The organism is Alishewanella sp. SMS8, assembly GCF_030737935.1.
Taxonomy (GTDB): domain Bacteria; phylum Pseudomonadota; class Gammaproteobacteria; order Enterobacterales; family Alteromonadaceae; genus Alishewanella; species Alishewanella maricola.
In genome coordinates this window covers 115,344-171,271 of the sequence record NZ_JAPJEA010000004.1, presented here as the reverse complement: position 1 = coordinate 171,271, position 55,928 = coordinate 115,344, and the positions used below count along the sequence as shown (strand labels likewise).

70 protein-coding genes (2 of these 70 cut by a window edge) are annotated in these 55,928 nt (G+C 43.5%); 60 read left to right on the top strand and 10 right to left on the bottom strand.

What is annotated here, in order from left to right:
• From ORJ01_RS13775 to ORJ01_RS13635, 29 genes are all read left to right on the top strand, one after another.
• Positions 1–195, top strand: the 3' portion of a protein-coding gene (locus ORJ01_RS13775) for a hypothetical protein (protein ID WP_306178540.1). 105 nt of this gene lie to the left of the window's left edge; only the last 195 of its 300 coding nucleotides appear in the window; its start codon lies beyond the left edge, outside the window; the stop codon is at positions 193–195.
• Between the two features lie 105 nt (positions 196–300).
• Complete coding sequence (locus tag ORJ01_RS13770; RefSeq protein WP_306178539.1) at positions 301–645, top strand: hypothetical protein; 345 nt, start codon at positions 301–303, stop codon at positions 643–645.
• A 112-nt stretch (positions 646–757) separates the two neighbouring features.
• Positions 758–1,465: a hypothetical protein gene (locus ORJ01_RS13765; protein WP_306178538.1), complete on the top strand. Its 708-nt coding sequence runs from the start codon at positions 758–760 to the stop codon at positions 1,463–1,465.
• Positions 1,466–1,509: 44 nt separating this feature from the next.
• Positions 1,510–1,809 carry a hypothetical protein gene (locus ORJ01_RS13760; RefSeq protein ID WP_306178537.1) on the top strand — a complete coding sequence of 100 codons (300 nt, stop codon included), beginning with the start codon at positions 1,510–1,512 and terminating at the stop codon, positions 1,807–1,809.
• Between the two features lie 92 nt (positions 1,810–1,901).
• A complete protein-coding gene (locus ORJ01_RS13755) occupies positions 1,902–2,207 on the top strand; it encodes a hypothetical protein (protein ID WP_306178536.1) in 306 nt (101 codons plus the stop codon).
• Between the two features lie 80 nt (positions 2,208–2,287).
• The gene (locus tag ORJ01_RS13750) at positions 2,288–2,809 is read left to right on the top strand and encodes a YcxB family protein (RefSeq protein ID WP_306178535.1); all 522 of its coding nucleotides are present in this window, start codon (positions 2,288–2,290) and stop codon (positions 2,807–2,809) included.
• A gap of 100 nt (positions 2,810–2,909) precedes the next feature.
• Positions 2,910–3,494 carry a hypothetical protein gene (locus ORJ01_RS13745; RefSeq protein ID WP_306178533.1) on the top strand — a complete coding sequence of 195 codons (585 nt, stop codon included), beginning with the start codon at positions 2,910–2,912 and terminating at the stop codon, positions 3,492–3,494.
• Positions 3,495–3,605: 111 nt separating this feature from the next.
• Positions 3,606–3,884, top strand: coding sequence for a hypothetical protein (locus ORJ01_RS13740; RefSeq protein ID WP_306178532.1), 279 nt, complete (start codon positions 3,606–3,608; stop codon positions 3,882–3,884).
• 103 nt (positions 3,885–3,987) lie between these two features.
• Positions 3,988–4,380 (top strand): hypothetical protein, encoded by a 393-nt coding sequence (locus tag ORJ01_RS13735; RefSeq protein WP_306178531.1) that lies wholly within the window; start codon positions 3,988–3,990, stop codon positions 4,378–4,380.
• A gap of 88 nt (positions 4,381–4,468) precedes the next feature.
• Entirely contained in the window at positions 4,469–5,296 is an 828-nt protein-coding gene (locus ORJ01_RS13730; protein ID WP_306178530.1) for a hypothetical protein, read from the top strand.
• Positions 5,297–5,386: 90 nt separating this feature from the next.
• Positions 5,387–5,791, top strand: a complete 405-nt coding sequence (locus ORJ01_RS13725; protein ID WP_306178528.1) for a hypothetical protein — start codon at positions 5,387–5,389, stop codon at positions 5,789–5,791.
• A 176-nt stretch (positions 5,792–5,967) separates the two neighbouring features.
• Positions 5,968–6,435 (top strand): helix-turn-helix domain-containing protein, encoded by a 468-nt coding sequence (locus tag ORJ01_RS13720; RefSeq protein ID WP_027672628.1) that lies wholly within the window; start codon positions 5,968–5,970, stop codon positions 6,433–6,435.
• Between the two features lie 105 nt (positions 6,436–6,540).
• On the top strand, positions 6,541–6,678 hold the full coding sequence (locus ORJ01_RS13715; protein ID WP_306178527.1) for a hypothetical protein: 138 nt from the start codon (positions 6,541–6,543) through the stop codon (positions 6,676–6,678).
• A gap of 199 nt (positions 6,679–6,877) precedes the next feature.
• Positions 6,878–7,300 carry a hypothetical protein gene (locus ORJ01_RS13710; RefSeq protein ID WP_306178525.1) on the top strand — a complete coding sequence of 141 codons (423 nt, stop codon included), beginning with the start codon at positions 6,878–6,880 and terminating at the stop codon, positions 7,298–7,300.
• 88 nt (positions 7,301–7,388) lie between these two features.
• Complete coding sequence (locus ORJ01_RS13705; RefSeq protein WP_306178524.1) at positions 7,389–7,700, top strand: hypothetical protein; 312 nt, start codon at positions 7,389–7,391, stop codon at positions 7,698–7,700.
• A gap of 102 nt (positions 7,701–7,802) precedes the next feature.
• Positions 7,803–8,609, top strand: a complete 807-nt coding sequence (locus ORJ01_RS13700) for an alpha/beta fold hydrolase (RefSeq protein ID WP_306178523.1) — start codon at positions 7,803–7,805, stop codon at positions 8,607–8,609.
• Positions 8,610–8,694: 85 nt separating this feature from the next.
• Positions 8,695–9,189 carry a hypothetical protein gene (locus tag ORJ01_RS13695; RefSeq protein ID WP_306178522.1) on the top strand — a complete coding sequence of 165 codons (495 nt, stop codon included), beginning with the start codon at positions 8,695–8,697 and terminating at the stop codon, positions 9,187–9,189.
• Positions 9,190–9,301: 112 nt separating this feature from the next.
• The gene (locus ORJ01_RS13690; protein WP_306178520.1) at positions 9,302–9,613 is read left to right on the top strand and encodes a hypothetical protein; all 312 of its coding nucleotides are present in this window, start codon (positions 9,302–9,304) and stop codon (positions 9,611–9,613) included.
• Positions 9,614–9,709: 96 nt separating this feature from the next.
• Positions 9,710–10,336 (top strand): LysE family translocator, encoded by a 627-nt coding sequence (locus ORJ01_RS13685; protein WP_306178519.1) that lies wholly within the window; start codon positions 9,710–9,712, stop codon positions 10,334–10,336.
• 86 nt (positions 10,337–10,422) lie between these two features.
• On the top strand, positions 10,423–10,842 hold the full coding sequence (locus ORJ01_RS13680) for a DUF1493 family protein (RefSeq protein ID WP_306178517.1): 420 nt from the start codon (positions 10,423–10,425) through the stop codon (positions 10,840–10,842).
• Between the two features lie 94 nt (positions 10,843–10,936).
• Positions 10,937–11,374, top strand: coding sequence for a hypothetical protein (locus ORJ01_RS13675; RefSeq protein WP_306178516.1), 438 nt, complete (start codon positions 10,937–10,939; stop codon positions 11,372–11,374).
• 87 nt (positions 11,375–11,461) lie between these two features.
• Positions 11,462–11,767 carry a hypothetical protein gene (locus ORJ01_RS13670; RefSeq protein ID WP_306178515.1) on the top strand — a complete coding sequence of 102 codons (306 nt, stop codon included), beginning with the start codon at positions 11,462–11,464 and terminating at the stop codon, positions 11,765–11,767.
• A 463-nt stretch (positions 11,768–12,230) separates the two neighbouring features.
• Positions 12,231–13,172 carry a trypsin-like serine protease gene (locus ORJ01_RS13665; RefSeq protein WP_306178514.1) on the top strand — a complete coding sequence of 314 codons (942 nt, stop codon included), beginning with the start codon at positions 12,231–12,233 and terminating at the stop codon, positions 13,170–13,172.
• Positions 13,173–13,271: 99 nt separating this feature from the next.
• Positions 13,272–13,601 (top strand): hypothetical protein, encoded by a 330-nt coding sequence (locus ORJ01_RS13660; protein ID WP_306178513.1) that lies wholly within the window; start codon positions 13,272–13,274, stop codon positions 13,599–13,601.
• 87 nt (positions 13,602–13,688) lie between these two features.
• On the top strand, positions 13,689–14,165 hold the full coding sequence (locus ORJ01_RS13655; RefSeq protein ID WP_306178512.1) for a DUF4265 domain-containing protein: 477 nt from the start codon (positions 13,689–13,691) through the stop codon (positions 14,163–14,165).
• A 101-nt stretch (positions 14,166–14,266) separates the two neighbouring features.
• Complete coding sequence (locus ORJ01_RS13650) at positions 14,267–14,689, top strand: hypothetical protein (RefSeq protein ID WP_306178511.1); 423 nt, start codon at positions 14,267–14,269, stop codon at positions 14,687–14,689.
• 620 nt (positions 14,690–15,309) lie between these two features.
• The gene (locus ORJ01_RS13645; RefSeq protein ID WP_036546291.1) at positions 15,310–15,651 is read left to right on the top strand and encodes a hypothetical protein; all 342 of its coding nucleotides are present in this window, start codon (positions 15,310–15,312) and stop codon (positions 15,649–15,651) included.
• Between the two features lie 91 nt (positions 15,652–15,742).
• Positions 15,743–16,177: a hypothetical protein gene (locus ORJ01_RS13640; protein ID WP_306178510.1), complete on the top strand. Its 435-nt coding sequence runs from the start codon at positions 15,743–15,745 to the stop codon at positions 16,175–16,177.
• A gap of 169 nt (positions 16,178–16,346) precedes the next feature.
• Positions 16,347–16,553, top strand: coding sequence for a hypothetical protein (locus ORJ01_RS13635; RefSeq protein ID WP_306178509.1), 207 nt, complete (start codon positions 16,347–16,349; stop codon positions 16,551–16,553).
• 511 nt (positions 16,554–17,064) lie between these two features.
• Here the strand turns inward: ORJ01_RS13635 and ORJ01_RS13630 are convergent.
• A complete protein-coding gene (locus ORJ01_RS13630; protein ID WP_306178508.1) occupies positions 17,065–17,364 on the bottom strand; it encodes a type II toxin-antitoxin system RelE/ParE family toxin in 300 nt (99 codons plus the stop codon).
• A complete protein-coding gene (locus ORJ01_RS13625) occupies positions 17,361–17,603 on the bottom strand; it encodes a type II toxin-antitoxin system ParD family antitoxin (protein ID WP_189484258.1) in 243 nt (80 codons plus the stop codon). Before ORJ01_RS13625 ends, ORJ01_RS13630 begins: the two co-directional genes overlap by 4 nt.
• A 577-nt stretch (positions 17,604–18,180) precedes the next feature.
• Between ORJ01_RS13625 and ORJ01_RS13620 the strand changes: the two genes are divergently transcribed.
• The 23 genes from ORJ01_RS13620 (at position 18,181) to ORJ01_RS13510 (ending at position 36,530) form a co-directional block, all read left to right on the top strand.
• Entirely contained in the window at positions 18,181–18,705 is a 525-nt protein-coding gene (locus ORJ01_RS13620) for a hypothetical protein (RefSeq protein WP_306178506.1), read from the top strand.
• A gap of 375 nt (positions 18,706–19,080) precedes the next feature.
• Positions 19,081–19,806, top strand: a complete 726-nt coding sequence (locus ORJ01_RS13615; RefSeq protein WP_306178505.1) for a hypothetical protein — start codon at positions 19,081–19,083, stop codon at positions 19,804–19,806.
• 97 nt (positions 19,807–19,903) lie between these two features.
• On the top strand, positions 19,904–20,377 hold the full coding sequence (locus ORJ01_RS13610; protein WP_306178504.1) for a hypothetical protein: 474 nt from the start codon (positions 19,904–19,906) through the stop codon (positions 20,375–20,377).
• A gap of 126 nt (positions 20,378–20,503) precedes the next feature.
• Positions 20,504–20,917 carry a hypothetical protein gene (locus ORJ01_RS13605; protein ID WP_306178503.1) on the top strand — a complete coding sequence of 138 codons (414 nt, stop codon included), beginning with the start codon at positions 20,504–20,506 and terminating at the stop codon, positions 20,915–20,917.
• A gap of 467 nt (positions 20,918–21,384) precedes the next feature.
• Positions 21,385–21,723 carry a carbon starvation protein CstA gene (locus ORJ01_RS13600; RefSeq protein WP_306178502.1) on the top strand — a complete coding sequence of 113 codons (339 nt, stop codon included), beginning with the start codon at positions 21,385–21,387 and terminating at the stop codon, positions 21,721–21,723.
• Positions 21,724–22,050: 327 nt separating this feature from the next.
• The gene (locus ORJ01_RS13595) at positions 22,051–22,611 is read left to right on the top strand and encodes a hypothetical protein (protein ID WP_306178501.1); all 561 of its coding nucleotides are present in this window, start codon (positions 22,051–22,053) and stop codon (positions 22,609–22,611) included.
• Positions 22,612–23,041: 430 nt separating this feature from the next.
• Positions 23,042–24,229 (top strand): lipopolysaccharide assembly protein LapB, encoded by a 1,188-nt coding sequence (locus ORJ01_RS13590; protein ID WP_306178499.1) that lies wholly within the window; start codon positions 23,042–23,044, stop codon positions 24,227–24,229.
• A gap of 250 nt (positions 24,230–24,479) precedes the next feature.
• The gene (locus tag ORJ01_RS13585) at positions 24,480–24,746 is read left to right on the top strand and encodes a hypothetical protein (protein WP_226752131.1); all 267 of its coding nucleotides are present in this window, start codon (positions 24,480–24,482) and stop codon (positions 24,744–24,746) included.
• A 39-nt stretch (positions 24,747–24,785) separates the two neighbouring features.
• Positions 24,786–25,580: a hypothetical protein gene (locus tag ORJ01_RS13580; protein WP_306178498.1), complete on the top strand. Its 795-nt coding sequence runs from the start codon at positions 24,786–24,788 to the stop codon at positions 25,578–25,580.
• Between the two features lie 133 nt (positions 25,581–25,713).
• A complete protein-coding gene (sugE, locus tag ORJ01_RS13575; RefSeq protein ID WP_306178497.1) occupies positions 25,714–26,031 on the top strand; it encodes a quaternary ammonium compound efflux SMR transporter SugE in 318 nt (105 codons plus the stop codon).
• Between the two features lie 85 nt (positions 26,032–26,116).
• Positions 26,117–26,545 carry a PH domain-containing protein gene (locus ORJ01_RS13570; RefSeq protein ID WP_306178496.1) on the top strand — a complete coding sequence of 143 codons (429 nt, stop codon included), beginning with the start codon at positions 26,117–26,119 and terminating at the stop codon, positions 26,543–26,545.
• A gap of 225 nt (positions 26,546–26,770) precedes the next feature.
• A complete protein-coding gene (locus ORJ01_RS13565) occupies positions 26,771–27,073 on the top strand; it encodes a DUF6172 family protein (protein ID WP_229585763.1) in 303 nt (100 codons plus the stop codon).
• A gap of 286 nt (positions 27,074–27,359) precedes the next feature.
• Positions 27,360–28,730 carry a DEAD/DEAH box helicase gene (locus tag ORJ01_RS13560; protein WP_306178495.1) on the top strand — a complete coding sequence of 457 codons (1,371 nt, stop codon included), beginning with the start codon at positions 27,360–27,362 and terminating at the stop codon, positions 28,728–28,730.
• A 300-nt stretch (positions 28,731–29,030) separates the two neighbouring features.
• Positions 29,031–30,260, top strand: coding sequence for a serine hydrolase (locus tag ORJ01_RS13555; protein ID WP_306178494.1), 1,230 nt, complete (start codon positions 29,031–29,033; stop codon positions 30,258–30,260).
• A 2-nt stretch (positions 30,261–30,262) separates the two neighbouring features.
• On the top strand, positions 30,263–30,859 hold the full coding sequence (locus ORJ01_RS13550; protein ID WP_306178493.1) for a glutathione S-transferase family protein: 597 nt from the start codon (positions 30,263–30,265) through the stop codon (positions 30,857–30,859).
• 108 nt (positions 30,860–30,967) lie between these two features.
• Positions 30,968–31,384 (top strand): VOC family protein, encoded by a 417-nt coding sequence (locus ORJ01_RS13545; RefSeq protein WP_306178492.1) that lies wholly within the window; start codon positions 30,968–30,970, stop codon positions 31,382–31,384.
• Between the two features lie 216 nt (positions 31,385–31,600).
• The gene (locus ORJ01_RS13540; RefSeq protein ID WP_306178491.1) at positions 31,601–31,939 is read left to right on the top strand and encodes a zinc ribbon domain-containing protein YjdM; all 339 of its coding nucleotides are present in this window, start codon (positions 31,601–31,603) and stop codon (positions 31,937–31,939) included.
• Positions 31,940–32,023: 84 nt separating this feature from the next.
• Complete coding sequence (locus ORJ01_RS13535) at positions 32,024–32,254, top strand: LapA family protein (protein WP_306178490.1); 231 nt, start codon at positions 32,024–32,026, stop codon at positions 32,252–32,254.
• A gap of 115 nt (positions 32,255–32,369) precedes the next feature.
• On the top strand, positions 32,370–33,575 hold the full coding sequence (locus ORJ01_RS13530; RefSeq protein WP_306178489.1) for a cation:proton antiporter: 1,206 nt from the start codon (positions 32,370–32,372) through the stop codon (positions 33,573–33,575).
• Positions 33,576–34,055: 480 nt separating this feature from the next.
• Positions 34,056–34,985 carry an exopolyphosphatase gene (locus tag ORJ01_RS13525; protein ID WP_306178488.1) on the top strand — a complete coding sequence of 310 codons (930 nt, stop codon included), beginning with the start codon at positions 34,056–34,058 and terminating at the stop codon, positions 34,983–34,985.
• Between the two features lie 210 nt (positions 34,986–35,195).
• Positions 35,196–35,591, top strand: coding sequence for an ACT domain-containing protein (locus tag ORJ01_RS13520; protein ID WP_306178486.1), 396 nt, complete (start codon positions 35,196–35,198; stop codon positions 35,589–35,591).
• Between the two features lie 121 nt (positions 35,592–35,712).
• Entirely contained in the window at positions 35,713–35,958 is a 246-nt protein-coding gene (locus tag ORJ01_RS13515) for a DUF6868 family protein (protein ID WP_306178484.1), read from the top strand.
• 161 nt (positions 35,959–36,119) lie between these two features.
• On the top strand, positions 36,120–36,530 hold the full coding sequence (locus ORJ01_RS13510) for an N-acetyltransferase (protein WP_306178550.1): 411 nt from the start codon (positions 36,120–36,122) through the stop codon (positions 36,528–36,530).
• Between the two features lie 48 nt (positions 36,531–36,578).
• Here the strand turns inward: ORJ01_RS13510 and sbcB are convergent, their stop codons facing one another.
• Positions 36,579–38,012 (bottom strand): exodeoxyribonuclease I, encoded by a 1,434-nt coding sequence (gene sbcB / locus ORJ01_RS13505; protein WP_306178483.1) that lies wholly within the window; start codon positions 38,010–38,012, stop codon positions 36,579–36,581.
• 279 nt (positions 38,013–38,291) lie between these two features.
• Between sbcB and ORJ01_RS13500 the strand changes: the two genes are divergently transcribed.
• Together ORJ01_RS13500 and ORJ01_RS13495 are read left to right on the top strand one after the other, a co-directional pair.
• Positions 38,292–39,839, top strand: a complete 1,548-nt coding sequence (locus ORJ01_RS13500) for a PAS domain-containing methyl-accepting chemotaxis protein (RefSeq protein WP_306178482.1) — start codon at positions 38,292–38,294, stop codon at positions 39,837–39,839.
• Between the two features lie 188 nt (positions 39,840–40,027).
• Positions 40,028–42,343, top strand: a complete 2,316-nt coding sequence (locus tag ORJ01_RS13495) for a bifunctional diguanylate cyclase/phosphodiesterase (RefSeq protein WP_306178481.1) — start codon at positions 40,028–40,030, stop codon at positions 42,341–42,343.
• A gap of 27 nt (positions 42,344–42,370) precedes the next feature.
• Here ORJ01_RS13495 and ORJ01_RS13490 read toward each other — a convergent pair whose 3' ends face one another.
• A complete protein-coding gene (locus ORJ01_RS13490; RefSeq protein WP_306178480.1) occupies positions 42,371–43,285 on the bottom strand; it encodes a LysR family transcriptional regulator in 915 nt (304 codons plus the stop codon).
• 91 nt (positions 43,286–43,376) lie between these two features.
• On the opposite strand from ORJ01_RS13490, the gene ORJ01_RS13485 reads away from it, so the two are divergent.
• Complete coding sequence (locus tag ORJ01_RS13485) at positions 43,377–44,300, top strand: sodium-dependent bicarbonate transport family permease (protein ID WP_306178479.1); 924 nt, start codon at positions 43,377–43,379, stop codon at positions 44,298–44,300.
• Positions 44,301–44,351: 51 nt separating this feature from the next.
• On the opposite strand, the gene ORJ01_RS13480 is transcribed toward ORJ01_RS13485, so the two are convergent.
• Positions 44,352–45,800 (bottom strand): YdiU family protein, encoded by a 1,449-nt coding sequence (locus ORJ01_RS13480; RefSeq protein ID WP_306178478.1) that lies wholly within the window; start codon positions 45,798–45,800, stop codon positions 44,352–44,354.
• 131 nt (positions 45,801–45,931) lie between these two features.
• The gene (locus ORJ01_RS13475) at positions 45,932–46,801 is read right to left on the bottom strand and encodes a MurR/RpiR family transcriptional regulator (protein ID WP_306178477.1); all 870 of its coding nucleotides are present in this window, start codon (positions 46,799–46,801) and stop codon (positions 45,932–45,934) included.
• 159 nt (positions 46,802–46,960) lie between these two features.
• Here ORJ01_RS13475 and ORJ01_RS13470 point away from each other — a divergent pair, with 159 nt between their 5' ends.
• From ORJ01_RS13470 to ORJ01_RS13460, 3 genes are all read left to right on the top strand, one after another.
• Positions 46,961–47,662 (top strand): DUF445 family protein, encoded by a 702-nt coding sequence (locus ORJ01_RS13470; protein ID WP_306178476.1) that lies wholly within the window; start codon positions 46,961–46,963, stop codon positions 47,660–47,662.
• Positions 47,663–48,042: 380 nt separating this feature from the next.
• The gene (locus ORJ01_RS13465; RefSeq protein ID WP_306178475.1) at positions 48,043–48,912 is read left to right on the top strand and encodes a DUF4394 domain-containing protein; all 870 of its coding nucleotides are present in this window, start codon (positions 48,043–48,045) and stop codon (positions 48,910–48,912) included.
• The gene (locus ORJ01_RS13460; protein ID WP_306178474.1) at positions 48,902–49,519 is read left to right on the top strand and encodes a methylamine utilization protein; all 618 of its coding nucleotides are present in this window, start codon (positions 48,902–48,904) and stop codon (positions 49,517–49,519) included. Before ORJ01_RS13465 ends, ORJ01_RS13460 begins: the two co-directional genes overlap by 11 nt.
• Before the next feature lie 21 nt (positions 49,520–49,540).
• Here ORJ01_RS13460 and ORJ01_RS13455 read toward each other — a convergent pair whose 3' ends face one another.
• The 4 genes from ORJ01_RS13455 to ORJ01_RS13440 are packed head-to-tail and all read right to left on the bottom strand — an operon-like array spanning position 49,541 to position 55,083.
• Complete coding sequence (locus ORJ01_RS13455) at positions 49,541–50,269, bottom strand: 3'-5' exonuclease (protein ID WP_306178473.1); 729 nt, start codon at positions 50,267–50,269, stop codon at positions 49,541–49,543.
• A 2-nt stretch (positions 50,270–50,271) separates the two neighbouring features.
• Complete coding sequence (locus tag ORJ01_RS13450) at positions 50,272–52,140, bottom strand: DUF294 nucleotidyltransferase-like domain-containing protein (RefSeq protein WP_306178472.1); 1,869 nt, start codon at positions 52,138–52,140, stop codon at positions 50,272–50,274.
• An 8-nt stretch (positions 52,141–52,148) separates the two neighbouring features.
• Entirely contained in the window at positions 52,149–53,780 is a 1,632-nt protein-coding gene (locus tag ORJ01_RS13445; RefSeq protein WP_236129555.1) for a BCCT family transporter, read from the bottom strand.
• A gap of 16 nt (positions 53,781–53,796) precedes the next feature.
• Positions 53,797–55,083, bottom strand: coding sequence for a carbohydrate porin (locus ORJ01_RS13440; protein ID WP_306178471.1), 1,287 nt, complete (start codon positions 55,081–55,083; stop codon positions 53,797–53,799).
• Between the two features lie 300 nt (positions 55,084–55,383).
• On the opposite strand from ORJ01_RS13440, the gene ORJ01_RS13435 reads away from it, so the two are divergent.
• Together ORJ01_RS13435 and ORJ01_RS13430 are read left to right on the top strand one after the other, a co-directional pair.
• Positions 55,384–55,659: a hypothetical protein gene (locus ORJ01_RS13435; protein WP_226752103.1), complete on the top strand. Its 276-nt coding sequence runs from the start codon at positions 55,384–55,386 to the stop codon at positions 55,657–55,659.
• 131 nt (positions 55,660–55,790) lie between these two features.
• Positions 55,791–55,928 carry the start of a hypothetical protein gene (locus ORJ01_RS13430; protein ID WP_306178470.1) on the top strand. The gene runs 324 nt beyond the window's last position, so 138 of the gene's 462 nt are visible here — the first part of the coding sequence; the start codon lies at positions 55,791–55,793; the stop codon falls past the right edge of the window.

The following is a 55,928-nucleotide window of genomic DNA, read 5'->3' as shown; positions in this document are numbered from 1 at the left end:
GACAGCAGTTTTTTAGCCTTTGGAAATGAAGTTTTGATGTTTGCTAATTTGGGTGAGGAAGGCATAATTGAAATTATACCTCGCGCTTTTTTAACAGTTGAGGTTGATGCTTTTCTTTCTAAAGACGATGAAAGCGTCCCCGTATTCAGTTCAACAAACCGATTATCGCTGAGTCAGCAGAGAGAGAGTCGTTAAATACGTATAACAAACAAATTTTATCGCCAGCAAAAAGCGCTGGCTGCGACGTCAACCCGCTGCGCGGCTTTCCGCGCTAAATTTGGGCGTTAGGTAGCAAAAGGAATGCAAATAATTTTGGTCATTTTGAGTACAACACTTCAGCTATTTTATCTGCTTGCGTTACTACACTTCGGAATTGGTATTTTCAATGCTGTCGAAGCCATATCCACCGCAGATCCTAAGTTGGTCGCAGGGGCATTATCTGCCAGTATTGTTAAATCCTTAATTGCTGTTGTGCCTTCAATTTTGGGGCTTTTATTAAGCTTAAATTTATTACGTTCTATCGAGGCACTACCAAATTGGTTTAAAAGGTACACCCGTTTGATGTCTTATTTATGGCTCTTATTTATTCCAATAGGTACTGTTATTGGTGTCATACAACTCAAACGGTTGCGACATGCTACCTAACAAAACAATAAACATCGTTCGCTTTGCTCACTGGGAAAAAGCCTCGCTGCAACTTCGTTGCAAAGCACTCGGTTTTTCCCGTTATTGTAAGCGTTATCAGTAAGGATACATTGTGCAAAAGTCAGCATTTGAAAAAATATCTATTGGTCCTGCGTTTGAAAGTTTTTTAGTATTCTTGGTTTTGGGTATTCTTGTAGTCGTAGTAGGTGGCTGCTTTGTAGATCTTACCAGTGACTTGCCAGACTGGTATCTGAGCCTAATTCAAGAGCCAGTTTCAATTTCATATTTTTTCATTTTGAGTATTTTAAGCTTATTAACTACAGCCTTGGTGACTTGGGGAGGTACTAAGAACCACAATGATAAGTGGTGGTTCGATAATATAGTTTTGGCAACAAGCAGAGCAGGAATAAGTTGTGGTTTTATAGCTAGTGGTATGTTGGTTGGTATCGGCGCTGGTCTATTTATAGTTACTCGAGGATCTCCAGATTCTGAACTCGCGAACACATCAATGGGATTTGTTGCCTTAGGCATTTATTGCTTAGCTGTCGTATATCCTGTATCCCTATTGATGCTGTACATGATAAACAAAAACACGAAACATAATATTTTTATAGATTTACTAGGTGCATTATATATTACTCTCGTTATATCGGCGAGCTACAAATTTCGAGAACACATGAATTGGATTGTTATTAGTGCTTGTTTTGCAGTACTAATAATATGCATGTTTATCGATCGTAATTGGTTGCGAAAAACTGATAACAAACGGTTGCACACTGATCCAATTAAGGCTGGCTCAGCTTCGCAGCACCAACCTTAATTGGTCCGGTGAACCGGGCGTTATAAAGCATCAAAGGATTGTGCATGAATCGAATGCTGGGAATATTAGGGGTAGTAGTTTTTCTTATTACTCTTCTTATTTGGACATTTTATCCGGAAATTCCATCTAGCTTCTTTGGCTGGGCTGCATTGTTCGTTATAGGTATTCCCGCATACATACTTATGGAATGGTTAGGTGAAGTTGTTTTTAGTTCTCAATTTTTTAAAAACAGGTCTAGTTTTACTCGCATTCTCCTAGGTGTTCCTGTTGCTTTAGTTCTAATTGGTGTTGCCTTTTTTGTCATAAGTTTTGTGCGCCAATCAATAATTGTGGTGGGTGGGTAATTGCTTTATAACAAGCCAAGCCAGCGGGAATTTTACTCCCTGAAAAACACTCATAAAATCCCCTGCTTGGGGCGTTATATGCAAGGGAACTTATGCGTAAATTTCTAGTTTTATTACTCTTAATTGCACCTTTTACCAGTGCGTCTCAAATTGATGCTTATGACAATGCCGAAACGGCATTCATTCAATCGAAAATTGAGAAAAGTCAAAACTCTATATCCTACGTGCCTTTTCAACTGGACGAAAAATTTGAGAGTCTTTGCGAGATCAAAAACATAGAAAAGATGGATGGGCTGGCCTATGTTTTATATAAAAATACGGAAACAGACTCTTATTTTATTGGACTTTACAATGGCTTAGATGGTAGTAACCAAATGCATGGCCCCTTTGTCGAATAACTTGCATATAACAAGCAAAGCCAGTCGACGCGTACCGCGCAGCTGCTTTGTGCGTTATACATACATGGAAAAGTTGATTCATGATTAAAACAATTAGAGTAACTGAGAAAGATTACCTCAACTTCACTAATTACGCGTTTAAGCGGCTGTGCACACCACAACCTAAGGGCGGTAAAGGCTTCATCAAGAACATGATTATTTGGTGCATTTTAACGATAGCTTTTATGTTCTTATTTCAGATTGATTCAATATCATTATCTAGCTTTCATTGGCCGTCAGCATTAATAGTCACATTTCCTTTTACAGTGTTTATTGTCGCTTACTATATGAATATGCGTAAACTCCGTCAGTCGAGTATTCCCAATCAAAATGGCTTAATGCTTGGAGAAAAAACCATAGAGTTTGGTACTGACGGAATTACAGAAATAAACCCACTTGGAAATTGTTTCTATAAATGGGAAAGCGTTGAGTCAGTGGAAGATAATAGCGGTGATATTTATATTTTCTTAGATAAGCTTTTTGCCTTAATCATCCCTGCTGCTTCTTTTACCTCAGATATAGAAAAAGCCGAGCTCCAATCAATAGTGAAAAAGTATGTATAACAAGGCGCTATTGACGCCACTGTCGTGGCTGGGACGGCTTACGCTGCGCTCCAGCCGCCCCAAAGCTTTGCGTTAGGTTTGTCTCAGCTAGGAGCAGGATTTGACTAAAAAATGGATTCTTCTACTAAGTATATTCCTTACAGCCTGTGGATTTGAAGGCGATGGAATCTATGAAGAAAGCGGATTTTGGCCATTAACAACACACAATTTGCAGTTACCTGCTTTCAATTTTGAATCTGATAAAGAGGTGCTCTTCAAATTCGATGGCTATGGATCTCATGGCACTTCTTTTCTAAGCATTAATTTAATTAGTGATACTCCTGTAAACTTTGAAAAACTGAATACAATTCTCGAAGTTCGGGTTTATGGCGGTAATAATGTTACGTATTTTTATCGGAAGTCAGCTCTAAATAGTCATTTCCTCCGCATGCAAAAGATTGGTGAAGCAGCATGGGCAAACGAAATGGAATGGAACGGGCGATATGAATACTCATCACCCGACATTAAAAATCGGGCAGTACCATTTTCAATTTCAGAGGTTCCTTATGCGGCGAAGGAAATGACATATATTCATTCTTTACCTACGGGTAAAGAAGCCTTTAGCATTTATGTAAAAATAGGTGACGTACCAGAAGGTTTTGAAAACTTGCAAATAAATCTCGGTTTATCATCAGGCTGGAAGTAGTTATGCGAACAAAAAACCTAACAAACAAATTTTATCGCCAGCAAAATGCGCTGGCTGCGACGTCAACCCGCTGCGCGGCTTTCCGCGCTAAATTTGGGCGTTAGGTTTTCTATGAGAGAAGTCGAATTTACCCATAAATTTAAAATTAATCGTCATGGTACTCCATTCAGTGAAAGAAATAACACTGGTAAGATTGAGGTAGATATAAATGTAAATAGTGTATATCTATCAGGTGATAAAAATGGGTTGTTAGCGTTGGCAGCCAAGATAATCGAGGTGGCGAACTGTGAGGTGCCCGGTTATCACAAGCATCTAGATGAAGTGGAAATTCCAAATGTGAGTATGTCTCCTAAAGGACTTGAATTCACTATCGGTAAAATCAGTGGTTAGTGCCGATCAAAACCTAACAAACGCAGTCTATCGGAGCGCCTTTCCGCTCCTTCGTCGCTACAAGGCGCCCGCAGCTGCGGGCGTTATAAATCAGGAGAGATTTGTGCACGTAGAACCTTGGAAAGGACTTAAAGAGCATCCAGGCCAGGACAGATTTTTAGCTAATCTTAATTACTCCCGAGCCCTGCTAACAATTCAGATAGCGTACATGAAGCTAGAAAGATCATATTTGTTGATGTTTAGAGCGCCGACGCTGTTTAGGGTCATGGATGAAGGGGATCTTTTGAGGTTTCAGAAGCAATTTAAAGAGCCAGTATTTGCTGGAAGCTTCATATATGAGTTGTTTGATACAGAGTTAATCAACTTTTGCTTTGAAGAAAGAGATCGCTCAATTGATAAAGCTAAGTATCGCCATTTTGCTGTTGTTTCAGATGATGACTTTATTGATATAGTTTTAATTGATGATGAACCAACCATCACAGCAATTGATTTATAACAATCCGCGTCATTCGGGGCCTGCGGCCCCTGCGACGCTCACAAGTTCGCGCGCATGCGCGGGGCGTTAGTTTCTTAGGTGTAATTTCGTGTATAGAATTTTATTAATCATTTTAATTGTTTCCTTGTTTGCATTCTGGATGTATCCAAAAGAGAACATTACTCCCGCTGTGAGTGATGAGCATGTGCCTCAGCTTAAAGATGCTGATAGTAAAGTCGACAAAGAGAAGGAGCGGGAATCAGTTGTTGAATATATTGCCGAAGATGATGCCCAAGACAAAATATTGCAACTTAGCGCCAATCAGATTCTTGAATTAGCAATTGAGCTTCGCCTTTGTAAAAGTGTGCCGAAATCTGATTCTGAATTATCAGTATGGCTTGATGAAGCTAATAGTGTTGGAGAACCAAACGAGTATATCGAAGATGTTCTCGCCAGATTTGATCAATGTTCAAAGCAACCTAAAGGTGAATACAACTACATAGACCTTTTGTTAATTGCGGCAGAGCAAGGATCTGACGATGCAGTGTCGTTATTATGGGCAATCGGTGAACGGGAATATTTTGAAAACATCGGTATAGTGCGATTAAGTAGGGAAGCGAGAATTGCTGCTAGAGTAGCATTTACTCACAAGAAATACGATTTGGCGCATAAAGTTGCATTGCAAGGTGGTGAGCAATCGTTAGAAAAGCTAGTTAAAGGCTATCAGCATTTTGACCCTGCAACCAATGGGCAAAGCTATTATAAGTCGGTGGCATACGCTAACTATGCCATGGCAATTACACGGAATAATGATTTGTATCGGAAGGTCGACTGGATTAAGCAGCAGCTGCTAAACAACATGAGCAATTATGAGCTAGAGCAAGCGCAAATGATGACTGAGAAATTACTATCCGAGGCGTTAATTGGACGAAACTAACAAACGCCATCAAAACGCCGCTTTGCGGCTCGACTCGCAACAAGTTGCTCGCGTTTGTGGCGGGCGTTATGTTTTCAAATGGAGTGTCGTTTGAATCAGGTCGATTATACAAAATATAGCCTGTCGGAGTTGCATGAAGCGCTTGAAAGCATAGATGCTTATGCATTCCCTGAAAACTATCAAAATTTGCTAGCTGAGCTTGAAAAACCTGAGCGTAAAAATGAAAAAGTGAATATCGCTAAAGAGAACAAAACAGATGGTAATAATGAAATCCAGACTCGTGTTTTCTTGACGATGTGTTCATGTTTGATGTTTGCTTCTTCATACTTCATTTATATCAGTGGAGTATTTATGTCTAGAAACAATAGACGAGAAATGTTAAACATACATGATAATCCAATAGCTTTTCATTTGGGAGTTATGGCATTAGTATTTTGTGGGATTTTCTTGTTTTATAAGGGTGTTTTTGGTGCCTTTAAATCAAAAAAAACATAACAATCGCCATCAAAAACGCGCCCGTTGGGCGCTCGGCTCGCAACAAGTTGCTCGCGTTTGTGGCGGGCGTTATGTGCGCTAACTCTGCAGCTGTCGGGTTATTGTCGGGTAATTTACGTACCTGACAGATGAAAATATAAGTAACACTCTTGGTTCAGGAGTACAGGAGCCATCTGATGATTTTAAAAGAACTGCGACTTAGTCGGCATATTTCTCAAGAGCAATTAGCGCAAATGTCCGGGCTTAATGTTCGAACCATTCAGCGTATTGAGAGTGGTCACAATGCTAGTTTTGAATCATTAAAATGTCTTGCTGCGGCTCTTGATGTCGATGTGACAACACTGAATCAGGAGAAATTTATGATAGATAAAAGCACAAATGAATGGCAGAAGTTACCGTTATTTTTAAAAATTTGGTTTTGGCTAAACTATATACACGTGCGGACTCAGCGCAAATCAATAAAGCGGGCAGAGATAATATCGCACATTGCCGGTTTTATATTTTGTTGCGTTGGATTGGTAAATGAGGCGGCTTTAACTGGCGGAATTGTCATGCTGGCAATAGCCTATTTTTATTCTTTGTTGAAGTGGCAAGGTGATAAGTATGGTATCTGGTACGAGCCTGATGTAGAGAGGGGCACATAACAATCGCCATCAAAAACGCGCCCGTTGGGCGCTCGACTCGCAACAAGTTGCTCGCGTTTGTGGCGGGTGTTATGTTCACTTCAAATCATAATCACGGAGTTACACATGAGTAAAAATTTTAGAAAAACAGCTGCATACACTGCTTTGGTTTTAGTGCTTGGGTGTGTTGCATTTTACGCATCAATGGAAGATTACCAGAAAGAGAACTTTTCAAAGTTAGTCAGCCAAACCTTTTCAGGATAGGCTTTTTACTGGATTAACTAATTGTATTTTAGAGCTTTTTGCATGGGTGCATTTCAAATAGCAAGTGAACATAACAAAAAAATATTATCGCCGGCGAAAAGCGCCGGCTGCGACGACAACCCGCTGCGCGGCTTTCCGCGCTAAATTTGGGCGTTAGGCATTTATGTTCAGTGCAATGAATAAGCATAAGTATCTCGATATGATTGAGATACAAGAAACCTATAAAGATTGCCTCAGGATTGTAATCGCTGAGGCAGGTGTGTCTGATGTCGTCTCGGAAATATCATCAGTAGAAGAGCCAGTTGAGGCACTAAGAGAGATATTGAGGGAAAGCAAACCCATAGCAGTAACCGACAACAGCGCCCGCTATGAAATAGTCTTCGATGACTACATAGCATATGCAGTAACGAATGAAAGTTATGCTGGAGGCATTGAAGAAAAGTTCGAGGGTAGGCTTGCACGGGTTTATTCGAAGTCAGCATTTTTAAACTATATTGGCCAAGGTACGTTCGCTACAGAAGATTATCCTGGTCCGTTTGTACACTATGGCTTTTGTTGCTTAAACCAAATAATAGATGTTGTTTCTGAAAAGCCACCTATTGTGAAATTAATCAATGCCTAACAAACCGCTCAAATACGTTCCGGCCACAAAAAACGTGGCCTCCACCGGACTCGCTAAAGCTCGCCGTTTAGCGAGGCGTTAGGGCTTTATGACTAAGCAAGTTTTGATTCTGATTAATATTGCGCTCGCAATTGCTGCGTCAATTTTCATATATCAAATGTTGCCTTATGCATCAGCTGTCGGTTGTGGTGAATTAAATCCAGTGCCAAACTGCCAACCCCTAACACAAACTAAATTATTGTTGTGCGCTGTTGTACCCATTGTATTAGTCGGTGTCATTGCTTTTTCGTCCGCTCGCTTGTTTCCAATGCATCACAAACTATCAAAAGGTTTACTATTTATCGTTCCTATAATTGCCATTTTATTAGGGGGATATATCTTTGTGTTATCAGCAGCTTAGCCCTAACAAATCGCGGCACTTTGCGGCTTTCGGCCGCAGCGACGTCAACTGCGATGCAGTTTTCCGCGCGTGCGCTCAGTGTTAGTGTTTTAAGGAGTTTTTTTGAAATTCATTTTGTTATCGATCTTTGTCTTGTCCTTTTCTGTGGTCGCAGAACCGAAGTTTTCAAAGGTTGGGGACTTTGAGCTGGAATATGAAATCGCGGGCAGTGGTGAGTACACAGTCCTTTTGGAAGGCGGTGCTGGTGCTGGTTTATCTGACTGGGATCCTGTCTTCTATAAAATTGCTGAAAAAGCGACGGTTATTCGCTACTCAAGGGTAGGCAATGGCAACTCAACTGCAATAAAGCGTCATTTTACTTCTGACGAGTATGCTCATTATGCAAGCAACCTTTTACTAAATTTAGGGATTTCGCAGCCTGTCATTTTAATTGCTCATTCCTATGGCGGAAATGTAGCTAGGGATTTTGCAGTGACTTACCCTGCACAAATAAAGGCACTACTGATGCTTGATCCCTCTTCGGAGCATGATGTGGATATTATGCGTGCAATTAATTTAGAGCAGGCTAACAAAGAAATTGCTGCTGTTAAACTTGCTGATATGGAAAATGGCATGTCAAACAACTACTTGGATTTCTGGAGTAAGAGACCTTTACCAAACTACCCACAGATCAAAGATATGCCTGTTACTGTTATTGCCTCGATCAAAAAAGATCCCAATCCTCCACACTTGCTGGCTAGTGACCAAGGTGTAGTAAAGTGGGGTGAGACATGGAAACAATGGGCTGAAGCTTTCCCACAAGGGCGGGCAGTGTTAACAGAGATGAGTGGTCATTTTGTGCAGTTTGACGAGCCTGAATTAGTAATTAGTGAACTCACCCTAATTATTGAGCGGCTTATAAAACACTAACAAGGCGCTATTGTCGCCGCTAACGCGGCTGGGACGGCTTACGCTGCGCTCCTGCCGCCCCAAAGCTTTGCGTTAGGCATATTACATGGATAGGCTCTTAACTCCTTTTGCAAATTTAGTTTTCCTCGTGTTTGTGGCAATTCATGTGAGTACATATTTTGAACTAGATTTCGCAGTTACAAACGGCTTAATGTCAAAGCTTCACGGGACCGCAATATTGGTTGCGGGTGTTTTTATATTTTTGGCAAAAAGAGTTATCTCAAGCAGCGAGGAGTTTTTTAAGCTTGGTGGTGAAAATGCACCAATATTGCTAGGAGGGCTATTCTTTCCTGTTATGCCATATATATTAATGAATTTTTTCTTATGTATAGCATTACTTGAAGGTGGTAATCCCAAAATTATTAATGGCGCATATTTCCTAGTTCAAAAAGGTACAGTTATCCGAGAAGTTGATTATGCTGGTTATAATCAACTGTTAAGTTATCAATTGAGGCTGTTTACTGGACATTGGGTTCTTATTGGTTGGGCAGCTTTACTTTGCGCCAAACTGATAAAATCGACTCAGTATAAAAATGCCTAACAAGTCATTAAAGCAGGAAAATTTACAGTTGGCTGTTTTCACTGCGTTCAACATTTTAGCCAACTATAAATTTCCTCTTAATGAGGCGTTATGCGCTGATGGAGTTCGAGTAATGGATATGACATCAGAATATCTGGAAGGATGCTCGCCTTACATTGATAGACTGATATATGACATTGGCAAAAGGCAGCTAATATTGGTCTGTGTTGATTCTCCTGAAATATGTAAACCAGTGATAGAGATCATATTTACTGGTATAGAGTCGTATAAAGAGGAAACGCTTGACGATGAGTATGACGATCAATGCATTGATAGTGTAATCGGAATTAATTGGCTACATGAAAAGACCATTTGTATTCACACGGAAAAAAAAGAGATCATAATAAAATTCGATGGAAATTTTGTTAAAAATTCAATCGCATAACAAGCGCAGCCACACACGGCCACTGCGTGGCCTGGACCTCAACCGCTACGCGGGTTTCGGCCTGTGCTGCGAGCGTTAGCCCTATAGGAGTTCATTTTGAGTTTTGAGATTTGGCTAGCATTTGTCACTGCATCATTGGTTTTGTGTTTTACGCCAGGCCCGACAGTTTTTCTTGTCGTAGGGCAAGCATTAACCCATGGTAAAAGATCTGTTATGGCATTAGCGGCAGGAGCGATTGTAGGTGACATAATCCTAATGGCTTCAAGCTTCATGGGGTTAGGTTTGCTGCTATCTATTTCATCTACGATGTTTAACCTTATTAAATTCATAGGCGCAGCTTATCTTATTTACATGGGTATAAAAGCATTTCGCACCAATAGCCTTTCTAAAAGCCGGACTGCTGAAATAGCCCAAAAAGAGAGTTCATTTATTATTTTCCGTGACGCTTTAATTGTGACCGCTCTAAATCCGAAGGGCATTTTGTTCTTTATGGCTTTTTTGCCGCTGTTTATAAACACAGCAGAGCCCGTATTTCCGCAAATGGTCGTTCTGGCAGTGTCATTTTTAGTGGTATCACTGCTTAGTGTAAGTTGTTACGCTTTATTGTCAGGTTATCTTAGAGGTTACATAGCTAAGCCTAGCTTTCAAAATGGCTTTAACAAAGTTGGCGGTAGCTTGCTTGTGGGTGCGGGCGTAATAACGGCAAGTATGCAAAATGGCTAACAAACGCAGTCACAATCGGCCACTGCGAGGCCTGGACCTCAACCGCTGCGCGGGTTTCGGCCTGTGCTGCGAGCGTTAGGCTACTAATGGTGACCATCGACGACATATACAATCTGATAGAAAAAGAGTGTGGAATAAAGGCTGCAAAACTAAGGCCAGACTCGGATATTTGCGAAGATTTTGGTGTGTATGGTGATGATTTTGATGATTTAATGGCTGCCTACTCAAAAGAGTTCGGCGTGAATCTAGATAATTACTTATGGTATTTTCACTGTTGTGAAGAGGTTTCTAGCCCTTTGGCTTTTATATTTCCTCCGCCTAATCGGCGCGTGAGTAGAATAATCATTACACCGGAACTTCTTGAGAAATATGCCAATTTTAAAAATTGGGCAGTAACATATCCAGCCCATACTTTGCCAACGCGTCGATGGGACATATTAGTTTTACAAACTTTTTTTGTATTAGCTGGGTTGGCTGGCTTAATTATTGGCTTCTGGAAGACGTAGCCTAACAATCCGCGTCATTTGGGGCCTGCGGCCCCTGCGACGCTCACAAGTTCGCGCGCATGCGCGGGGCGTTATATTTTGAAAGGTGCAAGCGTTGAAAAAAGAATTTGTTAACACCTCTATATTGCTCGCTATTCTGTTTTTTGCTTTCGCAGGGCGGTTGGCTATCGATGTCTTTTCTAGTAAAACTTATGATGCAGAAGACAATAATAAAACCCTGATGAGAGCGGCGAGTGAAATTAATAAAAACTTACCTATGACTATAGATATGGATACAGTTTTGGTATCTACAGTGGGCTCAGGTGACACCTTTAGGTACCTTTATAAACTTATCAATTATCATGTTGATGAAATAGATTTACAGGATTTTAATGCTGGTATGGCACCAAGACTTTTCAACTGGGTTTGCACATCCGATACCACTGCGGAGTTTCGTAAAATGAAAATAAAGGTAGTATACAGCTACGTTGATTTTGAAGACCGCAAAGTTGTTGACATACCAATTGATACCAAAGAATGTGAACAAATATAAGAATCGCCATCAAAACGCGCCCGTTGGGCACTCGACTCGCAACAACTTGCTCGCGTTTGTGGCAAAGCGTTATATGCAAGGGAACTTATGCGTAAATTTCTAGTTTTATTACTCTTAATTGCACCTTTTACCAGTGCGTCTCAAATCGATGCTTGTGACAATGCCGAAACGGCATTCATTCAATCGAAAATTGAGAAAAGTCAAAACTCTATATCCTACGTGCCTTTTCAACTGGACGAAAAATTTGAGAGTCTTTGCGAGATCAAAAACATAGAAAAGATGGATGGGCTGGCCTATGTTTTATATAAAAATACGGAAACAGACTCTTATTTTATTGGACTTTACAATGGCTTAGATGGTAGTAACCAAATGCATGGCCCCTTTGTCGAATAACTTGCATATAACAAGCAAAGCCAGCCGACGCGTACCGCGCAGCTGCTTTGTGCGTTATGTGCTTAGGTTGTCATGATCGTCGGAAATAGAGTTTATAAATGAACACACGCGAGTACTTGCTAGCTTTATTCGATATTCATTCGGGCTCACTTCCAGTAAGAATTGCCTGCGATAAGTTTATTTCTCGCGAATTACTCTCGGAGCTAATTCAAAAAGGTTACGTTAGTACGACAATGTTGGCACCTGACAAATCCGTATTTGTGAATCCCTCTCTTACAGAAAGTGGTACAAGTATGCTCTTTGAATTAAGGCAAATGAACCCGGAATTATCAAAGACATTATTATTTAGAAAATACAGAGCAATAATAATGAACATTTTATATTCAGTTATAACATTTTTCGTTATGGACTTTGTTTTCAGGGTAATTCGCGGTGGCTATTAGTATAAAACTCGCACATAACAATGCGCACCATTCGCTCCCGTTGGTCGCTGGGACGCCAAACTCGCTGGCGCGTTTTTGTCGCCCATGTGCTTTGCGTTAAATTGCATAGGGAAGTCATGCGTATATTTCTGTCTTTTTTATTAATAATTTCAAGCTTATCGGCTTCAGCAATTGTGGTCCGTCATGATGTTGATGACAAAAAATATCTTGCTGACTCTGCAGATTTTGCACCATTGGCAACACTGTATGTTGATGGGGCTCATGGCACATTAATTAAGCCTGATTGGATTGTGACTGCCGCTCACGCAACTTTCTGTATTAATTCTGGTAGCTACATCGGTCTAAATAATGGCTACCACAAAGTGGAAAGTGTCTTTGTTCATAAAGATTATCAGCCAGGTAAAAGTCACGACATTGCGTTAATAAAATTAGTAAATCAAATAAAGGATGTAGAACCGGCGAGTTTGTATGAAAAAACAGATGAAGTTGGCAAGATAATATGGTTTATCGGTGTTGGCGGCACTGGAAATGGGCTAACCGGACAAACGGTTGATAATTATGAAAATGGCGGAGTTTTACGAAAAGCCGAAAATCGAATCGAACAAGCAGAGGGGCCGCTATTAAAATTCAAATTTGACAGAGATGATGCAGCTTTACCACACGAAGGTGTTTCTGGTGGGGGCGATAGTGGCGGCCCAGCCTATCTGACTATTGACGGTACGAGCCACTTACTCGGTATTAGCTCCAGAGTTGAAGGCGGCGATATCGGGAAGTACGGTGTAGTGGAAGTGTATTCCAGAGTGTCTTTCTTTAAGCCTTGGATTGAAACAATCACGACTGGCGAAGATGCTGATCAGCGGCAACTAGCACTTCCAAAATTGGAGCGCCTTCCTGCAGGCCTCACAGAACAGATTTTACCCGAAGTGTGTTCTGACATCGGGTTGAAACCAAATGCAATTTAACAAATTGCTTAATTTCGTTCCGGCCACAAAAAGCGTGGCCTCCACTGGACTGCCTACGCTGCTCTGCGGCAGCCAATTAGCAAAGCGTTATGTAGCACTATGAAATCAGCGTTATTTTTAACCTCAATATTTCTTTCACTCGTTTGTGTCGCAGGTGATGTGGAATTTATGGTTAGTAGTAACGAACAAGGAACTGTGCATTTAGTTACCGTGTTTGGTTCTGAGCTGTCAGAGGCAGACCTTACCAAACGGTGGAATGAGAAAGTCCAAAGCTTATGTCCCGCCGGGGTAATTAAAATTGAGCCAAGCGATAAACCTCTATTCAGGCCAAAGAGTTGTGGTGATGCTTTAGAGGTTATAGACGGTAAACAGAAGTGCGAGGAGATTCAGGCACATGTATTTGGTAAGGTCATCTGCAATGCTACATAACAAGGCGCATCACTCGCTCCCTTTGGTCGCTGGGACGTCAAACGCTAACGCGTTTTTCCGCCCGTGTGCTTTGCGTTAGGCATCTAAATGAGCAACGAAGGATTAGTTAAAGTTCACGTATCTTTGCCCAATCATTGGATGATTGGCGGCGAGTCTATGTGGGCAGAGCCTCTAGGGAATAATATTTTTCGGCTTGAAAATGTCCCGTTCTTTGCATACTCGTTAAATTTCAAGGATGAAGTACAAGCTTTTAAAGACGACAACGGCATTTTGGAAATTGAAAATGTCATAACAAGAAGCGGTAACCGCACACTGAGAATAATCTTTGACAAATCAATTGATAGAGATAAACAAGATTTTTATATCGAAAAAATTCGCAATTTGGATTGTTCATTGGAAAGATGGGATGAAACATATTTAACTGTCAATGTTCGTAAATCTGCTTGCTATTTAAGTGTAATAGAACAGTTTGATATCTGGGATGCGGAAGATATTTTTGCTTATGAAACATGTGACGAGCATATTCCTGGGTCCTTCGATGCCGAGCCGGATGAAGATGCCTAACAAACTGTTTAAAGTGGACAAAATTACGTTGGCTTTGTTTCGCTGCGCTTCACATTTTAGCCAACGTAATTTTGCCCTTTAACAGGGCGTTAGGCATTTCCATGAACGAAAAGATTAGTTTAGATAGCAAATACCTTGTTGAAATTCGTCTTGGGGAAAACCATGAGAAGGTTCATGCTGCTTGGCAAGACGATACTAATGAAGGTTTTGTGATTTGTTATGACATTAATTTAGTATTTGATGATCAAACGATATTCCAAGTCAAACCATGTGAAGTGGAGATTACTGGTCGGTATCCTGGGATGGCGTTATCACTCGAAAAAATTGAGTCAGTGAATTGTCAGTCGTCGTTCAATGCTTTGTGCCTTCCGATGAAAGTTGAGGAAGTGATTCAAAATGATTACTTGGGAGAGGGAGTTGTAAATGAAATTACCCTCGGCCTAGTGAACAAAAGCAGAATTATAATCAGGCATGTCTTCCCCCCCATGACAATGGGTGTAAAACTGGAGCAAAAAAATGCCTAACAAACCGCTTAAATTCGTTCCGGCCACTAAAAGCGTGGCCTCCACCGGACTCGCTAACGCTCACCGCTTATGGCGGCGTTAGGCATATATGGAAGATCCTCTGAAAATTATGCAGTTCACACAGATTGCTGTGATTATCGGCCTTCCGGTCCATATAGGCTCAGCAGCTTGTGCGGTCTGGATATGGAGAAAAAGTTACTCTCTTTCTTGGGGGCGGATTCTTAGTCTCCTGCCGGTATGGGTTTTGGTGTCCGTGGCCCTTCAGTTGGTCGCGTGGCAGGTACTTCCTGAGATGCCGGAGTTCGTCTTCATGTTCATGGGCTTTATTAACATGCCCGCATTGTCAGGAGCATTTGTGATTGTTGGGCTTCTTGTGATATGTGCTAGGCGGCGAGCGGGCATAGTAAAAGTCTGATAGGCACTTATACTCGTTGATACATCATCAGAATAATTGGCCAGGCAAAAGTCCTGCAGGTATAAAAGTGAGATTGTCTGGAATGCTAGGGTTCGGGAAAAAGCCTAACAATGCGCCCAAGTATACTCCGGCCACAGAATACGTGGCCTCCGTGGGATGCACTACGCGTTGCTTCGTGCACCCCCTGGCTTAGCGTTAAGTGTCTATGAGAACTGAGCACGATATAAAATTAATGTTGTATGCCCAAAGCGGGCTTCTGGGTGAGGTTGCGCCATCCTTTAGGGCAGTGTCATTCAGCCTGTCTAAGGACGGTGAAGACTTGGTTGCGCGTTTTATATTCGATGGTGAGCCAAGCGAAGAAGCTAAGGAAGTTGCTAGCGTTGCACTGACCAATATCCTCGCAAATTATTCAAAGAGCCATCGCAGCTATACCGAAGAGATGTTAGCGGTTCCGTATCCAAATAAGATGGAGCACCTTCCGCTGCTTGTTTATCTGCGTAACGAAGACGATTGGAACTCATGGTCAAAACTATACAAAAACACTTAACAAGGCGCATCACTCGCGGCCTGCGGCCGCTGGGATGCCAACCGCTGCGCGGCTGTCACCCGTTTGCTTTGCGTTATGTTTCAGGTCAGTCATGATTGAATATTTGGAATTTGAGCAATTATCCGAAATAGATGATCTGCTGAAACTAAGAGTTAAGGGCAAAAGTAGCGGCTTTGCCGGTACTGCCGATTGCTACGTTAACGAAGACCAATTTCAAGCGTTTTGCGCACAACTAGTTGGCTTTCCCAAGAAACGAGAGGATAGCATTCGGTTTTGCTCTGGTGAACGTGATCAATTGTCTCACTTCGATATTGAGTTCTCTTGCATCGATAGTTCCGGGCGCATACTGGCGGCTATACAAATTGTTTCCAGAGATACGCGTTATCCCCGACAGAAGGTATGTTTTTTGGTTTCGTTCTCATTTAAGGTAGAACCAGCCGCGTTTGATCGTTTTGTAAAAGGCTTATCTCGGGTTTCGGTAATTAACAATGTGGGTTTAAAAGTGGCCCTAGTAAATGAAACATAACAATGCGCACCATTCGCTTCCTGCGCTTCCTGCGCTTCCTGCGCTCCCTGCGCTCCCTGCGCTCCCTGCGCTCCCTGCGCTCCCTGCGCTCCCTGCGGTCGCTGGGACGCCGACGCTCACAAGTTCGCGCGCATGCGCGGTGCGTTATGTGCCAAATTAGGCTTTTGCTATGACCGATCATGAACGCATATCACTTAGAGACAAGATCAGGAATATCATTGATCTTAAAATTTTTGTGCTTTCAGTTTCGATCGTTTTTATGGTTAGTGCACTGATTTCCTGGTACACAGATTTTAGCTTTTGGTGGACAGCTCTACTCGTGGCGGTAGCAGTTCTAGCAAATGGGGTCATCATTGCGTTTGAGAAGGATATTTAAACAGTGTATCTAGCCTCAAGTAACACAGTCTTAGTCAAGGCACACAACAAGTCGGTTAAGTCGCCTTCGGCTGGGCCGAAAAAATGCTGCGCATTTTCACGCCCCTTACCGAGGCGTTAGCTTTACGGAGTAATTCTACCTGCATCGCATATGGAAATTGGAAAAAGGTAGCCCATTGCTTCGTGTGCTTGTGTGGCAAAATTTACCACAGAGGCAACTTAGAACTTTGATTCACAGGTTTGCAACCAAAGAAGCTGCAAAGTTAAAACAAGGCAGCTCTGAGTTTTATGTTTGGCGTGTACGCAGACTCAAACCGTTGCAGTTTTCGAGAAACGATTTGGCGGCGTACCTGCTATTTTCAAAATGCGTAAAATGACGGTTTTAAAGTCATATTACATAAATAACGGTGTTTACTTGTGGCCAACATCTTCATTAATTACCGCAAACTAAACAAAGCTAACAAGCCGCGTCATTCGGGGCCTGCGGCCCCAGCTCGCCGCTGCTTGCGGCGTTATGCGCCAAGTATCGGATTAACATCCATACTCTTATGAAGAATACGGATGATTTTAATTTGTTGACTGCCGATCTGTTGATAAAAGATGACGTGGCTACCTTGAGGGAAATTACGATATCCGATTCTGATTTCATCGCATGTTTTACCGATGTCGGGGTTTTCTGCTAAAAGCCAAAATGAATCATCAAATTGTTTTAAATAGATATTTCGTTGCTCTTTTCCCCAGCGACGCTGAGTGAATAATGCGATATCTCGCAAATCTGTTTTAGCAGCAACGGTGAGATTAAATGGCTTCATCGAGAGTTTTCACTATCAAGTTCATTGATAAAGCTATCGAGGTCATATTCTGCGTCACCGCTTTGTTCGCCTTCGACAAGTAGTTGACGAAGAGAGTTTAGTTTTGTTTCTTGGTTTTCGAGTAAGCGCAGCGCTGAGCGAATGACTTCACTCGCTGAGCCGTAACGCCCACTTTGGATCTGGCTTGCAATAAAGCCCTCAAAGTGTTCTCCAATAGTTATGCTTGTGTTCTTGGCCATGTGTAGTTCTCCGGATACCGAAAGATACCTAATTATGGTATTAAGTGGAATTATGAGCAAGACGCATAACAAACAAATTTTATCGCCAGCAAAAAATGCTGGCTGCGACGGCAACCCGCTGCGCGGCTTTCCGTGCTAAATTTGGGCGTTAGGTATCACGAGAGTAGATATGAAAGGTCAATCAAAGAGCTGGAAGCAGCAACTCGAAAAACTCGAGGCGACAAACCCCTTAAGGTTTTATCTGGTTTTTACTTATATTTGCTTGGTGGTGTGACTCTAGGTAGGTATTTCGGCTCCTTCTTGTTTGAACTCGATGTGTCCCCTGACACTTTGTCTCATGACATATTCGTCTCATTCTGACATTTGTTGGGGTCGTTCTTCTCAGTAAGGCTCTGTCCAAAAGTGAAACCTAGCAAGGCAAACCAAGAAAAAGCGCAGCCTGCGGCTGCTAGGACTCGCTATGTTCGCCCTAGTTTGCGGCGTTAGCGTTTTACCGATAACCTTGAAATAGGTCCTGACAAACTAGCGCGTATGCCCGGGCCTTTACGTTAAATGTTCAGTGCGGAGGAACAAGCAAGTGAATAATTCGGTAACACTATCTAAAAGTACAGGTCCAATTCGCTGTCTTGGATTTCTACTTGATAATGAGCAGGGCCGCTTGAAGTATATTTTTAAGGCAGGACTTCTAGTTTTGGTCATAGGATTGCCGCTTGCAATCACCTTAACTGCGTTATTTCCTAATGTAAATCAATTAGCCGACTCGTTTGATTTCTCTGATAGAAAATTTATATTTAAGCTCCTGGCAGCCCCCATAGTAGAAACCATGATGATGGGATTGATTTTTCTTTTGATAAGGATTTTCACAAAACGACTATTGGTTACATGTGCGGTAAGTGCAGGGATCTGGGCTGTGCTTCATGGGGTATCATTTCCCATTCAAGGAGTAGTTAATTTCTTTAGCTTTTTTATCTACTCATTAGGTTATCTAGTTTGGTTAAAAAAATCCTTTCACGAGGCATTTTTAATAACAATATCAATCCACATGTTTAATAATGCTTTTGTTCTTATTTTTATCGTTCTAGCAATGCGGTTTGTAACTTAACAAATTACTCACAAGGATAAATAAGAGTTGGCTTGTTTTCGTTTCACTCACTATTTTAGCCGACGTCATTCGCCTTTTAGTAATGCTTTAGCGTCTTCATGAGACTGAGAAAAATTGGAATTGTTCGTTTATCCGCAGAGCTCAAGAATGTTGGTGTGTATGGCAACGTTATTGCGGTTTCCGGCAATTATGGCTTTGCATTAATTAATGAATCTTTTGCAATCAACGAGCTAAACGAAGTAAAGAAAAACTAATAAGTTGCTTAATTTCGTTTTGGCCACAAAAAACGTGGCCTCCATTGCAGTGCCTACGCTGCGCTGCTCCGGCCAATTAGCAAAGCGTTAAATGCTGTTAAACTCAAGTTCAGGAGTTCAAATGAAAATATACAAGGCTGTAATGTTATCTTTAGCTATCACCTTGAGTGGCTGCGCTTCTTATACAACGCCAGGAGGGAGCGTTCAGTTAAGTCAATTAGCTGATTCAGATATCAATGAGTTAATGTCTAAAAAACCCGCCGCCTCTTTTCCTGCCAATATGTCGGTAGCACGAGTTCAAGCTCCCGGTTATCAATCTTATAAAGTGAATAGTTTTGGTACAGGGCGTTATAGCGTAATTACGACGAGAGAAGTGGAGTCTGATGACGATTTCATCAGACTCTCTAAATTACCTCAACTTGCCGGTATTGCCCCTTTAAACAGGATTTTGCTTCCAGTCGATCTTGATTCTGTGAAAGCGTTGCGCGAAGCGTCAGCACGCCTGAAAGCAGATATTCTTTTAATCTATACTTTTGATACGACGTTTCATGCAGGTGAACAAAAATTCGCTCCTTTGAATGTTATTTCGCTAGGTTTCTTGAAAAATAAACAAGTTACTGTAACAACAACGGTATCTGCGGCCTTTTTCGATGTTAGAACGGAATATTTGTATGGTCTTTCTGAAGCAACTGCACAAGAAGTTAAAGCTGCCAGTGTCTGGAGCACTTCTGATGCAGTAGACGATTTGAGGATTAATACGGAAAAAGCCGCATTTCAAAAGTTAGTCCCTGAAATCGAGAAAACATGGTTAGGTATTGTTTCGCAATATTCTAACAATAGCATTTAACAAACTGCGTCATTCGGGGCCTGTGGCCCCTGTGACGCTGAGAAGTTCGCGCAAATGCGCGGAGTGTTAGGAGCACAGGACGTGAGGCGTATCCATTATGAATCTTAAATTGATTCCAATAGTTATTCTTTTTACTTGGCTCTGCCAAGCAGGCTTAAGTAGTTTAAAGAATAGTGAATACGCAAAGATAGTCTCTGTGTTATCGCGGACTTCTAAGCTTGGTGAATGCAAAATATCTGTCGATATCACGAGATCTTGGCCGTTCTCTTGGACAGTAAGTTCAGCGGCAATAAATATAAAAAATCAGGATATGGCTTTAACTTCATATACAAGTAAGTTTAATGTGCCAGATAGAACATTTCTAAGTTCACATAATACCAATTATCACTTTACTTGGAGCCGGCAATTAGAAGACCAGCTAGTTGCATCTTTTGTCGATGTCGAGATAAAACCAAATGGTAGCGTTTATGCTGTTAATATCGGTAATTGTTCTAACTATCAAGAAAATAACGAATTAATAGGGAACTTAGCGCATTGTAATTCACCTGTGCAGGTAATTAAGTGCACCTAACAAGTTATTAAGCGCGACAAATTACAGTTGGCTGGTTCAGCTCCACAGTTTAGCCAACTACATTTTGTTTCCTAATGGAGCGTTGCAGTGTGTTGAGATCCAGTCATGTTCAAATTTAGCAATATAATGAAAGCTGATTTTCTTGTATTGGCGGTGCTAGCGCTGTTTTTTATTGGATGGTTTATAAACAGCAGAAGTGATTCAAATATCGGCTACATCGATCTGGCAGGTAGTTTACTTACCTGCGAAAAAGATAAAAAGTGGTCACATTATTTAGGTTACTTTAGTTTAAATAGCGAACAATACTATACCTTGCAAAAATACAGTTCTTGTGACGCATTTAAAGCAGAAATGGCAGGTAAATCATTAATGGCAAAGTACTTAAAATCTAATGGTTTCATCCTCGAGTTAAAAGACGATGAACAAATTTTGTATAATTCTGGGTTTTCTGGATCTTCTTTTGGCTTGATATTGGTCTGGTTTTTAACATTTACAGTAGTAAGAATACCAGTTCGCTGGCTTATAAAAAAACGTGCATAACAAGCGCAATCACAAACAGCCATTGCGTGGCCTGTACCTCAACCGCTGCGCGTGTTGGCAGCGTCATATACCAGTAATCAAAAAGTCTATAGCCGCAATAATTTCATCTTTGAAAGTGCTTAAACCTGTTACGGACTTGACTCATATTTTAGCTGGAATACTCGCCATTTGTTGCGTAAAAACAACAAAGTCGCCTTATTTAATATGGATAGTCGGACACAAATGGCTTGGTTCTTTATTTTCCAATAGATATATTGGTGTAACTGGGAACACCAATCGAGTATTTAGGGGGCTTGGCTTCGGAACGTAACTCACTGTTTAAAAAAAGATTCGTGGCTTTTTTTGGGGCTTTTGCGCTTAAAATGGGGCCCTTGTGCTGGGCGGCTTACAAGTTACTGCATCGAAAACATAACTCGTTGGCGCTCATCACTTTCCGTTGAGTAAAGCGCGAGTTACCAAGGACGATTATGAGAACACTCCAACTTTTAGGTTTTATGCTTGCGATTGCAGGGTTTATTTTAGGTTATGTGATGCTGGCCCCTATTGATGGTGAAACATCAGAAGCCTCCGCTGGAGGTGCAGGAATAGGCATTATATTTATGGTGTTACCCATGCTTGGTTGGTCTGCGTTAATGTTAGTACCTTCTTCATTTGCTTTGTTTAACAACGCAGTAAGACAACGTAATTATTTTAAAGGTCATTTTTGGTTAAATCTTTGGAGACTGAATCTGGTGATTTCCGCCGTATATATAGCTGTTGTTTTATATGTCGCTTATTTATGGTTTAAAATCAGCTTTGGCACCTAACGATAGCCATCAAAAACGCGCCCTTTGGGTGCTCGAATGACAACACGTTGCCTTGCCGTGGCTGTTACCTCAGAGGATTACGAGGTTTTAACGCTTAGAACCGAAGAGCGCATTTAACCAAGAGAAGTACCGTCACGTTAGCTTAGGTTGTGTCTGCACTTGTATGCGGTAGCTACAGGTGCGGCTAATGGGTGATATTGTGAATAAGCCTTTTCAAGCTGCTATTTCGCTAATCTTGGTATGATACGCAGGCTAAGCAGTATACTCATCTGCGATCTCAGCAATGGCTGTTGCGCGAAAGTACTGGATGTTCGGGAAGGAAAAAACATGAAAACGTACTTTATTTTTACACGCAAACAACGGGCCTCAGCACGGCTACTTGTGATCAACGCTGGCGTGGCCTTCCTTCTATATGTGGCTGCTCACCACTATCTGCCTCAGTTAACAAGTGATAAGGATGCACTGACACAACTGCTTAATGTGCTGGATATCGCTATTTGGGTTATTGAAGCCGTTTTGCTTGGATTAGCACTGTGGTTTTGGCTTGAAAATAAGCAAATTAGGGTTTGCGTGACGCCAAGTACCTTAAGCTATTTTGACCCTACTTTTAGTGATGTGGGCTGGCAAGTCAAGATGGCAGACATAGCGCAAATAAAGCAAGTTACTGATGCCCAGCAAAACTTTTTGTCGAATGTGCTGGTGCTGAAAAACGGAGAGCAAAAGCAACTGATGTACGGGAATTATCGAGGGTTTGATCGACGCGCTTTTTTCGAGGCGCTTGTTTTAGCCAATCCGAATATCATGGTTCCTGACAATATATATAGTTACAAGATGCAAAAACCTGCATGGGCTAAGCGTATTCGAAAAAAATTGGGTTGGGATGAGTGAACAGCTCGTAGTAAGTCTATCAAATCTCATGATCGGCAAAGAATGCAGTGTGCTAAGAGTGGGCTGGATATGTTTTTCTAAAAACATGATTCAGTATGAATAAAATAATTGTTGCGCTAAGCAGGCCGAACAGGGCCGTGCAGCCAACGGCGAAGCTTTGTTATGGGGTGCGCTTGATTTCGAATTGTTGGCAAGGCTAAGGCGCGAAATAGCGCTTAAGGTGTAAACCTAAACACACGTTTAAATCCGAGCATTAATCTGCAGATCATTGAGCAAAGTAGGCCGTTCACACGTAAAGCAAAAACGCTAGCATGTCACTCAGTGCGATCTGTTTAATATTCGCTTGTAACAGAGGAGATGGCAACAGTTAGCTTTGCAAGGTTTCAGTACCAGGGAATGGGCCTTAGTATCGATTAAGTGGAGTCATGTTATGCGCAACGGTTTAAAGTTAATTACGGCTTGTGGTTTTTTAATTCTCGGTGGCTGCTCTTCAGTGGCGAACCAGCAAGCTTCGTTACTGCAGGAAACCTTAGAGCAACAGCAACTAACGTTACCCAATTTAAATACTGAGATCTTTACACTTTTACCCGTACCCACTGAAGCAGAGATTTTTAGCTTAACTGAGGCTCAGAAAAAACATTTTCTAGATTACTATCATGATCCCAGAAACCGCAAAATAGCGGGGCACTTACGCTTATTTAATTACTTTGATGCCTTTGTACATCAATTCGGTTTTCGTGGGGCAACGCTAAAAGCCTCTGAAGCATTATCATTGAAAAGCGGCAATTGCCTGACGCTGGCGATTGTTACTAAGGCGCTGGCTGATATTGTTAATTTAGAGGTGTCTTATCAAGTTGTGCATGCTGCGCCAGTGTATGCACTTAATTCCTCTTTAATGACGCTGTCATCCCATGTAAGAACCTATATTTATGATCCCAATTATCAACCTTCGCTTGGCATGATGGTATTAAGACGCCGCAGCATCATTATTGATTATTTTCCAAGTGAATCGGATATTCGGGGCGAGCATATTTCGCATGATGACTTTATGGCGATGTATTATCAGAACATCGCTGCTGAGGCCTTGCTAAACGACCAGCTCGATTATGCTTATTCGACCCTGCAACAGGGACTAACTTTTAATCCTTTTAACGCAGAAACCTTAAACAGTTTAGCCGTTACCTTTAATCGGGCTGGTGATGCCAAGCAAGCCGAAACCTTATACAAATTTATGTTAGATAATGATTTTGCCTCGGGTAATGTGATCAGTAACTATGTGGCGCTACTGCAGTCGCAAGGGCGTGATAGCGAGGTGGCGGCACTGGCGCAGAAGGTTGCTGAGATTAACGATGACAACCCTTATCGCTGGATTGATATGGCGGATGAAGCTTTTGCCTCCGCCCAATACACGCTAGCATTTAAATATTACCAAAAAGCCAACGAGACCGCGCCTTACCTGCATGAAGGGCAATTTGGTTTAGCCAAAAGTCATTATCAATTGGGAAGGTTAAACTCGGCAGAAAAAGCACTGAACAAAGCCATTGAACTTAGCTATAAGAGTCATGATCGGCGTTTATACGAGGCGAAACTGCATACCTTATTAATGGAAAAAAATTAGTGCAATCTGTTATTTTAAAGTTTACTATTTTGTTTTAAATGTTAATGCTTGTGTTGGTGTGTCAGCGATGCGCCCTAACTATATGTCGCTATGGCAAAGCGGTTAGACTAATGAAATAATCTATCGCATTTATTGTTGCAGCATAGCATGCGGCAAAAACACTTCACTAAACGTTTAACCTCATGAGTTACGATCTTAATCTCAAAACCGCTTATTCACTATTAAACGCTTAAAACTGACAAGGAAGCCAATGAGTCTTCGAAATAAAATCCAAAGTGGTATTGATTATCTCATCATGAAAAATGGGCCACATCGATACGAAATTAATGAGCACAGAATTACCTGCAATCAGTGTAAAAATGAGTTCTTTCACGAAGGTCAGGCGCAATTAAATACTGCGGGCATGAGTTTTGTCGGTTTGGATTGGGCTAATAAAACTGCGACAACCTTAGCATGCCTAGATTGTGGGCATATTATGTGGTTTGTGAAAACACTGCAGAAAGTGCCGAATCGATAAACATCGATAGGCTAAGTCAATTTATAACAAGGACGTAACGTGCAAAAAATCTTCATAAATAGTGCTATTGGCATCCTGTGCTTCGTATCAGGTTATGTCGCTTATCCGATAATCAATAACCCTGAAACCGTGATGACGGTATCCAACAACAATAATGTAAATACTAGTAATAAAGCGGCTATTTCAATAGAAAAGCCGCGCGAAACCATGTCAACCATCAATCCACATTTAACTGCGGCGGCTAACAATCAGCAAACCGCTGAGTTAACTGAATTGACCGCAATCGTTGATGCCGATGTTGATGACATTAGCCATGGCAGCGCGATATTCAATAATGGGGTAACAGCTGAAGAAGTGTTAGGTTTTAAACAAGCATTAGAAGACTGGTCTACTGAGCATAAAAACCATCTTAATGATTTAATCGATGCATATATGTCTAATCAGCGCAGTGCTGAGGGCATGAAATCACAGATCGCGAAAGACAATGACTTTTTGCAGAAGCCCAAGATAAAACAGGATCCGGTGGAAGATGCGAATTGGGCCTATACTATGGAGCAGCAAGTAAGAATGTTGATTGCTCAGCATGAATTAAGTGCTAGCTTTAATGTCATCAATGTGTCGTGCAAACAATTAATTTGCGATATTTTGGGGGCTGAGAAAACGGCTAATACTTGGTTTAACCTCTATATAAGTTTGCTGCAAAGTTTACCGAATGCGGATTTTGCTGACGATAACGGAGCAAAGTCGGTTGTTTATCTAGAAAATAATAACACAATGGTTTATTTTCAAATTAAGTTCAAACACGGTTATTTAAACCGTAAGACAGTGGTATAACCGCATTTTTTGCGCACTATTGCACCGGTTCTTTTGTGAAGTGCTATGATGAAATGCTAAACAGCTTGAAGTGAGGACGACCTCACCGCTCGATGTGCTCGGGGACGACCCCAGATTTTAAAAAGGGGTTGTTATGAGTTGGTTTGTCTTACTTGTCGCTGGGCTGTTGGAAATTGCTTGGGCCGTTGGTTTGAAATACTCCGATGGGTTTACCAAGCTTGGGCCGACTGTCGCCACCGTGTGCTCGTTAATCGCCAGTTTTTTCTTACTGGGGATAGCGTTAAAAACCTTACCCGTTGGTACGGCTTATGCTGTTTGGGTAGGGATTGGTGCGGTGGGTACGGTTATTCTTGGTATTTTCTTGTTTGGCGAGTCTGTTAGCGCGCTTAAATTAGCCAGTTTGGCACTCATTTGTATCGGTATTGTGGGTCTTAAAATGACACATGTTTAACCTCATGGTCGTTTAAACCTTAACGTGGACGCTTTGAGATTTAATCCTTTTGGCTGCTGTAAAATACAGCAGCAGGAGCAGCGATATGACACAGGTTTTTAGATCAAAAGTGGATACTTGGCTGGGGATCGTGCTGGTTGCTGCAGCACTTGCGGTACTTTATGGTGTCATCCATTCTTTAAATAGCGGCGACAATGCTGATATTGTCGCATCGTTATTCGCGCTGCTGGTAAGCACAGGTTTACCTATTTGGCTGATTAACAGTACTCGCTATACCCTAACAGAGCAGCAATTGCTGGTGCAAAGTGGCCCTTTTCAGTGGCAAATCCCGATTGTGCAAATTAGCAACATTACCCCAACCATTAATCTTTTATCGAGCCCCGCGTTGTCACTAGATCGACTGCGGATTGATTATGGCCAAGGTCGCTCGCTGATGATTTCGCCAAAGCAGCAACAGCAGTTTCTAGAAGCTTTGTTGCTACTTCGAGCCGATAAAAACTCACTTAGCCAATAATAAGCAAAAAGACATTTATCGCTAACGGTTTAGCCTGGGCAAGGCAGTGTCATTAATAAAGCTTTTAATGGTAATGGCTTGGTTTGGGCGAGCAGGCTGGTCTTGTTTTCAAATAGATTTAACAAAAAGTGCAGATAGAAGCGGTTATCTGTCGCTCATCCATGTAGAATACGCGGCCAAAAGCATATTTAGCTTTGACTCTTTAGTGTACCTCTGTAGGAATTTATGAAAAAGACATTCGCGTTAACTCATCCAAAATTGCAACCTGCTCGTTTGGTGGACGCTATTAAACACGATATTAAAAAGTATTTAGCCAGAGAGCGGCGCAAGCAACTGCCAGCGGGTGCTGACTATTGGACCTTTGATTGCCGCTTTGGCGCAACACAAGACGTGGCTAAAAAGATTTTTACGTCTGAAATCAATAAACATATTGATGCGGCCGTCGAGCAACAGCTCGACGCTTTTTACGTGGAAATATTGGCTAAAGCCTGCCAGCACGCGCCACGTGCTGACGAAGATCTGGAGTAAACGCCCAGTACTGGCACTGAGTGAGTGCTAGGATATGAAAAGCACGGGAGTAATATGTCCGTGCTGTGATTTGCCAGCGGCAAACACGTTTAAGCTAAGTATTTAAGGTGCTTAGCTAACGCAGGGTTAGATAGATTAGTGTTATATTGGCTTAATACGCCAAGCTTTCAGCCGTTTTTACTTAGTAAAATTGACGCAATAACAAACAATCCTCTGTTAAACCGCTAAAATACTGTATATTCCGCCTCTTATTTTTTGACTGTAGCTATTCTACAGAGGATCCTTTATGCAATTTTCATCTTTAGATTTAGCGCCAGAGTTACAACGCGCCTTAGAAACAATGGGTTATGCCAACATGACGCCGGTTCAGGCGCAAGCCATAGTGCCAGCACGACGTGGTAAAGATTTACAAGTAACCGCGCAAACCGGTACGGGTAAAACGGCGGCGTTTGCCTTGCCTATTTTACAACGCATGTTGGATAAACCCAAAGACACGGCACCACAGCGTCCTCGTGCTTTAACTTTAACGCCAACGCGTGAGCTGGCTGAGCAATTAGCCGATGCGATCAGCGGCTATGCTCAATTCACTACTTTAAAAGTCACTGCCTTATATGGCGGTGTGAAGATGGGTGGCCAAGCGAATAAGTTAAAAGCCGGCATCGATATGGTGATCAGCACACCGGGTCGTTTACTGGAACACTTAGCGCTGGGTCACGTGATATTAAGCGATGTTGAGTTTGTAGTGCTAGATGAAGCGGATCGCATGCTGGATATGGGCTTTGTTACTGATGTTTTAAAGCTGATGCAAATGACCGCAAAACATCGTCAAACCATGTTGTTTTCGGCAACGACATCGCCAGCCGTCAATGAACTGTCGCATAAGATTTTGCACAATCATCAGCAAATTCGCGTTGCAAAGGTGAATAGTACCGCCGATACGGTTAACCATGTGGTGTACTCGGTTGAAGAGAACCGAAAAATTGAATTGTTTGAGCAATTGTTAGCCGAGAAAAACTGGTTTCAGGTGTTGGTTTTTACCAGTACCAAAGAGCAAGCTGATCGGTTATTAGCCGGCTTACAAATGAGTAAGATAGACGCGGCAGTGTGTCATGGCGATAAAAGCCAAGGCGCTCGACGTCGCGCCATCGCAGATTTTAAAGCGGCTAAGTTACAAGTGCTGATCGCCACCGAAGTGGCAGCGCGTGGTTTAGATATTCAAGGCTTAGACTATGTGGTGAATTTTAACTTGCCATACTTGCCAGAAGATTACGTGCACCGGATTGGTCGTACTGGTCGCGCTGGTGCGGCGGGTGATGCCATATCCTTTGTCAGCCGTGAAGAAGAGCAAACACTTGAGCGTATTCAAAAGCTGATTGGTGCCAAGATTGAGCGCATTATCAAGCCTGGTTTTGAAGTTAGTAACCGCGCGTCTTTACTAAAAAGTATCTCACGCAAAGTACTGTCAGGCCGCTCCAATAAAGCCAGTGAAACCACCATTGAGATGGATGCTGCAGGCAAAGCTAAGCCGAAGAGTAAAGCGCGCACTGCCAAGCCAGCAGATGCCAATACGGTAAAACCGGCCAGTGTGAAAAAATCCAGTGGCGCGACTGCCAATAAGCCAAAAAGAGCAGGCGCTCAAAGCAAACGCACCAAATAAACCGCGCTTGTCATACTCAATAATGCCGCCGAAGATGCCCATCTTCGGCGGCATTTTTATTGATAGGCCTATATCGCTGAATATTGATGTTGTTATTAGCGTGATGACTTCGTGCTCAATTGACGGAGCAAATGGTTATTGGCGGTAAAATAGCTTTAAGTCCTTCGTAAGGTTAAAGAATGTGCTTTAATCTAGGCTAAGTTATCGCCATCGGGCTGTGAGCAACGCGCAATAACAAGTGTTGGCACAAGCTATTTGGGGTTATTTGCTAACAGCGAGATTAAACCGGGAGTTTATCTGATGTTATGGTCACTTTTTAAAGCTAAATTAACCATCTTCTGCAGTGTGGCGCTGTTGCTACTAAGTGGTGTGCTTAGCGCAACTGAACAGCCTTACCGTCATGCGGCGGAGCCTATTGGCAGTGTGCGGCAAGTGTATGATGGCAAGCTCTACCCTGATCTGCAGGTTAATACCTTTCGCAATATTGACAGGCTGTTTCCGACGCGCGCGGTTGCTCGTGGCGATACGGTAAGCGCGTTGCCGCTGAGTAAAACACCGCTGACCGATTTTAGTTATCAGGTTGCCGGCGCACAGTACGACATGTTTGATGTGCTCTCAATCAATCGGGTCAGTGGCATGTTAATTATTCACAACGGTGAGATTTCATTTGAGCACTATGCACTGGGTAACGATGCCAAGACCCGCTGGATGTCGATGTCGGTCGTTAAATCAATCACCGCCACTCTGATCGGTGCGGCGATCCATGACGGTGCTATTAACAGTATTGATGATCCTATCGTACTGTATCTGCCGCGCTTTAAAGGTAGCGCTTACGAGGGTGTAACGGTTAAACATTTACTGCAAATGAGCTCGGGAGTAGCGTGGAATGAAACATACACCGATCCCAACTCCGATCGACGACGCATGCTTGAAGCGCAATTAAGCCAGCAACCTGGGGCCATTTTAGATTTGATGGCCTCATTACCGCGCGCGGCTGCGCCCGGCAGTGTTTGGAATTACAGCACGGGTGAAACACAACTGGCTGGCGCTTTAGTTGCCGCTGCCACCGGTAAGCCTGTTGCCGAGTATTTATCCGAAAAAATTTGGTCGAAAATGGGCATGCAAGCAGACGCAAACTGGTGGCTGCAATCGCCAGAGGGTTTAGAAATTGGCGGCAGTGGTTTATCAGCCACTTTGCGCGATTATGGTCGCTTTGGTTTGTTTTTATTAAATGATGGTGTGATTAATCAGCAACGTATTTTACCCAAAGGCTGGATGGCTCAAGCGAGCTCGCGTCAAGTGATCGCGGGCGAGACTATCGACTATGGCTATATGTTTTGGCCTATGCATGGCCGCAGTTATGCGGCAGAGGGTATATTTGGTCAGTACGTGTTTGTCGACCCCGATAAAAACTTGGTGGTGGCTATGTGGAGTGCGCAATCTAAACCGCTGGGTATGGCGGGGCTAGACGAATACACCTTTTTCAAGGCATTATCAGCGCACTTCGACTCAAACTCCGTGAAGGATTAACCTTGAAAATTTATGGTGATAGCCAATCGGGCAACTGTTATAAACTGCAATTACTCTGTAGTTTGTTGCAGATCCCGCATCAATGGCAGGCGGTAGATATCTTGGCAGGTGATACGAAAACCGCCGCTTTTTTAGCGCTTAATCCCAATGGCAAAATTCCACTGTTAGTGCTGAATGACGGGCAGACTTTGTCAGAATCTAACGCTATTTTAAATTACTTAGCTCATGGCAGCGCGCTTTATCCCACTGAGCCATTGGCGCACGCTCGGGTGTTGCAATGGCAGTTCTTTGAACAATATAGCCATGAACCTTATATTGCCGTCGCGCGGTTTATTAATAAATATTTAGGCTTACCTGCAGACAGAGCGTCAGAGTACTCGGCGAAACAGCAGGGTGGGCATAAAGCCTTAGCGGTGCTGGAACAGCAGTTAGTTAAAACGCCTTTTCTTACTGGATCGCAAGTTACGACTGCCGATATCTCGCTATACGCTTATACGCATGTTGCCGATGAGGGAGGCTTTGCTTTAGCCGCTTATCCGGCTATACAGGCATGGTTAAAACGGATAACGCAGTTGCCTCATTATAAGGCTATGGCATAAAACGGTACTGATGGTGGTATGCAAGCTAACAGTAACGGTTAATAAACCGCGCGAGCTTGTTAGTTTGGGCGATAACGCTTTTTTGTCATCTTATTTGCAGAGTAATTTATGAGTAATATTTTTCATTATGCTTTTAAAGTCAAAGATCTGGCCAGTACACGGGCTTTTTATATCGATATATTAGGTTGCACAGAAGGACGCTCGACCGAACATTGGGTCGATTTTGATTTTTATGGTAATCAACTAACAGCGCATGTGGGTGTAGTAGAGAGCGCACTGGATTACTGTGGCCAAGTAGATGGCGTAGCCGTGCCGATCCCACACTTTGGTTGTTTATTAACTGCCGAGCAATTTACGAGCTTAGCGCAAAAACTTGAACAAGCGAAGGTGACTTTTATCGTAAAACCGCAATTGCGTTATGCGGGTAAAAGCGGCCAGCAACACACTATGTTTGTATTAGATTTCAGTGGTAATCCATTAGAGTTTAAATCATTTAGCGATGAGACTGAGGTGTTTAAAGCGTAGGGCTTATCACGCTTACAGGGAGATGCAGGCTTTAGATCAAGGCAAGTAAAAGTACAAAACCTATTTTAAATCAAAGTATTATTAGGCTATCCGTTGTAAACTGGCACCAGGTTGTAAACTATAGCTATTTTAAACTTAAATGATGCAAGTCGGGGGTATATCACGCCTTTAGATTTGGCATGCCATTAGCTAAATGAAGACATTGAGAACGCTATCATGAGTGATTTACCCAACTGCCCGACATGTTATTCCCCTTATACCTATGAAGATGCAGGCTTCTTCATTTGTCCTGAGTGTGCACATGAATGGCAAACCCGTGATGATATTGCTGTGTTGGATGAGCTTGATATTAAAGATGCACATGGTAATAAGTTAGTAGACGGCGATACCATTACCGTTATTAAAGATTTGAAAGTGAAGGGCACATCGTTAGTGGTTAAGGTAGGTACGAAAGTAAAAAATATTAAACTGGTAAGTGGCGATCATGACATTGATTGCAAAATAGAGGGTATTGGTGCCATGAAATTAAAGTCAGAGTTTGTGAAAAAAGCTTAGGGCTAACTTGACTTAGCCATTGATGAGCAAAGGTTCAGCCCAGTACAAACCTCATTCGGTTCTATCATAAGGAATGACCTGTTTATGTCAAAATTTAAAGCGATAATGTTATTGATCTTGCTCAGTTGCACCGTGATTTTTGTGATGCAAAATACTGAAACTGTGGAGATCAGTTTCTTGTTCTGGCGCTTTGCGCTGTCACGTATCTTCATGATGTTATTCTTATTACTGATGGGTTTTGTTTTGGGTGTTTTGGTTACGCGTTGGTTTATGCGCAAGGGCAAAAAAAACACTGATTTGACTACAGCCGTCTAAATTTATTCGGCTTAAGTTTGTCTGCAAGCCCTCTATATTCGCTCTTAGCGCTAAACCGTTTTACCTAACGAAGCGTTACTTTGCCGCACTCGCCAATGAAAAGGATCGCCCGCTGATGGAGCAACAACATACTTTTTACGCCATCTTTGTGCTTGGAGTGATCTTCTTGGCGATATTGCTGGTGCGTTTGTTTGTGAACCGTCGATGGTGCCCACTGATGTTAATGTTTATGCTGATTGGTATCGTGGTGGGACAAGTGGTGAATGGCAATATGGCGACTAGCCATTTGTCAATGCGCGCTATTTTGAGCGTGCTAGGTGAAGCCGGGTTGATTATGCTGCTGTTTAAAGTCGGCATTAATGCCGATTTAAAAGGTTTGCGTACGCAACTTCCTAATGCCTCTTGGATCTGGCTTTGGAATGTTGTCGTCAGTGGTGCTTTAGGTTTTCTTGCAGCTTATTGGATCCTGTCGTTAGATGTAGTGACCAGTTTATTTATCGCCATTGCATTTACCGCAACCAGTGTTGGCGTGACGGTGAGTTTATGGTCTGACGCCGGTAAGTTAAGCACGCCACAAGGCACCTTGCTACTCGATGTTGCGGAGTTAGATGATCTTAGTACCATTTGTTTAGTGGCTATGTTAGTGGCACTGTTACCGCTGTATTACAGTGGCACCGCTATTCAACCCTTGGATGTGGTCCTTAATCTTGGGTATATCGTGCTGTTATTAACCGCTTTTGCCGTGGTAGCGTGGTTTTTTTCATTACACATTGAGCCACGGCTAACCCGCGTGATTGCGCACAATGCCGTGTCGCATGAATTAGTGGTCTTTATGGTTGCCGTAGGTTTTATTGTTGCGGCATTAGCTGAAGTGTCGGGTTTATCGCTGGCAGTGGGGGCTTTTATTGCGGGGTTAGCATTTTCACGCGATCCCAGTGCCATGCATGAGCAACCGGTATTAAATGGCTTATACGATTTTTTAACGCCGTTTTTCTTTATCAGTCTTGGTATGTTGTTTGAGATCAGTAGTCTTGATGGCCTGATCTGGCCTGCGGCGGTGTTAGTGTTGTTTGCTATACTGGGTAAAATACTCGGGGTGATGTTACCTGCCTGGCCTCGCTTGGGCTTTGGCGCCGCCTTGTTACTTGGCGTGAGTATGGTGCCACGTATGGAGATTGCGATGGTAGTGATGCAAAAAGGCCTAGAGGCGGGTGTCAGCCAAAGCGTGTTTAGCGCTATGATTTTAGCCTGTTTTATGACGGTGTTATTTACGATGCTGGGCTTACCTGTGTTACTTCGGCGCATCCCTTTAGCAAAATAAACACGCCAGCATTTTGGCTAAGTGTTATACGCGGTTTGGTAGCGTTAAGACTGTTGTTAATAAACCCGTTGTTATCAGCCTGCAAACCGCCGTCGATATGGAATATATTGCGTAAGAGGTTAGGTTACGTTTTCAGCGTGGCTGATTATAATACGCTGTGCTTATTACTGTTTTGTAATGTTAAGCGCAAAGCTTGTAGCTTGTTGTCCTATTTAAGTAAATTGAACGGCAAGGCTCGGCCTTCGAACCTGTCCGTATCGTTTAAAACTGCAGCAACCTCACCGACAAATGAAAGAAGTTTTGTATTACACGGGTTTATAGCATGGCTTTTTTCGCCCAGTGTGTAATGATAGAGAACAGCATAAAGTGTTTACGATTCAATGCCCCGACCTGAGCTTTAAAAAACATGCCTGCGGGGATGCCGAACAATTTTGGCGCTAATTAGAATTAGTCCGTTTATTCGAGATCGAAGAGGAAAATATGTCAGAAAAACAATACCGTTTAATCACGAGAAGTGATTTTGATGGCTTGGTATGTGCCGTGCTATTAAAGCATCTCAATATGATTAACGACATTACCTTTGTACATCCAAAAGATATGCAAGATGGCAAAATTGAAGTTTCAAGCAATGATATTTCAACCAATTTGCCATTTGTACCCGGTATTCATCTGGCATTTGATCATCACCTTTCTGAAACTATCCGTAATGAAAAAATGGATAACCATATCATTGAGCCGGATGCCCCCTCCGCTGCGCGTGTCGTGTGGAATTATTATGGCGGCCATGATGTTTTTCCGGCAGAGTGGGATGACATGATGGAAGCGGTAGATCGCGGAGATTCGGCGCAATTTACTAAGCAACAAGTGTTAAATCCACAAGGTTGGGATTTACTCAATTTCTTAATGGATGCCCGTACTGGTTTGGGGCGTTTCCGCGAATTCCGTATTTCTAACTATAACTTAATGTTAGATCTGATTGATTACTGCAAAACCCATACCATTACTGAAATCATGGCGTTACCTGACGTATATGAGCGGGTAGAGCTGTATTTTGAGCAAGATGTCTTGTTCAAAGAACAGTTACGTCGTTGTGCTAAAGTGCACAAAAACTTGGTGGTGCTGGATTTAAGAGATGAAGAGATCATTCATGCCGGTAACCGGTTTGTGATTTATGCTTTATACCCTGAATGCAATATTTCTATTCATGTCATGTGGGGCTTTAAAAAGCAAAATATTGTGTTTGCTACCGGTAAATCCATTTTCGATCGTAGCTCAAAAACCAATGTGGGTGAGTTAATGTTGAAATACGGCGGTGGGGGGCATCAGGCTGCGGGGACTTGTCAGATCCCACAAAATGAAGCGCTCACTACTCTACAAGCGTTAATTAAACAGATTAATGCTGATGGCTAAACGGCTTACAAGCTGAACTGCAACAACGCTGGCTCTTCCTCTGGATTGTGACAGCGTTTAAGTGCTCCTTTCGGGTGATACAAAAAACATGGTTTTGTATCTCCCGTTTTTACAAGCGATTGTCCCTTGCTTACCTGATACCTAATTGGGATATCCTGCGTCTCTAAGGTATCGCTTATTGTCATAACTCCCTATTTTTAAAGGTAATATATGACTGCTGTTGTCGAATTAAAACAATTGTTGGCCGGATTGAAACCTCAGCTCATGGCTGATGAATGGGTGTTTTGTACGGTGACACAACCTTTAGCTCATTTCTTGACGCTCGACCCTCTTGCGACCTTTCTGGAACCTGAAGGCTTAACCTTAGTGTTAAAAAAAACGACTGCAGATCAAGCCGGTTTAGCCTACAGCAGTAGTTTTAAACAAATTACTTTAACGGTGCTTTCCAGTTTAGACGCGGTGGGGCTTACCGCTGCCGTTGCCGCCAAATTAACCGAAAAAGGCATTAGTGCGAATGTTATGGCGGCTTATTACCATGATCATATTTTTGTGCCAACCAGCAAAGCGACAGCGGCTTTAGCGGCTTTAAACGAATTAACGGTTTAAGCTGGTAGTTTAGATAAAATGACTTATGCTTGAGATCCCGCAACACCGTTTTTGACTTCGGGCTGCTTGCTCAGGATGAGGGGGTAACGCCCGATCACTGTCGTTAACAAGGAGCATCGGTATGACGTTATCCCAGCTTACAGAGTTGCTCGGTTGGGCAACTTTGCTGAATTTGGCCTATTTAAGCTTCGTTTCAATGATGCTGATGTTAGGACGCAATCTTGCCGTCGCCTTACATCAAAAATTTTTTGACTTAGATGCCACCGCTTTACAACTCAAGTTTTATGCTTTTTTAAGCCAGTATAAGGTGATAACGCTGACGTTTTTCGTTGCACCTTATCTGGCGTTAAAAATTATGGGCTTTTAGGGGCCAACACGCATTCGTTGCGGCTTGATAATGAATACATCGCAAGGTGTATCGGCTGATTGCAGCAACATAATTTGATGATCAGCCGCTGTGCCACTTTGCCAAAAGCGGCAGCCTTGGCATACTGCAGTCATAATCCTACTGAACGAATATCAGAACCTATGTCCTTTATTTGTGAACACAACGATGCCTTTGCTGAAATCGCAAAACAAAAAATTATTGAATTTAACGCGCTGCATTGGGATGCCAGTCAGCGGCAACCACTGGGGTTAAAGCAGGTTGGCCATAACGGCGAGTTATTAGCGGCGTTAGCCGGTCGTACTTTTGGCAATTGGTTTTATTTAGAGTCGTTTTGGTTAGATGCTTCGCTGCGACAACAAGGGATCGGACGAGCAATGTTGGCTGAGGCCGAAGCGATTGCGAAAGCGCGAGGCTGTCGTTATGTCATTTTAGATACGCTAAACTTTCAGGCGCGCCCGTTTTATCAGCGCCAAGGTTATCGCGTAGAGTGGACCCAAGCAGATTATCCGTTTGCCGGTGGCGAGAAATACTTTATGACAAAAACCTTGTAGTTAAAGTGAAATGCCCGCCACGGCAGTATTAAGCCATCGCTATGGGCATTAGAGCGCTTCAACATAACGATACAAGGATTTTAATAAGGCGATTTTTTTCTCATCGCCACTGTGTAATTCGACAAGATGTTCTAAGGCCAACGTAAACTGTTCAAAGGTTAAGTTGGGGTTATCTTCACCATGTAACAGCTTATCTGAGCAATATCGGCGCCATTTTTGTTGCTCGGCCTCAGTTAAGGTCAACGGATAATTACGAGCACGATATAAAAATAATAAACGATTAAGGCGATCTTCAGAAAATATGGGTGGATTGGCCGCTAACGCCTCAGCTGACATCTGTTGTAATTGCTGCATTTTTTGTTTGTCAGCATCACTAAGAAAGCCACTATACAATTGATAATCCGGGTTAGTCTCTACAGCATACTCATGGGGTAATTGATACAAATCCACCACAGTTTGTTGCACTTGTTTATGTTGCCTGATCCAGTCTAAATTCGCTAAACAGGTGGCACGGTCGATGCCCAACTCTGTGGCACGTTCTACCGTGAGTGTTTTGGCATTGGCTAGCACAGGGCATTTGTTTAAATGCACTAATTTTAAGCCCAGCCGTTGTTCACCCTCAGCCAGATCAACGGTTTTTTTATACAGCTTTTCTTGCAGTGTGGCTAAATTGTCCGTTAGCAAAGGGCGAGGATCGTGCTGTAAGTTAAAACAAATAACCGCGTTTTTATTAGTAGGGTGAAAGGCAAGTGGCACAATCCAACTAACACAGCCTTGCGTGGCTGGAAATTTTGATGACACATGCACCAGGGGGGTTAAAGCTGCAACATCAATCAACTCTGCTACTTTTTGTTTTTTGCGCAGTTCATAGAGGTACTGAAACAACTTGGGTTGTTGTTGTTTAATCAGTTTGGCTAAACCAATGGTGGCATATACGTCAGAGAGGGCATCATGCGCATTAGCATGGCTTAAGTTATTAGCTTTACTTAATTCTTCTAATTTAAAGCTGGGGCTACCATCTTCTTTTTGTGGCCAAACAATGCCGTCTGGGCGCAAAGCATAACAGGCGCGCACCACATCAATTAAATCCCAACGGCTATTGCCTTGCTGCCATTCACGGCCATAAGGCTCAAAGAAATTACGATATAAACTGTAACGTGTTACTTCATCGTCAAAACGCAGGCTGTTGTAGCCTAACACGCAGGTATTGGCTTGGCTAAAACGTGCTAAGATCTGCTGCATAAAGGCATTTTCGGGTAAGCCTTTTTGATTACAGAGTTGTGGGGTCAGGCCAGTGATTAACGCGGCAGCCGGGTGCGGTAAATAATCAGGCGCCAATTGGCAATACCACATGTCCGGTTTAGCGATTTCATCTAAGGCTAAATCTGTTCGAATACCGGCAAACTGCGAGGGGCGATCGCGCTTAGGATCGGCGCCCCAGGTTTCGTAATCATAAAAATAAAAACTCGGCGAATCAGTCATGCCAGACCTTTTTTATCAGAGCAGCGAAGCTGCAACTTAAGATGATGTGATCATACCGTAAAATAACTGGCTTCGCTAAAAGCTGCAGCAGTTAATTTTTTTACAATCAGGTTGAATGTCGAAATCTCTGTTATGCTTATACTTTGTAAATGCTTGATTTATGTTGGTAGGTTCCGGTTTTACTAACAAATTTTGTTATTGATGATCGGTTCTGTAAGTTCAACTTTTGGTTATGATCTTTTACGGTATCTGACCCTTTGCAAAGGCTAACAATACGTTATGAGAAAAAATTTACCAGTAACAAATCAACGGCAACGCTTTGCCCTTGAACAGCGGTTAATTTCAGTAACAGATACCCGTGGCGTCATTGTTGACTGCAATGATGCTTTTATGAAGATCAGTGGTTTTTCTCGTGAAGAGTTGATTGGCCAACCGCACAATCTAGTGCGCCATCCTGATATGCCTCCCGAAGCGTATGCCAATATGTGGTCATACTTAAAAAAAGGCCAACCTTGGATGGGGCTGGTTAAAAATCGTTGTAAAAACGGTGATTATTATTGGGTTGATGCTTATGTCATGCCGATCACGGAAAAGGGCAATGTCATTGGCTATGAATCGGTTCGAAGCTGCCCTAGAGAAGAGGACGTGATTCGTGCAGAGAAACTCTACAATCAGATCAGCCAAGGCAAAAAATCATTAAATTTACCCAGTATTCCTTTAATGGTATCACTCGCCACGTTGATCGTCAGTGCCGCTACATTCTGGTTAGCCGATTTAGCGCTTGCCCAATGGGTGTTGATAGCTGGCTTACTGTTTCTTGCTGCAACTTATCAGCAACGACGCGCTAAGTTATTAAGTGATTTAAAAACCTTATTAGCGGGGCGTTTTACCGATCCTTTAGCGGCGTCAAGTTACACCGATGATCGCTCAGAAATAGGGTTATTAAAAGTCAGTATTTTAAGCGATAGGGCGCATTTGGCCTCGATGATTACCCGTATAGAAAGTGCGGCAAAAGATGTATCACGTGATTCAAGCCGTGGTTTGGTCCTCACGCGTGAAGCAAATGTCGAAATTGATCGTCAGCAAGCAGAAACGCTGCAGGTGGCTTCGGCGATGAATGAGATGACCACCACGATAGCGGAAGTGGCGCATCATGTTACGGATACCGCTTTGCAGGCCGACAAAGCGAATAAACTCTCAAGCAAAGGTAATGAAATTGCTGATCGCACCCGTCAATCGATAGAGAAACTGCGGGAAACCGTCGCGACTATTGGCCATTCGGTTACCGAAGTGGCCGATCAAACCGGTAAGATTGTGCAAGCGGCGCAAATGATTGAACAAATTGCCGATCAAACGAATTTATTGGCCTTAAATGCGGCCATTGAAGCGGCCAGAGCCGGTGAGCAGGGGCGTGGTTTTGCGGTGGTAGCTGATGAAGTACGAAATTTAGCTCGGCGCACGCAACAGTCTACGCAAGAGATCTATGGCATTGTTACGGAGTTGACCGCGCGTGCAGAGAATGCCGTGCAAGTGGCTAAACAAGGCGCGATTGACGCTGATGCCGGTGTACATAAAGTGCAAGAAAGTAGCGATATGCTAAATGGTATTAATGCTGCAGTCAGTGATATTGCTCAAATGTCGACTCAAATGGCTACCGCGGTGGAAGAGCAGGCGCATGTCGCTGACGATATTAATCGGCAGATCGTCAATATCTCGGTTTTAGCAGAGCAAAGTACTAAAGCCGCCATTGAAGCCTCCGTAACGTTAGAGCAACTAAACACCGTATCTGATGATTTAGCGGAAATGGTGCATCGCTTTAAACGCTAGTATTTTATTCACATAGGGCTTTAACACCTTGATAGGTTAAAGCCTGAAAAGTATTGAATTATTTACAACGTAATGATTGACGGTACTGCTTTTCCGGTGCATCTTATTTCTTGTTATTAAAAATAAATATCATATTTTTAACTTTTCCTCTGGGTATTAGAGGTGTTGATTTAGGCTGAAGGCTCGAGATGTTTAATTCTTTACGTAGTCAGTTAACCTTATTGCTGGTTGCTTTACTGGTATTGCTTTCAGTCGTTACCGGCTACGCTACCCTCAGCACGATGCGCCAAGATAGCGAAGAGCAAGCCCGTCAAATTCTCCAAGTTTCTACTAATGTGTTTCGGCAAACACTGCAGGTTAGAAGCGATCAGTTAACGGAAAGTGTCCGCATTTTAGCGGCTGATTTTGGCTTTCGCCAAGCCGTTGCTACTGCTGAGCAAGGCACCATTCAAAGTGTTTTAGAAAATCATGGCGGCAGAGTTTATGCTAATTTAGCGGTATTATTTGCGCTTGATGGTCGCATGCTAGCGTCAACATTGCCTATAACCAATCTTGATCCTTTACAGAAAAGTTTTCAAGCCGCCCGTTCACAGCAGGGCGCCTTTGCCGACATCATCAGTTTAGACAACGAAGCGTATCAAATCGTATTAGTGCCGGTTCGAGCCCCGCAAGTGGTGGCTTGGGTTGGCATGGGGTTTACTGTCGATGAGCAGCTTGCACTGCAAATTCAGAATATCACCGGCTTGGATGTCAGTTTCTCTCAATTATCTGGCGCTAACCGTAACATGTTAACAACGACCTTAGTGCCGGGGGCACAACAACAATTTTCAGCTATGCTGCAAAACGTGCTGCTGGGTGAGTCGCAAGTTTTAATGGATGAGAGTGAAAACTACATTTCGCAAGCCTTTGCTTTAGATCAAGATAATCAGTTATGGGCTTGGCTGCACTTACCGAATGAGCGTTGGTTAAGTAATTATCAGCAGTTACGTAGTCAATTAGTGCAAATTTTTAGTCTGGGGTTGGCTTTAGCTTTAGTCGTGGCGTTCTTTTACACCCGCAGTGTTACACGCCCTTTAGAACAGTTAGTGCAGTTTGCTACTGCGATAGGCAAGGGCTCAACAGTTGCCGCACCGGAAGTAAAACTCGCTGAAATTGGCATGTTAGCCAATACCTTAACCAGTATGCGAACGGGTATTTATCAAAGGGAAACGCAATTAAAAGAACAAGCCGAGCGAGATAGCTTAACGGGTTTAGGTAATCGTTTGGCGGTGGAGAAGCATTTGCCGCGCTTGTTTGCGTTGGGTGATGGCCAGTTATTGCAAATTAATATCGCTAAATTTAAGCATGTGAACGATAGTTTTGGTTTTAGCAACGGTGATGTGTTGTTACAGCAATTGGCTTCTCGTTTGGTGTTAAATAATGACATTACTTTCTCTGCACGCTTGGGCGCCGATGAGTTTTTAATTGTTTTACCCGAGAGCATCAGTGATATCGCGCGTAATGTATTGTTAAAACAATTAAGCCAACCTTTTGATATCGCTGGCTCGGCGATTTCTTTGCAATTGATAGCGGGTAGTTATTTATATCGTCAAGGCGAGAACGATGTGAATAAAGTGCTGCGCCGCTTAGATATTGCCTTAAACTCTGCCAAAAACATGGGTTTGGCGCTGGCGTTGTATCAAATTGGCCAAGATGAAAGTCATCAGCGAGAGCTAACGATAATTCGTGATTTACCTATCGCCTTGAGCAGCGGTCAGATGTATATCGTGTATCAACCCAAAGTTGATATTATGGCGCAAGATTGTAATAGTGCTGAAGCCTTGATCCGCTGGCAACATCCGCAATTGGGTTTTATTTCACCTTTCGAGTTTATATTATTGGCTGAGCGCTCGGGTAATATTAATTTAATTTCAAATTGGATGCTGCAATCGGTGATCAAGCAGTTGGCAGCCTGGCAAGAAGACCATCCGGATCTGACGGTTTCGGTTAACTTGTCGGCTCATGATTTATTAGATGAACATTTACCGCAGACGATTGTCGAGTGGCTAGAAGAGTGGCAAGTGCCAGTGTCAGCCTTAAGTTTAGAAATGACCGAAAGCGCTGTCATGCAAGACACGGTAAAAGTCATCAATAATTTACATCAATTGAAAACATCGGGTATTCGGTTAGCCATTGATGATTTTGGAACAGGCCAATCGTCATTAGCTTATTTAAAATCCTTACCGGTGCATGAGCTAAAAATAGATCGTGCTTTTATTAAAGACATTGAAAATAATTTTCAAGATGCGTTGATTGTCAAAGCCGCCACTCAGCTGGCAATGGGCTTAGGTTTGAAAGTCACAGCAGAGGGGCTAGAGAATCGCAGTGGTTTAGCCAGCGTGCTGCAAGCAGGTTGTCAGAATGTGCAGGGCTATTACTTTTCTAAACCCCTTTCGGCTGAAGATTTCAGTCTTTGGTTAACATCGTTTTCAAGTCAAGGTGGTACGTTTTTTAATGAAGTTTAAACGGTTAGTACTGTCGTTTAGTCTCGTTTAAACCCCAAGCGGATCGTGCCATTTGGCCAGGCTTTGCTCTATAAACTGTTGTAAACGCATCGCGGCTGGCGGTAAGCGTTTGTTGGCATGGCGCACTAAATACCAATGGCTACTCAATGGAAAGCCTTGTACCGGTAAAATAACTAACCGGTCATGGGGCAGCTGCAATGTATGTGCTGACAACACGGCTAAGCCTAAACCGGCACTGACGCTTAAGCGGATCGCCTCGTTGGTTTCTATCTGCATACTGTGCGCTAATTCAATCGCTTGGCTACTTAGCCAAGTATCAAAAATCATCCGTGTGGCAGAGCCCGGCTCACGTAACAAGAAGCGTTCTGTTTTTAATTGTTGAAAACTCAGTTTGCTTTGTTTAGCCGCCCAATGTGTTAAAGGCGCGACTAAATACAGTGGGTTTCGCACAACCGGTTTAGCATGCACATGGTCGCCACTGGGTGGGTGGCTAAACAAATAGAGGTGATCTTGTTGTTGTTCAAACCGCTCTAGGATGCGAGCACGATTACCAATATGCAAGGTCACTTGTACCGCCGGATAATCTTGATAAAACGCCGCTAATAGCTCGGGTAATAAATATTGAGCGGTGTTCACTACCGCCAGTGAGATGCTACCGATGCTACCGCTTTGTTGTTGGCTTAATTGAAAACGGAGTTCTGATAGCCGTTCATCAATATCTTGAGCCGCTTGGTACAGTAACTCTCCTGCGGCGGTGAGCTGTAACTTTTGTTGTTGATAATCGACCAGCGGCGTACCGACCGCATCGCTGAGTTTTTTAAGTTGCAACGATACGGTGGGCTGTGTCAGATGCAGCGCTCGTGAAGCTGCGGTTATGCTGCCGTGCTGTACCACTTGGCGAAAAACCTGTAATAAACGAAAGGTGAGTAAACGCTGGTCCATAGATAATTATCTATATTGATTTGCTTTATTATTAATTAGCATAAAAAGCTAGGCTTAGGCAAGATAGCGCCCAAAATGAAAGGAGCTAAAAATGCCAGATATCGTCATCATGTTTTTTGCGTTGGGTCTGATTGCAGGCTTGGTTAAGTCTGATTTAAAAGTACCCGTGCCGATTTATGAAACTTTATCGATTTTATTAATGCTGACCATTGGTTTAAAAGGTGGGATGGCATTACATGGTGTACCGCTACTGCCATTACTGCCTGAATTAGGTAGCATTATTTTAGCCGGTGCCGTGTTGCCCTTGGTGCTCTATCCGGTGTTACGTAAGTTAGTAAAATTAGAAAGCGCGGATGCAGCCAGTATTGCGGCGCATTATGGTTCAGTCAGTGCTGGTACTTTTGCGGTGGTGCTCGCGGTGGTCAGCGCCAGTGGTTTAGCGATGTCTCCACAAACAACCTTGTATTTGGTGTTATTAGAGTTGCCAGCCATTGTGATGATGCTGTGGTTGTACCGTTATCTTAATGGTAGCAAAGCCAGCGGCTTAGCGATTTTACATGAAGCGTTAACCAGCCGTGGCGTACTCTTGCTCACCGGTGGTTTGGTGATTGGCGCCTTATATGGCCAGTCAGGTCTGGCAGATATTTCAGCCGTCTTGGTGGGCGGTTTTAAAACCTTACTTGCGTTATTCTTACTTGAAATGGGCTTATGTACCGCTAAAGTATTTCAACCTTTGCCATGGCGGCAATGGCGCTTAATGATCTTCGCAATCGTGACGCCCATGGTGTTAGCCAGCTTTGGTTTACTGTTAGCGGCCTTGCTCAGTTTACCCGCAGGCAGTGCGTTAGTGTTAGCGACCTTAATGGCCAGTGCGTCTTACATTGCCGCACCCGCGGCTATTCGTGCGGCGATTCCACAAGCCGATATAGGCCTTGCGTTACTTGCCTCGTTGGGCATTACCTTTCCGTTTAATATCCTCGTCGGTATTCCGCTTTATCAAAGCTGGTTAGCTTAAAACTTTAACGTGGTGCGGGCGAAGTGTTGAGCTCAACCCGCATTATTCTCGTTAGGTGCCACAAAAGGTTTGTTTAACACATTGCGCGGCGCTCGCCGGTTGTTGATATGGTGCATTTTCTGGCGTAGCGCTAAAGGGATCTTGCCACAACTTATGCAGGGTATTAAACAAGGTTAAATCACCGGTATCACTCATCTCATCAATCACTTGTTGAATAAGATGATTACGTGGGATCAGTACGGGGTTTGCTTTGGCCATAATGGCGTGAGCAGCAACCTGCTGACTTGCTAAACGCTGTTGCCAGCGAGCTAGCCATTGTTGTAATGGCGCTACAGCGATCTTTTGCTGTAAGTAAGGTGTATCAGCGTTTAATAAATCTCGAAATGACAAGGTAAAATCAGCCGCAGCATCTTGTAATAAGTTTAAAAAATCTTCAATTAACGAACGATCCTCCGCAACCGGGTTAGCAATACCCAGTTTGGCAGCAAAACGACTGAGCCATTGTTGCTGGTAAATATCAGGAAATTGATTTAACTCGGCCATGGCTAACTCAATGGCTGCGGCTTGATCCGGCGCCAGCAAGCCAAGCAGTGCTTCGGCCAGACGAGCAAGGTTCCATTGCGCTACTGCAGGCTGATTTTTGTAAGCATAGCGACCTTGTTGGTCAATATAACTAAACACTTGCTGCGCATTGTAGGCTTCCATAAAAGCACAAGGGCCGTAATCGATAGTTTCCGCCGACAACAACATATTGTCAGTATTCATCACCCCATGAATAAAACCTAAGCTCATCCACTGCGCCACCAAGGCGGCTTGGCCAGCAATTACCGCGTGTAACAAACCACGATAAGGGTTTTCTGCGTGAGTTAATGTTGGGTAATGGCGTTCAATCACATAATCGGCCAAGGCTTTTACCACTGAGCTATCGCTTTGGCTTGCAGCAAACTGTAGGGTACCGATACGAATATGGCTACTGGCCACTCGAGTTAAAATAGCGCCAGCTAAACCTTCATCTCTAAAAACCACTTCTCCGGTACTGACCGCAGCAAGGGCGCGTGTAGTCGGAACCCCTAATGCATGCATGGCTTCGCTGATCAGGTATTCGCGGATCACGGGGCCAATCGGCGAGCGACCATCACCACGACGCGAGTAGGGGGTTTGCCCTGCGCCTTTTAATTGTAAATCAAGCCGTTTGCCTTGGCTGTCTCGTACTTCAGCCAATAAAATGGCACGACCATCACCGAGTCGTGGCACATAATGAGCAAATTGATGGCCAGCATAAGCTTGCGCTAAAGGCGCTGTCCATGTGGGCAGTTGGTTACCACTGAACAAATCTAAGCCCGCAGAGCTGTGCCAATACGCTTCAGGTAAGACTAGCTCTGCTGCTAATGCCTGATTAAAGGCGATAAATTGTGGCGCTTTAACCGGTGTCGGCTGGCAATCTGCATAACAGATAGGCGGTAACTGGCGATAACTATGTTCAGGCTGAAATGACGACATAAACGACTCACTGTTCAGTACGCCGCTAAGCAGCGTGTGCGACTAATGGTTGAGTAGTTTACTCGGGTATTACGCTAGACACAACGCTCGACGGCAGCAGACGCAAACGCGAGTGGTGGCTAGGATGGCGCTTAGGCCCGATTACTGGAATTGGGATCGCGATAGCGACTGACTGCTGCATTGGATGCTGCGAGCATTTTTCGGCCTTTCGCTGAAGATTGCGTCAGTAAAATAAACAGCAAATCGATCACTAACTCTTGGGCGTTACGTGACAAGATTGACGACAGACGCACCGCGCTTTCGTTGGCCATGGTTTTCAGGTTAACGGCCGATAATTTGGCAATGGTGTTGGGCGCAAAGCCGGTTAAGCTGAGGAGCTTTAATTTATGACTGCGCGCATAGTGGGCAATCGCCACCATTTCTGGTGTTTCGCCTGATTCACTGAGCATAAACAGCACATCCTTACTGCCAAAATGGGCTAACTCAGCTAACTGTATATGGTTATCACTCTCTGCCGTCGCGTTCATGCCTAATTTGCGTAGCTTAAGACAAAAGTCTTGTGCCACTAAAAAGGATGCGCCTTTACCGGTCAGCATGATACGCCGCGCTTGCAATATGATACGGCATACCTGTTCCATCAGTGGTTGATCATTTGCGCTGAGTGTGTGGGTTAACACCGCAATTTTACCGGCTAATAACTTGCGGGCCATCTCTGAATAGGAGTCATCTAAAGCAATATCACCGTGTAATTTATCATCTTTCGGTTCAGGAAAGTTAAGCACGGTATCATTAACCGCAAACTTAAAATCGGGATAGCCTTTATAACCGAGTTTTTGGCTAAAACGTACTACGGTGGCCTGGCTGACCCCCACTTGTTGTGCTAATTCTTGCGAGGATAATTGACGAATAAGTTGCGGATTTGCCATCACAAAATCGGCAATTGCTTGTTCTGTTTTGCGTAAGCGTGCTTGTATTAGCGCAATACGTTGTAATACGGCCATAACGTCTCTGTATTTATCAATATGGCGTGCAGTATAAGCTGACTCGCTGCTTGAAAACTAGCTTAGCTTAGCGGCGAATAATTTAAAGGATTGCTGATTTGCCACGCTACGCTTACAATTGCCGATCGCGTAAGTTGCTAATAAAGGAAGCGTTACACCGTGTTAAACAAAAACTTTTTAACCAATTTTTTAGCCTGTGTCTTGGTGTTGATCGGTTGGTTTCTCGACCATGCCTTGTTAATCAATATGGGGTTATTTGCGCTGGCTGGCGCCATTACCAATACCTTAGCCATTCATATGCTGTTTGAGCGCGTACCGTTTTTATATGGATCGGGCGTGATCCCACTGCGTTTTAATGAGTTTAAAACGGGTATTCGCCAGTTAGTCATGACGCAGTTTTTTAGCCGTGAACATATGCAGCGTTTTTTATCGGCCAAAGAGCAACAGCAGGCTTTTGATTTTTCCCCCATTATTGAGCAAACTGATTTATCGGCCACCTTTACCGGTTTGTTAAAGGTGGTTGAGCAATCTTCATTAGGCGGCATGTTGGCAATGTTTGGTGGCAGTGCGGTGTTGCAACCATTACAAGAGCCATTTTTAACGAAGTTGAAGCAATCGTTAATTGATATCACGCAAACTCCAGAATTTCATCAGCAAGTGCAAGCCCAGTTATTACAGGCCGATCAATTGAATCAATTGGCCGAACAAGTTGAGCACATCGTACAACAGCGCTTAGATGAGTTAACCCCGGCATTAGTAAAAGACATTATCCAACAAATGATCCGCGAGCATCTTGGTTGGTTAGTAGTATGGGGTGGTGTTTTTGGTGGCGTATTAGGCTTATTGGTTAGGGCTTGTTGACGTTTTCTGTTTAGATTTTGTTCGTTTGGCGATGTTTTGATCGCGAAACGAGGAGTGTAATTTAGTTATTCTAAATAAACGACGAGAGACAAAGAGCAAAGCATCGCCAGACGAACCCTTCGGGCAGCGTGTGGCTGGCATTTCTACTGCGTTATCGCTTGTTTATGTAGAATAACTACACGGCACAAGCTCTGCCTTGTATAAATACCAGCCACTCAGCTGCAAAAACAACCAGCAAACGTCAACAAGCCCTAGTATTTTAGTGTAAATATTTTGCTTTTATTTACGAGAAGCGTTATCAATGAAGCCAAGGTTGAAGTTCTCGGCTAGGTCGCACTAATTTCCATTAGAGAGTTTATTTTCTATAACAGGATTGGTTTATGAAATTATCGTTATCAACAATATTTTATACGACAGCATTGGCAACATTGAGCTTCAGTGCTGCGTTATGCGCCCAACAACATACTATGCCCATGTTAAAAGGCAACGAAACAGTATGGTTACTCACGGCAAAACAACAATTAGTGCAGGTCAATGCTCAAGCGCCGCAAACGGTATTAAAGCAACAGTCGCTTAAAGGTATTAATACTGGTGAGCAGATCGTCGGTATTGATTATCGTGTCGCTTATGGCGTGTTGTTTGCGCTATCTGATCAAGGGCAACTTTATACCGTTAATACCACATCGGGACAGGCAACAGCTGTCGGTAATAAGTTGCCTGCAGGCACGTTAAAATCGGCACAATTTGGTTTTGATTTTAACCCTGCAGCTGATCGGATCCGAGTGGTAAATGCGTTAGGCCAAAATTTACGACTCCATCCTGAAACGGGGGCTTTAGCCGCGACAGATCCTGATCTTGCTTACGCTGCAGTGGATAGCCACGCAGGGAAGGAACCCAATATTGTTGCTGCAGCTTATACTTACGATCAGCAGGATGCGAAAGTTACCAGCAACTATGCCATTGATATTGGGGCCGGTAACTTGGTTACCCAGGGTACCTTAGCGGGTGTAACGCCCAGCATTTCACCTAATACCGGCCAATTATTTACCGTTGGACAATTAGGTATTCCTGACTTACAACAGGTTTCTTTTGATATTTCTGATATCAACAATATAGGCCTAGTCGCGCTTACTACTGATAGTCAACCGAGTACCATGCTTTATCAAATTGATTTAGCTTCAGGTCAAACGCACTTGATAGGGCAACTCATTGATGGCAGTGCCATTGTAGGAATGGCCATTGAACCATAAAACGAAGCTCTATCTTGTTACTGCATTCATTCTTTTACAAAGTGCGTTCGCTCAGGCTGCGAGCTTAAACGTTACTGTAAAAGATGCTCAGGGGCAAGTGGTAAACGATGCAGTGGTATTTCTAGAATCGACAGCAGCGGCGGCGTTGGTTAAACCTGGGCCGCTGGCGCAAATTAAACAGCGCGATAAAATATTCACGCCAGAGCTCACGGTGATTACTAAAGGTACGGCGGTGAGTTTCCCGAATGAAGATACTGTGCGTCACCATGTTTATTCATTTTCGCCAGTAAAACAATTTGAAATCAAACTTTATGTTGGCACCCCAGCCGAGCCAGTGGTGTTTGATCAGAGCGGTGTTGCTGTGCTGGGATGTAATATTCATGATCATATGATTGCGTGGATCGTGGCGTTAGATACGCCCTATTATGCTATCACCGATGAGAATGGCCGGGCCACCTTAAAGGATGTTCCTACAGCTGAGTATCAATTGCGCATTTGGCATAAAGATCTTATAGATGAAACGCATATTGTAAAACTACCCTTGATACTGACAGAGAACATGGCGGAGCAGCAGATAACCTTAATGCAATTAGCGCCGATGTTTTAACCATTTTAACCAGAGGGTGCGTTAGCTCCACAAGTCGGCAATAGGTGTGTTTGAGGTGTAGCGGGTGGCGAGCTGTGCTTGAAATAGCTCTGCGCAGGCTAAAGCATCGGTGACCGCATGATGCGGTAAATAGGGCGGTAAGCCATAGCGTTGCCGACTGGCCGATAAGCGGATTGAAGTGCGGGGCGTTTTACGAAATTGCTGCCATAAGCTCAACGGTTTAGCGCGATGCACTTTGGCTTCTAAGGCCATCGTATCAATCACAGGAAACTGCAATGGCTCACCTAAGCGAACCTGCAAAGCGGCGGTTAAAAAGCGCCGCTCAATATCGGCACAATGCACTAATAAAATTTTACCGGCAATGGCCGCTAAAAACTCGGGTAATATCTCAATCAGATCGGGCGCAGTTTGTAGCGCACTGTCGGTGATGCGATGAACGCGCACCGAGCTGTTGGTTAACTCAAAGCGCGGTTTAACCAGCCATTGCTGCGCCGCTGAATTTAAAATACGCTGCCCCTGTACCGGCACTAAGCCAATACTTACAATACCATGCTGGCGGGGATCTAAACCGGTGGTTTCCAGATCTAATGCCATGATGGGTGTTTCGCTCACCGGTGTCTCGGGGCTGACTACACCTTGTTGATAATATTGGCGTAGCAATACATGCCGGCTACTTTGGGCCAACTCTCTAAAACGTTGCTGCCAATTCAGGCGAGTGGGGCTGGGCTGAGTTGATCCAAGATAGAACATGGTTAGGCCTGAAAGTGAAATTTAAGAAACTTCTGCGCATTAGCCAGCACTTGAAAGGCCGCTTTTAAATGCTTACGTTCAAATTCAGACAGTTGTTCCGGTAGGACATTATTATCGGGGTTTTGCTGTTGTTGTAACATGGCTGCCTGATGCCGAATGCGCGTCATCGCAATCACTTCATAGGCATCCCGTAAATCGTCAGCCCGACCTTTTGGTAAGATATTCAATTTACTTAATCGTGCTAAACGTTGGTAACTACTCGGGTTATCAAAGCCAAGCGATAAAGCATACACTCGTAATAAATCGGCTAATGGCGCGGTACCGCGGCGTTTAATATTCAACGATTTGTTATGCTTACCATCTTCATCCATTACAAAATCTTGAAAAAAGCCCAGGGGTGGCGTGCGCAGTAGTGCATTGCGCGCCATCGAGGCCAAAAAGGTTTTATGCAAAGGTGCTTGTTGGGCAATGTGTTGATTCAGTTGCGTCGCCCATTGGTTTTCCCCCCAGACACCGTCTAAATCAAAGAAGATATTACTGTGTAGCAGTTTTTCGGGTGCCGGTTTTAAGATCCAGTCACTAAAATACTGGTGCCACACCTTTAAAGGCTGCCGCCAACGAGGATTAGTGGCCATAATATTGCCAGTACACAATGGATAACCACACTGATCCAACCCCTGACAAACAAAGTTGGCCAATGCTGCAAAATAAGCATCATGTTGCTCGGCAACATAGCGGTCATCTAGGATAAGTGCGTTATCTTGATCGGTGACGATCAGTTGTTCATCCCGGGCCATTGAGCCTAAAGCGACAAAGCAATAAGGTATCGGTGGTGGGCCAAGTTGTTGTTCGGCTAATTCTAGCAATCGCTGTTTAAAGCTACGGCCAATGGTGGCCATGGCACTGCCAATCATTTGCGAATTCGCATCTTCATTGACCATTCGTACAAAGCAGGCTTGAACCGCAGGGCGCAATTGCGCTAATTCTGCGACCGTTTGCTGCTGATAAATACTGCTGACGATATACAAGCTGTTGTTTGATTCGTGTCGAATAATATCGGCAATGGCGATCACACCCAGCGCTTTATGTTGTTGCAACACCGGTAAATGATGCAAATTATGCCGCAGCATAATTATCATCGCCTCAAACACAAACTGCTCGGCTTGAACAGTGACCAGTTCTCGCGTCATGATTTGCTGAACGTTAATATCACTTTGCAAACCCGCGGCAACTAAGCGATTACGAATATCGCGATCGGTAATTAAACCGCAAATATGCTCAGGCTTTGCAGGATCGGTTAATAATAAACACGACACGCTCGCCTCGCGCATTAAGGCCGCCGCTTCATACACTGTGGCATCCGCTGACAACATGACCGGTTCACGATTAATTAACTCGCAGACCTGGGCACTCATTAGCTGATGATCCGCCGCTTTGGCCAAGCGAGGTGTTGCGCGACGCATCGCATCACCGACTTCGACATAATCAGCGAAAAATTCGTTATTATCGAACAATTGCTCAAAGGCTACTGCAGGCACTAAATAAATTAATGTATCTTCCAGCGCACGGGCAGGGAAGCGCACTTTTTTACCACGCAACAAACCCTGTTCACCAAATAAACCGCCTTCAGCTATGCGATTATATAAATCGCCATTACGCCGAAAGGTTTCAACCACACCTGAGCGGATCACATACAAGGCATCTAACGGAGCATTGTAGGTGAGGATCTCGCTACCAGCGCGATAATAGGCCACATCAATCTGTTGTGCCAAAGTGGTTTGCTCCGGCAACGACAGTTCTTGAAAAGGCGAGTGTCGTTGCAAGAAACTTAATACCTCGAGTTGTTCAATTTCTAATTGATCGCTGCTCATTGGGTCGTTTAATCCGGTCTAGGTTCAGACATCAAACCTTTGATAATAGCGATAGACGCTGCCAAAAGCACCAAGGTAAACGGCAAGCCGGTTGAGACCGCCATGGCCTGCAAGGCCGTTAAGCCGCCACCCAGTAATAGCACTACAGCAACTAAGCCTTCAAAAGTACACCAGAACACACGTTGTACCGTTGGCGCATTTACTTTGCCGCCGGCGGCAATGGTATCGATAACCAATGAACCGGAATCTGAAGAGGTCACAAAAAACACCACAACCAAAATAATGGCGATAAACGAGCTAATTTGCGCTAGCGGTAACGCATCAAGCATGGCGAATAATTGCAGAGGTAAAGCCGCTTCTACCGCCGCCTGATAACCGTCTTGCACCACTTGGCTAATGGCGGTACTACCAAATACGGTCATCCAGAATACACAGGCTAATGACGGGATTAACAGTACTGAAATTAAAAATTCGCGTACGCTACGACCACGAGAAACCCGTGCGATAAACATACCAACAAACGGTGACCAGCTGATCCACCATGCCCAGTAAAAGGTCGTCCAGCCTTGTGAATAATTGGTATCTTCGCGACCAATCGGATTAGACAGTGCGGGTAAATGTTCTAGGTAGCTAATCAGGTTGGTGGTGAAACCGGAGAAGATCGCTAACGTTGGGCCAACGATAATCACGAAGAGCAGCAGTAACGCGGCTAATACCATATTAATTTCCGACAGTCGTTTAACACCGGCCTCTAAGCCAGCAACCACAGAGAATAAGGCGATTGCGGTAATACCAATAATCAACAGTACTTGGGTAGTAGTACCACCTGGAATATCAAATAAATAGGTTAAACCGGCACTGGCTTGTGATGCACCAAAACCCAACGAGGTGGCTAAACCAAATAGGGTAGCAAACACCGCGAGGATATCGATAATATGCCCAGGCCAGCCCCAAACGCGTTCACCTAAGATAGGGTAAAACACCGAGCGAATGGTCAGTGGTAAGCCTTTATTAAAGCTAAATAAGGCTAAACCTAAGGCTAAAATGGCATAAATCGCCCATGGATGTAGCGCCCAGTGAAAAATCGTTGCTGCCATCGCAAGTTCTGCTGCAGCGGCGCTGTCACCCGCGGCACCGCCTAACGGCGCCCAGTCGGTGCGTACACCGTCGGTAAATTGTGTGCCCTGCATTGCTGTACCAAAATGCGTTAGTGGCTCAGAAACACCATAAAACATTAAGCCAATACCCATACCGGCGGCAAACAGCATGGAAAACCAACCCATATAGCTAAAATCAGGTGTGGCTTCAGTACCGCCTAAACGAACTTTGCCCAAGGGGCTGACAATAAGCGCCAAACAAATCAGCACAAAAATATTGGCTGCCGATAGGAAAAACCAGTCGAGGTTTGAGGTTAAGGTATTACGCAAAGTGGTAAAGGCTGGGCCAGCTTCTTCCCGAAAAACTAGGGTTAAAATGACAAAAGCAATAATCGCCAAAGCGGAAATTAAAAAAACGCGGTTGTGAATATCCAGACCAAAGGGACCAATTTTCACGACAACATTGTCTTGACCAATTTGGTAATCGGTATCAATCGGATTGACGGCCCCATCGGGGATCATCGGATCTTTTTGTTGTGTCATACATTACATCCTTTGCTTAGAAATAATAACCAATATTGATGTTGAAACGGCGCTCGGTATCATCGCTGTTACCTGCAGCACTGCCGCCAACAAAGGGTTGGTTGCGGGCATGCACTAAATCGAAATAAGTGAAGAGACCGCCTGCAGCAACAGAGAAACCGGCGACATTCATCATGGTATCGGCGGTGCCGTCTGATTTGTCATATACCAAGCCGTAGTTGTTATAAAATTGCAGACCCGTTACTGGGCCCCATTGCACGGGCAGGCTATAGGCAAGGTTGGCAGTAATTGATTTAGCTTCGGCGGCAATACTGTCGTAGAAGGCATAAGCGCCAACGGCGATCCGTGTGGTGTCATCTAAGTTGTAGTTGTACTCGGTGTGTTGTAATTGTAAGTTCCAGCGACCATAGTGGCTGTTAAGGTGTAAACCAAAGGCATTGTAGTCACCCGCACGTTGCCGACCGTCATGTAAGCCACCAGCTAAAGCCGAGATCCCCAGTTCGGTTTTTACCCCGGCAAATTCGGTGTGATAAGCAAAGCGACCACTTAAGGTGTTGTATTCGCCAATCGCATAACTGGGATCGGCATAAATCCCTTCGTTGCCGACACGGCCGCCCACAATGTCATAAGAGTAACGATCTGCACGGTCTTCGACATAACCATCTACGCCGCCGAGCTCATCATTTTTGAAGAAACCCACATCTAACTGCCAGTTGTCGGCAATTTGTCGCTTAAACAGGATTCCTAAGTCAAAATCATCTTCTAAACCAAGGTAGTAATTGGTGCTAAAGAAGTAGTTATGCGAGTTATAAGGCCAGTTGCCGAACGGTACTTGAATAATACCGGCTTGCGTTTGCCAATTTTCAGATAATTGATAGCCAACATAGGCATATTTAATGGCCGTCATATAATCAAAGAAACGAATTTCGGCATCCAACGTGACATTGCCCACGCTGCCATGCAGGTTTAAGCGAAAAATATCAAAATCAAAATCACCGCCACGGTTCTTATTACCATCGTTATAAGAGGTATGACTAAAGTTGGTACGGATAGCACCCCCCACGCGAATACCGTCTGCTTCTTCTGCTTTTTCAGTGGCTGCTATTCCAACTTCTTCAACAACGGTGACGGTTTTAGCGTCAGCTGTTGCCGCTTCTTGTTGCGCTAAACGGGCTTCAAGACGGGCGATTTGTGCTTTTAATAATTCGAGTTGGGCTTTTACATCTTGTTGCTCATCAGCTGCAACGGTAGCGGGTGTTAAGGCGGCAGTAATAAAGAATGCCAACAGTGATTTTTTGATCATGAGAAGTGCCTGTTTTAGATGGGTCTGTTAAACAAGCAATACAGTTTAGCACAATTAGAAGGCACACCCAAACTGGCTTAAATTTAAGCTATTAATTTTAAATAATTATTTTGTAGTGAATGCTTTTATACGGCGGTTTCGCTGCAGTTTGCTGCAGCATGGTCTTGCCAAACAATAGCGTTATTTCACCTTAGCAATATTAAGCTATATTTAATCAGATGATTGTTATTTGGCAGCGGTGGCGTTTATCACTAGGTGAAGAGGTTGCGCGCGCTGTTACCTCACCATGGTGTTTAGATTATGCAAAACCTTATTGACCAACGCCGTTTATTTACATTGCTATTTGGCATCTTCGCGCTGTTAATGTTGCCTTTTTTAGCTATGCAAGTTACCGCAGAAGTTTATTGGAGCTTCACTGACTTTATAGTGGCAGCCGGGTTATTGTTTATGTTCGGTTTTACTATTTTGATGATTAGGCGCAAAGTAACTGGCAGAATAACGCGGCTTAGCTTACTGCTACTTTGTGTCGCGTTATTCTGTTTGGTGTGGGCACAGCTGGCAGTTGGGCTGTTTTAAAAAACGCATTACCCATAATAGGGGTTTTTTAATACGTTAAAATGACGAAAACCCTGGCAAGGGGTAAAGTGTTATGTACAACCGACAGGTGCGCGAACGAGATCCATTAACAACAATAATAAGGTAAAGGAATGAAGAAAACGGTTGTTTTATTCGCATTAGGGTTAGTGTGTTATCAAAGCTTAGCGGCAACACCACAGGCAGTGTGCAAAAGTTTGCAAGGTGCGGTTGCTGATATTCAGCAACAAGCGCCAATAGCCGTTGATTAT

Bases quoted from the DNA above. Each gene is read 5' to 3' on its own strand.
- ORJ01_RS13560 (WP_306178495.1), top strand. From the start codon at position 27,360: ATGCAATTTTCATCTTTAGATTTAGCGCCAGAGTTACAACGCGCCTTA.
- sbcB (WP_306178483.1), bottom strand. From the start codon at position 38,012: ATGACTGATTCGCCGAGTTTTTATTTTTATGATTACGAAACCTGGGGC.
- ORJ01_RS13680 (WP_306178517.1), top strand. From the start codon at position 10,423: ATGGTGACCATCGACGACATATACAATCTGATAGAAAAAGAGTGTGGA.
- ORJ01_RS13585 (WP_226752131.1), top strand. From the start codon at position 24,480: ATGAGTCTTCGAAATAAAATCCAAAGTGGTATTGATTATCTCATCATG.
- ORJ01_RS13615 (WP_306178505.1), top strand. From the start codon at position 19,081: ATGAAAATATACAAGGCTGTAATGTTATCTTTAGCTATCACCTTGAGT.
- ORJ01_RS13595 (WP_306178501.1), top strand. From the start codon at position 22,051: ATGAAAACGTACTTTATTTTTACACGCAAACAACGGGCCTCAGCACGG.
- ORJ01_RS13635 (WP_306178509.1), top strand. From the start codon at position 16,347: ATGACCGATCATGAACGCATATCACTTAGAGACAAGATCAGGAATATC.
- ORJ01_RS13715 (WP_306178527.1), top strand. From the start codon at position 6,541: ATGAGTAAAAATTTTAGAAAAACAGCTGCATACACTGCTTTGGTTTTA.
- ORJ01_RS13485 (WP_306178479.1), top strand. From the start codon at position 43,377: ATGCCAGATATCGTCATCATGTTTTTTGCGTTGGGTCTGATTGCAGGC.
- ORJ01_RS13665 (WP_306178514.1), top strand. From the start codon at position 12,231: ATGCGCACCATTCGCTCCCGTTGGTCGCTGGGACGCCAAACTCGCTGG.
- ORJ01_RS13690 (WP_306178520.1), top strand. From the start codon at position 9,302: ATGGATATGACATCAGAATATCTGGAAGGATGCTCGCCTTACATTGAT.
- ORJ01_RS13455 (WP_306178473.1), bottom strand. From the start codon at position 50,269: ATGTTCTATCTTGGATCAACTCAGCCCAGCCCCACTCGCCTGAATTGG.
- ORJ01_RS13500 (WP_306178482.1), top strand. From the start codon at position 38,292: ATGAGAAAAAATTTACCAGTAACAAATCAACGGCAACGCTTTGCCCTT.
- ORJ01_RS13530 (WP_306178489.1), top strand. From the start codon at position 32,370: ATGGAGCAACAACATACTTTTTACGCCATCTTTGTGCTTGGAGTGATC.
- ORJ01_RS13655 (WP_306178512.1), top strand. From the start codon at position 13,689: ATGAGCAACGAAGGATTAGTTAAAGTTCACGTATCTTTGCCCAATCAT.
- ORJ01_RS13535 (WP_306178490.1), top strand. From the start codon at position 32,024: ATGTCAAAATTTAAAGCGATAATGTTATTGATCTTGCTCAGTTGCACC.
- ORJ01_RS13760 (WP_306178537.1), top strand. From the start codon at position 1,510: ATGAATCGAATGCTGGGAATATTAGGGGTAGTAGTTTTTCTTATTACT.
- ORJ01_RS13510 (WP_306178550.1), top strand. From the start codon at position 36,120: ATGTCCTTTATTTGTGAACACAACGATGCCTTTGCTGAAATCGCAAAA.
- ORJ01_RS13720 (WP_027672628.1), top strand. From the start codon at position 5,968: ATGATTTTAAAAGAACTGCGACTTAGTCGGCATATTTCTCAAGAGCAA.
- ORJ01_RS13515 (WP_306178484.1), top strand. From the start codon at position 35,713: ATGACGTTATCCCAGCTTACAGAGTTGCTCGGTTGGGCAACTTTGCTG.
- ORJ01_RS13570 (WP_306178496.1), top strand. From the start codon at position 26,117: ATGACACAGGTTTTTAGATCAAAAGTGGATACTTGGCTGGGGATCGTG.
- ORJ01_RS13740 (WP_306178532.1), top strand. From the start codon at position 3,606: ATGAGAGAAGTCGAATTTACCCATAAATTTAAAATTAATCGTCATGGT.
- ORJ01_RS13480 (WP_306178478.1), bottom strand. From the start codon at position 45,800: ATGTCGTCATTTCAGCCTGAACATAGTTATCGCCAGTTACCGCCTATC.
- sugE (WP_306178497.1), top strand. From the start codon at position 25,714: ATGAGTTGGTTTGTCTTACTTGTCGCTGGGCTGTTGGAAATTGCTTGG.
- ORJ01_RS13445 (WP_236129555.1), bottom strand. From the start codon at position 53,780: ATGACACAACAAAAAGATCCGATGATCCCCGATGGGGCCGTCAATCCG.
- ORJ01_RS13590 (WP_306178499.1), top strand. From the start codon at position 23,042: ATGCGCAACGGTTTAAAGTTAATTACGGCTTGTGGTTTTTTAATTCTC.
- ORJ01_RS13465 (WP_306178475.1), top strand. From the start codon at position 48,043: ATGAAATTATCGTTATCAACAATATTTTATACGACAGCATTGGCAACA.
- ORJ01_RS13450 (WP_306178472.1), bottom strand. From the start codon at position 52,140: ATGAGCAGCGATCAATTAGAAATTGAACAACTCGAGGTATTAAGTTTC.
- ORJ01_RS13640 (WP_306178510.1), top strand. From the start codon at position 15,743: ATGATTGAATATTTGGAATTTGAGCAATTATCCGAAATAGATGATCTG.
- ORJ01_RS13525 (WP_306178488.1), top strand. From the start codon at position 34,056: ATGTCAGAAAAACAATACCGTTTAATCACGAGAAGTGATTTTGATGGC.
- ORJ01_RS13755 (WP_306178536.1), top strand. From the start codon at position 1,902: ATGCGTAAATTTCTAGTTTTATTACTCTTAATTGCACCTTTTACCAGT.
- ORJ01_RS13520 (WP_306178486.1), top strand. From the start codon at position 35,196: ATGACTGCTGTTGTCGAATTAAAACAATTGTTGGCCGGATTGAAACCT.
- ORJ01_RS13605 (WP_306178503.1), top strand. From the start codon at position 20,504: ATGAAAGCTGATTTTCTTGTATTGGCGGTGCTAGCGCTGTTTTTTATT.
- ORJ01_RS13710 (WP_306178525.1), top strand. From the start codon at position 6,878: ATGATTGAGATACAAGAAACCTATAAAGATTGCCTCAGGATTGTAATC.
- ORJ01_RS13545 (WP_306178492.1), top strand. From the start codon at position 30,968: ATGAGTAATATTTTTCATTATGCTTTTAAAGTCAAAGATCTGGCCAGT.
- ORJ01_RS13555 (WP_306178494.1), top strand. From the start codon at position 29,031: ATGTTATGGTCACTTTTTAAAGCTAAATTAACCATCTTCTGCAGTGTG.
- ORJ01_RS13705 (WP_306178524.1), top strand. From the start codon at position 7,389: ATGACTAAGCAAGTTTTGATTCTGATTAATATTGCGCTCGCAATTGCT.
- ORJ01_RS13440 (WP_306178471.1), bottom strand. From the start codon at position 55,083: ATGATCAAAAAATCACTGTTGGCATTCTTTATTACTGCCGCCTTAACA.
- ORJ01_RS13695 (WP_306178522.1), top strand. From the start codon at position 8,695: ATGGATAGGCTCTTAACTCCTTTTGCAAATTTAGTTTTCCTCGTGTTT.
- ORJ01_RS13475 (WP_306178477.1), bottom strand. From the start codon at position 46,801: ATGGCCGTATTACAACGTATTGCGCTAATACAAGCACGCTTACGCAAA.
- ORJ01_RS13610 (WP_306178504.1), top strand. From the start codon at position 19,904: ATGAATCTTAAATTGATTCCAATAGTTATTCTTTTTACTTGGCTCTGC.
- ORJ01_RS13600 (WP_306178502.1), top strand. From the start codon at position 21,385: ATGAGAACACTCCAACTTTTAGGTTTTATGCTTGCGATTGCAGGGTTT.
- ORJ01_RS13540 (WP_306178491.1), top strand. From the start codon at position 31,601: ATGAGTGATTTACCCAACTGCCCGACATGTTATTCCCCTTATACCTAT.
- ORJ01_RS13435 (WP_226752103.1), top strand. From the start codon at position 55,384: ATGCAAAACCTTATTGACCAACGCCGTTTATTTACATTGCTATTTGGC.
- ORJ01_RS13750 (WP_306178535.1), top strand. From the start codon at position 2,288: ATGATTAAAACAATTAGAGTAACTGAGAAAGATTACCTCAACTTCACT.
- ORJ01_RS13490 (WP_306178480.1), bottom strand. From the start codon at position 43,285: ATGGACCAGCGTTTACTCACCTTTCGTTTATTACAGGTTTTTCGCCAA.
- ORJ01_RS13770 (WP_306178539.1), top strand. From the start codon at position 301: ATGCAAATAATTTTGGTCATTTTGAGTACAACACTTCAGCTATTTTAT.
- ORJ01_RS13645 (WP_036546291.1), top strand. From the start codon at position 15,310: ATGAGAACTGAGCACGATATAAAATTAATGTTGTATGCCCAAAGCGGG.
- ORJ01_RS13670 (WP_306178515.1), top strand. From the start codon at position 11,462: ATGCGTAAATTTCTAGTTTTATTACTCTTAATTGCACCTTTTACCAGT.
- ORJ01_RS13565 (WP_229585763.1), top strand. From the start codon at position 26,771: ATGAAAAAGACATTCGCGTTAACTCATCCAAAATTGCAACCTGCTCGT.
- ORJ01_RS13630 (WP_306178508.1), bottom strand. From the start codon at position 17,364: ATGAAGCCATTTAATCTCACCGTTGCTGCTAAAACAGATTTGCGAGAT.
- ORJ01_RS13495 (WP_306178481.1), top strand. From the start codon at position 40,028: ATGTTTAATTCTTTACGTAGTCAGTTAACCTTATTGCTGGTTGCTTTA.
- ORJ01_RS13625 (WP_189484258.1), bottom strand. From the start codon at position 17,603: ATGGCCAAGAACACAAGCATAACTATTGGAGAACACTTTGAGGGCTTT.
- ORJ01_RS13660 (WP_306178513.1), top strand. From the start codon at position 13,272: ATGAAATCAGCGTTATTTTTAACCTCAATATTTCTTTCACTCGTTTGT.
- ORJ01_RS13650 (WP_306178511.1), top strand. From the start codon at position 14,267: ATGAACGAAAAGATTAGTTTAGATAGCAAATACCTTGTTGAAATTCGT.